This window comes from Paraburkholderia sp. MM6662-R1 (assembly GCF_050436245.1).
Lineage (GTDB): Bacteria > Pseudomonadota > Gammaproteobacteria > Burkholderiales > Burkholderiaceae > Paraburkholderia > Paraburkholderia tuberum.
In genome coordinates, this window is sequence record NZ_JBNDLV010000004.1 from 974,573 (window position 1) to 1,032,243 (window position 57,671).

Consider the following 57,671-nt stretch of genomic DNA (forward strand, 5'->3'; position numbering starts at 1 on the left):
AACGCGACCAGTTGCCACGCCGAGTGCGCCATGCCGATCAGCGACATCGCGACCGCCATGCCGAGGCTCGAGCGAATCAGCATCAGCCTGCGGCCGTAGAGGTCGGCGAGCTTGCCCCGCAGCGGCGCGACAAGCGCGGCACTGAAGAAGGTCGCGCCGAACGCGGCGCCGGACCACTGCACGATCGCCGCGTGATCCTTGACGCCGAGTTGCTCGACGTAAAGCGGCAGGAACGGCAGCAGCAGCGTCATCGCGACGATGGTCGTGAACGAGCCGAACACGCATACGCCAAGATTGCGCTGCCAGTGCGCCGTGGCTTCGTCGGCCGTCGTGGCCTGCGCTTGCGGCGGCAGCGGTTCCGCCGATGGGACGTCGAGCTTGCGATTCATCTTTGGGAGTTTCCAGGTTGACTAGAAGCCGGTCGAGCTATCGAAAGCATCGTAACGGCGTGCGGCGCCATCAGGCAGTCAACCCGTCATCCTGGTATCGCTAATACCTCCTCCATAACTAATGGCCCGCGCGCGACGTACTGTGCGACGTCTGCGGCGCGGCCGCCGTCGATGCCGCCGCATCCGATACCCCGACCGCACCGCCCGGCAGATCGGCCCGCTTCGTCGAACTCACCGCATCCGGATAGAGCTGCATCAGCACGCGCAGCACGCCATTGGTCCAGCCGAAACCGTCCTGTAACGGATACTCGCCGCCGCCCGCGGACTTGTCGCTCGCGTCGCCGCCGAAGCGGGTGTTTATTGCCCCATTTCTTTAAAAGCGCTAGCGACTAGCGCTCTGGACGGGGTCGCCGGGTGTGCCGATCTGCTTCCAGCGAAATCGCGCATTCGGATGAAGCAGCCGAACGGTGTGTGAGCCTTGCATTACTCAATAGGGACAATTCTTTGTCCGCCAGATCGTAGTCCCTAGCGGACATTTCCTGCGCTTGATTTTTGATGGCCTAGGATTAACCTCACGATTTGCTAATATTTCCAAGAGGTGGCTACATGAATAACGCACACAACGTTATCGACGTTTTCGGCTCGTTGCAGCTTTGATCCTCGCCGGCATGGCGGCCTCGGGCGCACAAGCGCAAAGTTCGAACGCGGCACCGGCTGCGGCATCTGCGCCGGGTCTTGCAACAGCCGCTCAGGCGTCGTCAAACGCACTGAACCCATTCCCTCATGGCACGCACCCGTCTGGCGTCGGACCGAAAGTGCCGCCAGCCTTCGCCCTCGATGGATCGGACGTAGACAAACAGAACGGCGGAGACAAGATCAATCCGAATAAGTTCCTCGACGATACCGGGCCGGCGGTGGATACGCCGTACCAAGCTCCCGAAGCAGCGACTAAAGCTACATTGAGCCGGACACCAGGGGCCGTCGCCGCGCCAACCTTTACGACGACCGACTGGCCGACGTATGGCATGAACAGGCAGCGGACTGGGTATAACTCAGTCGAGACGGTGCTCACCCAGACCAACGTGACGACGTTGCAACAGCACTGGAAGTCACCTGTCCTGGACGGTGCCATCCTGACTCAGCCGGTACTGGCTACCGGGGTGACAATCAAGGGGGTGCCAACCGATATCGTCTATGTTGCGACAGAGGGGAACACTACATGGGCACTGAATGCCGCGACAGGGGCGGTCATTTGGCAAAGCGCCCCTATCCCTCAAGCTATCTTGACGAAGAACTGCACCGGGCTGTTCCAAGGCAAGATCGGGGTGCAGGGCACGCCCGTCATCGACCATGCCAACAACCGGATTTTCGTTGTGAGCGGGCGAGGCTACCTGCATGCGTACGACCTGGAGACCGGCGTGGATCTCCCGGGCTTCAACCTGCCACTTCTAGACGCAGCCAACGCTTCTCCAACAACGATGGTCTATGGCGGCTTGACGCTCAGTCCCGATAGTTCGTCGATATACGTGGCGACAGCCGGCGACCCCTGCGATACGGAGCCGTACCATGGACAGGTTGTCCACGCGTCCACCACCAACCCAGCTGCGATTCTGCAACGCTGGTACCCAGACGGCGCAAGCGGGCCAGACGGGGGCGGTATATGGGGTGCGGGAGGCGTATCGATTCCGCCTGATGGGACGGTCGTCTATGCACTCACGGGCAACGCATTCGCCAATCCGGAAAATGCCGCGTTCGCGGAGCACGTCGTGAAGCTCACGCCGACCCTGGCGGTAGCCGCGTCGAACTCGCCGCTTTCTCCGCCCAGCACGGACTCCGACTTCGGCGCTACAGCATTGCTCTTCCAGCGTCCAACCTGCCCGACGATGCTCGCGGCCTACAACAAGTCCGGCAGCCTCTTCATTTATAACCGAGCCACTATTCAGCAGCAGGGCCCCATTGAAAAGTTGACGATTTCCCTCAGTTCAGTCGACGGCAGCGACATAGGCCTTCCTGCATTCGACCCGGTGCTAAATCGGCTTTACGTCGTGTCCCCTGGCGGTTCGGGGAGCAACAACTTATACCAACACGGGGTCATTGCACTGTCGATCGACAGCAACTGTACTGTGAACCCCAAACCCGTGTGGCAGGCGGAAGTCGGCTTGAACAGGTCCTCGTTCAACCCGGCTATCCCGCCCGTCGCCGCAAATGGTGTGGTGTATTACGCAGACGGTTTGGGCAACGACTTTTACGCATTGGATGCAGCGGACGGGACCATACTCTTCCACGACCAATACACGCCAGTTCAAACCGGCGAGGGTAACTTCGCGTCGCCGATGGTCGTGAACGGGCAAGTCTTCGTCGCTGGTAGCGACCACGTGGTTCATGCCTATGGCCTCTGACTGCTAAATTCGTTAGGAATACGGTACCTTTTTCGCAAGAGTAACCATTCTGCCCTTATTGCGCGCAGTGATTCGCAGTATCGCGCCGCTGCGCGCGTCCTGCGGACACATCGCAATTCGATGTCGTCGACGCAGGCATTGCCGCGAGCGCTTCATGACATCGCGAATCTTTTTTAATAGTTGATAGCAGCGCGTTCCTTCGCGCTCGGGTCCTTTATTCACAGTGCCCTGACATCGAGTTCGACGAGCCTATCGTCTTAGCTCACTTTGTGGCTGCCATGAAAATGGAAGAAATATTTCGATGTACGAATAACAGCGTCGCAGATTTGACTGCACTCCTTAAAAATCAGATTGAAAAGATAATTTCTCCAACCGATACCGGTGGGACCAGCACGTTCGTTCCCCAGCCGACAGAAGGGATCAAGCTACTGAATTTCGTTTATCGAGAGCCCACGCTGGAAAACGTCAAACGCATGATGAATGTGTTTGTTTATGATCCTTCGGCACTGACCGATGACCTGCTGCAACAGCGTGTCAATAACTTGCAAGCCAACAAGCACCACGTCGAAAACTGGGTGGCGAGTATGGCAGGCAAACCCCAGGCAGTTCACAGACTACCAACTGCGATTGTCGGAGATCAAGGCGCCGACACTGATCATCTGGGGTAGAGAAGATCGATTTTTGCCCTTTGACATCGGGTTGCGTCTGCTATCCGGATTGCAGGAGGGATCGCCGGCCCGAAGCGTGCGTAGCATCACGGGTAGGAGGCGGTCGGGAACGGTTGAGGTGGCACATGGCGACGCTTTCCGGGCGGCAGTCGGCGTTTGCTGCCATCCGCCATGATGGTTTGGCGGATTTTAGCGCACTGAAATGTCCGATAATTCATAAAACGTCCTCCCCGCAGTTGATTGGCCTAGAACAGCGACGCGCTATGGAATACGGCTTCACTTCATCTTCGCTTGTACTATGATGAACCGGTGTGTTCCGTCCTGTCTCTTGAGTAGTCGCGATCGGTGCTGCGACCGGAGGCGCGGTTATTAGCATCGGCACCGTTGGTGTTGGCATATTCGTGATGCACGTGATGCCAGGTTCGGTGCCTTCCGATATTCGCATGTATGTTCCGTGGGCAATGTGCTCGTCGCTACCTACGAAGGAGTAGCATGACTGCATCCGGTTCTAACGTGGCATCGAGGCGAGTCGCCATTCTGGTCCTGCTCTGTCGCGACTACGCAGCGCTCGAACTCACCCTCGCCAGTCACATGGCGTACCGGCCAACAGGCGTCGAGTTCATCCTGCTTCAGAACTGCCGGGGCGGCTATGACGCGGAACGCACGCTTGCCGTCGCGCGGCGCTACGCAAGACTTTTTCCGGGCATCGTTCGGGTCGTCGACGACATTCCGCCTGGCCCACCCTATCGCACGATCAAAAAACTACTCTCGCAACCGGCGCTCGCCGAAATCGACTTGATCTGCAAGGTGGACGACGACGCGTTCCCGATCGCCGGCGAGTGGCTCGACAAGATGCTCGCCACGTACGACGCGGCGGAAAATGAAAGCGCGAACGAGCTTGCCTACGTCACCCCGCTGATCAACAACAACAACTTTGGCTTCCCTGAGGTGATGCGTGTGATGAACCTGGAGCGCGAGTACTTCACGAGCCAGGCGCATCCCCATTTCGTCGGAGCCGACGGGGACAAGCGCTTTCCGATGCGAATCATCCCTGCGGAGCAGATCGAGATCGGCACCAATGGCACGATATGGGGCTATCCGCACATCGCGCGCTGGCTGCATGAACGGACCACGCTTCAGCCTGATGCTTTCATCGCTGCCACGCGGGACCTCGAACCTTGCGAAGTGCCGTCAGAATCGCGCTATTCGATCGGCTGCATTCTTTTTCGCAAGCGGTTATGGGACATGATCGACGACGGTGGGCTCGATGACGAGCACATGATGCATGTCTACTGTGCGCGGAACCGGTTGCGAATCGTCTGTGCGCGCAGCGTGCCATTCGTGCACATCGCGTACTTCTCCCAGCGCGAGGAGAACCGCGACATCGTCGATGCCGCTCGCGCGCTTTACGACGCGAGGCTTGGCCATCCCTTCCCGATTGCACTCTACGCGGACCGTGAACGCGATATCGAAGCACGGCTGCGCTGGCTCGAAGATCACCCGCCGCAGGCCACCAAGGGGACGCTTGAAGCGTCGAAGCGTGTGAGCCGCGCGATCTATCGGCGAGTGCGCGCGCTGTGGAAAAACGGTCGCCGAGCGTGGTATGTCGTGACTGGCAAGCGCGATGCGACGAGCGGCCGACGCTCTCCGTCGCCATGACGATGCGCAAGATCCATCCCCGGATCTTCTATTGCTTCGTGAGAAGCCTCAATAGCCGCTGATCCTGCGAAATGCGCCATCTGGCACATAACGCAGAGCGCGCTGCTATCTATCGAATCGAGTGCGCACTGCGCTTGTTCATGGCGGTGACTCTGGTGCCGTCAACTATCCGAACGATCACGAATACACGAGGATTACGGAGTTCAAGTACCTCACCGGGCAGCAGCATCAGGGAACCTCGATCGTCAGGGAGTATCCGCGAGCCGAAGGCGAGTCGTACTATCCGATTCCACTCGGGCGGCTCAGGCGGTCAAGGTTTTCGACGATCAGCGTATCGCCGGGTACGACGTCACCGGCCTTGATACGCTCGATGAACGCGCCGAGCGCGCCGCCTTTCTTTACGTGCTCGCCCTTGTGAGCGCACTTGCCGCGGTCCTCCATGCGTAAAGAGCGATCGAGTATCAGGCCGTGCTGCTTGGCCCACGCTTCTGCGTAGGCATCCTGCCGCGCGATCGAGCTACCGTCTGCCTGCTGTGAACTCGAAAAACGGGCGCATGTATAGATTCGTGGCGTGTTGCTTATCGCGCTTTGCGCTTTCGTTGACATGGTTCATCTATCCTGTGGCGTACTAGCTATATTCAGCAAATCTATTCGCGGCAATCGAGCTTCGTCGAACTCATCGCGTCCGGATAGAGCTGCATCAGCACGCGTAGCACACCAGCGGTCGAGCCTTCGCTTCCATTCGGCTGAAGCCCTTGCTGGACGGAGCCCTGCGGGCATTCATCTATTGTGCTTTGAGGTCCAACGAGCTTGCCGGTGCGCTGGTAGTACGCGACGTCGGTGCGGATCCAGCGCGTCGCGATATCGCGCGCGAGTTCCGGCTCGCTATAGCGGCGGCGCAGCCCGATCACCGCGAGGTATTGCAGCGGCGCCCAGCCGTTCGGTTCGTCCCACTGCTGGCCGGTGTTGGTCCGCGTCGTCGCGAGGCCGCCCGGGCGCAGCAGATCGCGCCGGATCGTCTGCGCCACTTCACGCGCGTCGTTGCGTGGCGCGACGCCGGCGTAGAGCGGATACACGGTCGCGGCGGTGAGCCGGTGCGTCAGCGTGCCGTGCACGAAGTCGTAGTCGCCGAATGCGTGCAGTTGCGGATCCCACAGGACGCGGCGGATTGCATCCGCGCGCACGCGGGCGCGTAGTTCGAGGTTCTCGGCGTGGCCCGCATCGCCGGTCACGCGGTAGGCTTTCGCGAGTGTGCGTTCGAGGTCCACCATCAGGCAGTTCAGGTCCACTGGCACGAGCGACGTCACTTCGATGGTCGCGAGTGTCCTGCCGTCGGCGAACCAGCGCGAGCTGAAATCCCAGCCGGTTTCGCCGCCCGCGCGCAGTCATCGCTGCGAGTCACACCGGGCTGATCGGTGCGGACCGCCGCGATGACATTGCGTCCATCCTCGTCGAGCTGGGCGAATACGTCGATCCAATCCGCGAAAATGGTCCCCGTGGAGTAGTACTTCTCTCCTGTGACGGTCCAGCGTTCCGCGTGTCGAAGAAGTTTGTGATGTTCTCGGTGTACTGGGAGTTTGAACAACAGTGCCGATTACACCATTCATATCATGTCACCAGAAAGGGGGCGTCGCGATGAAACCAGACCGATTTCCGCCAAGCCATTTAAAGTCGTCAGCAACGGGCAAAAAAGCATTGGCCTTGATAGTTCTTGGGGCGATGACGATTGCGACGTGCGAGGTCGCAACAGCGCAGACCGCGCCGCCGTCGCAGTGGTCTGCACCGATTTCCGTACCACTAGTGCCGGTAGCAGCGGCTAATCTACCGAATGGAAAGGTGCTGGTCTGGTCGGCTGATAGTCCGCTGGATTTTACGGGCGGCGAAGTGAATTTGACGAGGCACGAGAACAACCGGGGCACCTATACCGCGATCTTCGATCCGGTGGCGGGAACGAGCACGCAGCTGTTTGTGACCAATATCGGCCACGACATGTTTTGTCCAGGCATCGCCAATCTTCCCAACGGCGATATCTTTGTGACGGGTGGATCGACTAGCGCGAAAGTCAGTGCTTTCAACACCGCCTCGGGACACTGGACAGTACAGAAACCGATGAACATTCCGCGCGCCTATCAAGGCAGCGTGACACTGAGCAACGGTGATGTGTTCGTATTGGGGGGCTCGTGGAACGGTGGGCTAGGAGGCAAGAGCGGAGAAACGTGGAGCAAGTCGGGCTGGCGCGAGGATTCCGCGGTAACTGCCAACCTGGGCGACCCTGACATAACCAACGATGCCGAAGGGATATTTCGTGCGGACAACCATATGTGGTTGTTCGCGGATTCGAACGGCACGGTTTTCCACGCAGGGCCGAGTCGAGCGATGCAGTGGATTAGCACCGCGGGCACCGGCAGCATATCGGCGCCGGTCAATCGAGGGGCTGACAATGACGCGATGACCGGCAACGCGGTCATGTATGACGTCCGCAGAATCCTCGCGGTCGGTGGTGCGCCTAACTACGGAAACGACTACGCGACGTCGAACGCAACATTGATCGATATCAGCAACGGAGGGGCGAGCACGCGCACGGTAGCGCCAATGAATTATCAGCGCGCGTATGCCAACAGCGTTGCCTTACCCGACGGCGAAGTCGTCGTGGTTGGCGGTCAAACCTATGCGCTGCCTTTTTCTGACGACAATGCGGTTCTGACGCCGGAGATCTGGAGCCCCGCGACCGAAAGCTTCACGCCGCTTGCGCCCCAGGCCGTCCCGCGCACTTATCACAGCGTCGCGCTGCTTTTGCCGGACGGACGCGTTTTGAGCGGTGGCGGGGGCTTGTGCGGGGGATGTGCGACCAACCACCCTAACGTCGAAATACTGACGCCGCCGTATCTTCTCAATGCGGACGGTTCGCCAGCATCACGCCCCACGATCTTGTCGGCGCCTTCCAACGCAAGTCTGGGTTCGTCGATCTCAGTGAGCACTGATAGAGCGGTCAGCGCTTTTTCGATGATGCGCCTATCGTCGGCAACGCATTCGCTCAACAACGAGCAGCGACGTGTTCCGTTAAGCTTTGGCGCGAGCAAAAAGCCAGGCCAGTATGAGCTGCAGATTCCGGGCGATTCCGGAGTCGCCGTGCCCGGCTATTACATGTTATTCGCGCTCGACGCGAACGGCGTACCGAGCGTCTCGACCACGATTCGAATCCATTGATGACGCGCGCCTCGAATCGGGCCGCCTTCAAGATATACGTGGTGGCGGCCATATTTCTGGTTGCGGTCGAACCCGCGGCAAATGGCGTCGATTCGTCCCGATCCATCGAACTGGGACGTGAGATCTTTAGCGGGCAGCACGCGCTGGTCGCGCACTTGCGCGACGACAATCGTACGCTGCCTGACAATGCGGTCCGGTGTATCAATTGCCACGGCCACGCGGACAACGCAGCGTCTTTTGCGCCCCCGTTGACAAGCCAGTATCTGCTCAGCGATACCCGCCGACGCGGCGGCCCGCCGAGTCGTTACGATTTGGGCTCGTTCTGCCGGGCCTTGAATGTCGGTGTTGATCCGACCGGAATCGTCCTGAAAAAGGCGATGCCGCAATACACGTTCAGCGATACAGAATGCGCAGCGCTTTGGAGCTTTGTCACCGCCCGGTAGGGCTTCGCCCGCTGGACATGTGAAGTTTTCTCGCATGGCTCATTGAACTGGATGACGCATACACTCGAACAAACGCGCCAGATCTTCAGCGCTTCGGGTCAGTGTTTCAAATGCCCTCGCGCCAAGGACTATATTCAAACTCTGCCTTCCGGCTGATCGCCCGCTACGGGCGTCGACGGATCATTCCGTCGACTACTTGCGTCAGGACAGATCCAAGGGTGTGTGTCATGAGATGTCCCATTCGTGCATGGTTGGTGCGGCGGCCTACGCAGGTGACGGCGGTCTCGCGGTTTAGGCGATGCTGTCGGGTCCAAGGGGGCTCGCGTTCGGGCGTGACGGAGCGCTGTATGTCGCCGATGGTTTCAGGATCCGCAAGATCACCGGACTCCCAGGTCGTCACCGCTGGGATTGCCGGGACAAACGGCGCTACGGCCTTGACGGCAACGATGGTGACGAAGATTGAGGTCAGAGTTGCAGAGCAAAACAACGGGCATCGCTTGGCCCGGAGAAACCGAAGCTTCCAGGAGCCTGTCCATGTCCGCGCCGAGAATCAGCGTTCTGCTGCCCGTCTACGAGGTCGAGGACTATATCGAAGACTGTCTGGATTCCCTGCTGTCACAAACCTGCACTGATTTCGAAATCATCGCCGTCGACGACAGCAGCCCCGATCGCTCAGGTGAAATCGCCGCCCGCCCGCTCGCGCAACAGGATCGCATTCCATGGAAGTTGATCAGGAACACCGACAATAAAGGGCTCGCTGAAACGCGAAAAATCGCCGCATCGGAAGCGCGCGGCGACTATGTGCTCTGCGTCGACAGCGACGACCACGTTCATCGCGATCTGATTCGCACCGTGCTGCGCGAAGCCGACCAGCACGACGCCGATATCGTCATTTTCGCCGCCGAACACGTGAGCCCCGATGGCGCCGTCAACGCTCGCATCGATTCCGGCGACTGCATCATCACCGGCGTGCAAGCCGTGCAGAAAATCATGGGACTGGAACTGCAAGCCTTTTGCTGGAACAAACTCGTGCGCCGTTCCATTTTCGTCGCGGCCGACCATCCGTGCGCTCTCATCTACGAAGACCTTTGCGTGACGGTGCAGACGCTCGCCACCGCGAAAATCGTGCGGCTCATTCCGGACAGCCTTTACTCATACATGTTCCGCGAATCGGCAATTTCCAGGCGCTTCAACCCGCTGGTCGTCGATCTTTTTGTCATCATCGACCGCGTTGAAAAACGCACTGCGTTCCTCCCGATTCCCGACTACAAACGTCTGTTGTTCCGGCTCAGATACATCTTCGGATACCGCACGATCGCGTTTCAGGCCGCTATGACCGCGCCGAGCTACGAGCTCGCGAGCCCGATCCTATATAGCGTTTCGAAGAAGCTGCGTGTGAAGCACCTGATCGGCATGTATGCGGACGGGCGGCCGAAGCTCTCCGTTGCGGTGACGATGCTCAAGATCCATCCGTGGATCTTCTATTGCTTCGTGAGACGCTTCAATCATCACTGATCCTGCGAAATGCGCCATCTGGCACATAACGCAGAGCGCGTTGGAAGTATCCGTTTAACCCTCTGAAAGGCACGGCGTTTGCGTACCCCAACGGGCCGCGCCTACTGACGACGAAATCTGGTGACCCTGTGCGTATGACATATATGATGGGCTTATGCTTATGCCGCGCTTGTCCTGAACTTTCATCGAAGTATTGAAAACGGGCTAACTCATGGCGAATCCACTCCGACAGAACATCGTTGCGCTGACAATTCTGCAAGCAGCCAACATGCTGCTGCCGCTTGCAACATTTCCCTACCTGTTGCGCGTGCTGCGCCCGGAACACTTTGGCGCATACATCTTCGCACAAGCCATCATTGGCTACCTCGTACTGCTGACCGACTACGGTTTCAACTGGTCATCGACTGCCCACGTCGCACGGGTCCAGAATGACCGGTACGCGGTGTCGAAGATCTTCTGGGCGACGCAAGGCGCCAAGGCGCTGATCGCGGTGGTCTGCCTCGCGATGCTGCTGTTAGTGGCGTTGTTCGTGGCAAGACTGCGCGAATTGCTGCCGGTTCTGCTGGCGACCTATCCGGTCGTGATCGGAACGGTGCTGTTTCCGCAGTGGCTGTTCCAGGGCCTGGAGCAGATGACGCTGACTACCGTTTCTATGCTGAGCGCGCGGCTGCTGCTGTTTCCGCTCACGTTCGTCCTGGTGCACTCGCCGGCCGACACGTGGATCGCCTCGCTGATCAGCTCGATGAGCGTGGTTGCTGCCGGACTCGTCGCCTCGTTCCTGATCGTAAAAGACCGGATGATTGTCGCGATGGTGCCGGGCAAGGCGGAGATCCTGGAGACGCTTCGTGACGGCTGGCACACGTTCATTTCCACCGCAGCGATCAGTTTGTACACCACCACCAATAGCGTGGTGCTCGGATTTATTGCGGGGGATGCCGCTGTTGGCTTCTTTGGCGTCGCCGACAAGATCCGCAACCTCGCCCAGGCGCCGCTCGGACCGGTCGCCAACGCGGTGTACCCGCGCGTGACGGCGCTCTTTTCCGAAGACTCCGCCAAGGCGTTTGCGCTGGTGCGCAAGATGTTTTACCTGGCGGGCTCGTCCATGTTGCTGGCTTCGGTCGCGCTGTGGGGCGGCGCCGAGTTGATCGTTCGTATCGCGATGGGCTCCGGGTACGAACCGGCCGTGATCGTCCTGAAGTGGATGGCGCCGATGCCACTGCTCATCGGGCTAAGCGGTGTATTCGGCGTTCAGCTGATGCTGCCGCTCGGCATGAAGAAGAAGGTCAGCGAGATCCTGATCGTCGCCGGCCTGTTCAATCTTGCCATCCTCGTGCCGCTTGTATGGTTTTACGGCGCTCAGGGCGCGGCAATGTCAGCGCTGGCCACCGAGTTTCTCGTCACGGCCTCGATGGCGCTTTACCTGATCAAATGCAAGGTTCCGGCTTTCCAAACGAGGGTGCGCACAGATGAAATATGACTTCCTTATCGTAGGCGCCGGCTTTGCGGGCGCGGTCTGTGCCGAACGCCTCGCGGCAAGCGGAAAACGCGTGCTCGTCGTCGACAAACGGAATCATATAGGCGGCAACGCCTACGACCGGCACGATGAGAACGGCGTGCTGATCCATCCGTACGGTCCGCATATCTTTCATACCAACAGCAAGCGGATATTCGAATACCTGTCGGCTTTTACCGATTGGCGCTTCTACGAGCATCGCGTGAAAGCCTATGTAGACGGGGGCCTCTATCCAATACCGATTAATCGCACGACGATCAACAGGTTATATGGCCTCGACCTGAACGAGCAGGCCACCGTGGCGTTTCTCGAGTCGGTACGTGAAGCGCGAGGAACCGTCTCCACCAGCGAAGACGCGGTGCTCAGCAGCGTTGGCCGCGATCTGTGCGAGAAGTTTTTCCGTGGCTACACGCGCAAGCAATGGGGACTCGATCTGTCTGAACTGTCTGCGGGTGTCGCTGCGCGAATCCCAACCCGTTCGAACGACGACGACCGGTACTTCACCGATACTTTTCAATTCATGCCGGCGCAAGGCTACACCGCGATGTTCGAAAAGATGCTTGGCAGTCCAGATATCGACGTACGACTGTCGACCGACTATAACGAGGTGAAAGCGAGTATCGAATGCGGCCACCTTGTGTACACAGGACGGATCGACGCGTATTTCGGCTATCGCTTCGGCAAGCTTCCGTACCGCAGCCTGGATTTTCAGCACCAGCATCTGAGCGACGTGGAGCGCTTTCAGACGACAGGTACCGTCAACTATCCGAACGATCACGAATACACGAGGATTACGGAGTTCAAGCACCTCACCGGGCAGCAGCATCCGGGCACCTCGATCGTCAGGGAGTATCCGCGAGCCGAAGGTGAGCCGTACTACCCGATTCCACGCAAGGAAAACGAGGCATTGTTCCTGCGCTACAACGCGCTTGCGGAGACAGTTGCCGATATTACTTTTGTGGGCAGGCTCGCGCAGTATCGCTACTACAACATGGACCAGGTCGTTGGTGCGGCGCTCAAGACTGCAGAAGGACTCATCCAGGGAGCGGGAATAAGGGAGTTCTAGCTGGCACCTGCCTTCGCCTGCGCATCGGGCGCGCCGTAGTAGCTGTTTCATGGTTTCGCGCGATCGGCGTCGGTCAAATGCAATTCTTCGCGGTGACTGTCTTTCCGTGTCCCGTAATCTGCTCTCAACGCATAGGGAGATTGAGAGATGAAAAAGTACCTGGTCGTTCTGAGGTGTGGAGACAGTTCCTTGCATCCGCAATGGTTCAGCGGCGGACAGGCCCCCAACTTTGATTTGATGCTGAGTTACTACGGGAAGAACGAAGATTATGCAGACATCTTTGCCAAAGCCATACATCGATTCAAAGGATCAAAATGGGAAGGTCTTAACGACTTCATGTTGCAAAATGCCCAATTGATTCTGCAATATCGTTACATCTGGCTCCCGGACGACGACATCCTGACGGATGTTCAAACCCTGAACGACTTCTTCGAGTATGTAGAACGAGAGAATTTCGCACTCGCGCAACCGTCTCTCGACGAGAGAAGCTATTTCGGTCACCAAACGACGTTGCAAAACAGCGCGTTTGAATTTCGCGAAACAAATTTCGTGGAGGTGATGATGCCATGTTTCTCGTCGAATGCTTTGCATGCGATAAAACACAGCTTTGGGATGAACCAATCAGGCTGGGGCGTCGATTTCTTGTGGCCCAAGTGGGTCGCTTCTTTTGGAAAGGTTGGCATTATTGATCGTTTTTCCGTGTTCCATACACGCCCGGTCGGTTCGGCTGGGAGCGGCATGGGAGACGATTCAACTACGAGTCCATTGTTTGAATTGAATCAGACGCTCGCGCAATACGGGATGCTGGGCGCTCCGATAAAGGTCATTCGTGGCAAAACAAGCGATGTAGGCAAATCATATGCGAGCGGTCGACTGGGCAATCCAATGTTGTTCATTCATGCGGTAAAGGGCAGCAATCCGGTGCGACGGAAAGATATCGTCAGTTTTATGAGGCTACTGAAAGAGTATCTCCCGTGGCTTCATCATATCAAGCGCACAACGTGGCCAATACATCCGGCTCCGGAAAGGCGCTCAAGCCGTTGAGAATGATAGAGGTGGGCGCGCAAATTCGGACAGTCGGATAAGTGGAACGCTCGGGGCCTGAGCCGGCGATAATGCCGACAAAGGAACCAGGAAGATGACGAAGAGAACCCGACGGACGCACTCAGCCGCGTTCAAAGCGAAAGTGGCGATGGCGGCGGTCAAGGGCGAGCGGACGCTAGCCGAACTGGCGCAGCAGTTCGATGTGCACCCGAACCAGATCACCGAATGGAAGCGGCAGTTGCAGGAACGTGCCGCCGACGTGTTTGGCGCAGGCGGCACGGCGTCGAGCGAGCCGCAAGTCGATTTGAAGGAGCTACATGCGAAGATCGGCCAGCTCACGCTGGAGAACGATTTTTTAAGCGGCGCGCTCAACAAAGCGGGATTGCTGAGCGCAAAGCGATGATCGATCGTACGCACGCATTGCCGGTCTCGCAGCAGGCGCGACTCGTTGGTATCGCAAGATCGAGCGTGTATTACCGGGCGCAACCGGTGAGCGAGGCAGACCAGTTGCTGATGCGCCGGATCGATGAACTGCACATGGAGTTTCCGTTTGCCGGAGCGCGGATGCTGGCGCGACTGCTGCGTCGCGAGGCACACGAGATTGGCCGCAGGCGCGTGCGCACGCTGATGAAGCGCATGGGTATCGAGGCGCTGTACTGCAAGCCGAACACGAGCCGACGCAATGCTCAGCACAAGATCTGGCCGTATCTGCTGCGGGGCATGACGATCAATCGGGCAAACCAGGTCTGGGCACTGGATACGAGTTATATCCCGATGGCGCGCGGCTTCGTGTATCTGACCGCCGTGGTGGACTGGGCCAGCAGGAAGGTACTGGCCCACCGCGTAGCGATCACGATGGAGGCGATGCACGCTGTCGAGGCGTTGGAAGAAGCGTTCGCGAAGTACGGGCAACCTGAGATCGTCAATACCGACCAGGGCAGCCAGTTCACCGCGATAGCGTTCACCGAGGCCGTGCTCAGCCGGGGCATCCGCTTGTCGATGGACGGCAAAGGTGCCTGGCGAGACAACGTGTTCGTCGAGCGCGTGTGGCGAAGCGTGAAATATGAAGAGGTGTATCTGAAAGCCTATGAATCGGTCGGCCACGCCCGGCGCTCAATCGGCGATTACATCAATCTGTACAAGTGCGTTTCATACTGCCCAACCTCGCTATGTTGTTGATAAATCTAGAGAGCCCTGTTGTGTCGTTGGTATTGTGGGGTGTCCACGCCGTGCGCGAGCCCGTTCGACGAGTTCGGTAACTGCGTCCCCGGTTAACGAATTGCGATTGAAGATCCATGGCCCGTTGGGTAACGGATGTTCGGCTGGGATCTTGTTGCGCTCAACTGCGAGCCTGAGCGTTCCGGGGCTCACACCGATGAACGCCGATGCCTCGGTCAACGTCATCCATCCTTCAGCAGCACGTCGTTCGCTCGAATAGACCGGGATCTGATGGTGGCTGCGCAACGCGGTGACTCGCTCCTGGGTCCAGAAGTTACCCCGGCCGGTTCGCAGGTCATTGCGATTGAGTACGCCGGCGATCACCAGATCCGGACAGACACGGACGAGCTGGCGCACGGCATCAATTGCTTCACGTGACGTATGCGTAGTGTTCTCTCCGCGGCGCCGCCGCGGTACGCGAATCTCGGTATGTACTCCGCCCTTCCAGTGAATGACGAGCACGATTTCGCTCGTTGCGTCGTCAACGTCAACGACGACTTCGTGGATCAGGGTGCGCACTATGCGCTTCTTCAGGCGGGCGTCGGCCTGCGGCCAGATCGATTCCAATGCAGTGGCAAGATCGGCAAACTCCTCTGGCTGGATAGGCGGTATCTGGCCGGATGTGCCCGACTGTTGCTCGATACGCGATTCCAGTTCCTCTACGCGTAGTAGCGCATGATTCCAGCGCCGCTCCAGTTCGTCGGCGACAAGCCGGTTCTCGGGGTCAGCAGCATCGTACTGTTTCTGCGCGCGTTGCGCGGCGTAGCGTGCAGCCTGAAGATCCCGCTGCAACGCGGCCAGCACTTCGTCCTGCTTCAGGGTCTCTTCTTCGCGCGCCACGATTGCTGCCTCAATTGCCGCCGGTTGAACGACCTGCAAGACCGCCTCGGCGATGGCCGCGTCCGCGCGTGTGCCACCGAACGCAATACAACGCGGTTGCCCCTTGTCCATCCAGCCGCGATGACAGCTATAGCGCAAGGCGTCGTGCCTGTTACCCGTGTAGTGTAGCGTCAGCTTGCTCGCGCAGCGCCTGCAGCGCAACAGTCCCGCCAGCAGAGCCTCACCGTTCTTCGGGGCGCCAGCGTGTCCGGCCAGACGCAGGTTGCCGCTAATGGCACACTGGATCCGTTCGAATTCGTCCCAGTCAACGTACCCTTCGTGGGCATTCGGAATGAGCGCAAGCCACTGATCCCGTGGTTTGCGGCGATCACGTTTGCGTGGTTCCCCAGCCTCGTAATGGATCGCGCATTCGGTCTTGCCATAGGCATACGTGCCACCGTAGATCGGGTTGGTCAGGATCCGGTACAGCGTGCCGTAGCTCGGCCGTTTCCATTGGATTTCGCCGCGCGGCATGCATGCCGGCAACTGCAGGCCGTGCTCCAGGAACCATAACAACGTCTGACGCACCGAACCAATCGCGCCGAACTGGCGGAATACCGAGCGGATGGCGTCCTGCACGCGCAAATCCGGATCCTTCTCCAGGCGCTGGTCTTCGGTCTTGCAGTAACCCACCGGCGCCGCGACAATGAGTTCGCCGCGTTTGGCCTTCTCCCGACGAGCTTCGAGCGAACGCTGACGCAACAGATCCAGCTCGTATTCGTTCAGGCTGCCCTTCAAGCCGAGCAGCAAACGATCGTTGCTCTGCCGCGGTGAGTAGACGGTCTCCTGATCGACGAGCACCGTGTCGACGACGCGGCACACCTCAACCAGTTGCTGCCACTCGCGACTGTTGCGCGCGAATCGTGAAACCTCGCGAGCGGCAACTGCGCCGACGTGCCCAAGACAGACCTCTGCGACCATCCGTTCGAAGCCCGTGCGCGTTTGCGTTCCGGCCGCAGAGCGTCCCAGATCCTCGTCGATCACCTCGATCTCGTTCCAGCCCAACTGATGCAGACGATCCTGCATCGCATACTGCAGCTTCTGGCTCTCCAGATTGTGGCTGACCTGATAGGCCGACGACTGGCGCACGTACAGCATGGCCTTGCGCGCCAGATGCTGCGCCCGAATCTTGTCACTCATCGCGCACCTCCGGCTCGTGTACGGCGGCGAGCAACCCGCGACGCTGTTGCCGCAGCAGTTGCGCCAGCAAACGCACCGTCTGCTGCCGGACCTCCTGCGGCAGGTGCGCCCATTGTGGTGTCTTCGGAAAGGGACGGAACAGGTCGAGTTGACCGCCCGGTTGGGGGTTTGTCTGGCGTCGCATCAGCACCTCCTGTACGGAGCAAAGGATGGTGCTCGGCTTGTACCATACCGCGCGGCGTGGCAGCAGGCGCCTGCGCCAGCAGGTACTTCAGTTCCCTCAATGCTTCACAGCTGACGGCGGGAGACGTTGCCGAGGTAATGCGACAGCAGGCAACGGGATCGAACATCCATTGCGGCACCTCCAGCAAGCCTGCCGTGTCGAACGGCTCTCGCCCACAGCGCAGCACTGACTCGGCGTTCTTCCTCTCTATCGTGGTGAAAATCCATACCGTGTGCCCGTACCACGGATGCCAGCGGTAGAGAACCTCCTTTGATTCGCTGATATGGGCGTTGTGTTGACGGCTTGTACAACCAGAGACGGCCTCATTCGAGTCTGGAAGACCGCACGCCGGATGAGGCATACTTCGCAACACTGCCTGCGATCAAATTGGCAGCATGACTGCCCCGGACGTTCCACTTAAAAATATCGAGAACCTGTCCGAACAAGCGAGGCCACCTCTCGCGGCGGTGGTGCGTGGTGTGGCGCGTCGTCTTCGGGTGTCGATACCGGGTCGCTGACGTCTTGCCCGTGGATGCCTTTGGCCAATGCTCGTCCTTAGTCGTTTTGATCGTGCCGCACTTGCCGCGCGCCCGGCACGATAGCCGCAGACGTCGCCGATGACGTCGCCGATGAAGCAGACGCAGCCGAAGGCGAGGAAGCCGAAGAAGGTGCCGAGGCAGCCGAAGAAGCCGCCGCCGGATGCCGCGGATCATGCAGCTCATCGGTCGACCACCCGCCGCCCAGATCGCCAAACAACGACGCCGCGTGCAGCAAGCGCGATTCCTGCACGTTCAGCGCGGTCTGCCGCGTCGTCAATTGCGTCGCTTGCGCAATCGCGACCGTCGTGTAATCGACGGTGCCCGCCTGGTATTCGTTGAACGCGATCTCCGCGCCACGGTCCGCGTCGCGCACCGCCGTTTCGAGCACGAGCGCCTGCTCGGCGAGAATGCGCAGGCCGGACAGATCGTCCTCGACGTTCTGGAACGCGCCCAGCACCGTGCCGCGATAGTTGGCAACGGCCGCGTCGTAGGCCGCCTTCGCCGCGTCGACATCCGCGCTGCGCAGGCCGCCGTCGAACAGCGTCTCGGTCGCGCTGCCGCCGAGCGACCACACGTAGTTCGCGGCCTTCAGCAGACCGGACAGCGGCGACTGCGTGAATCCGGCCACGGCCGACAGCGAGATGTCCGGGTAATACGCGGCCACCTCGACGCCGATCGCCGCATTCTGCGCGGCCATCTTGCGCTCGGCGGCGGCGATGTCGGGGCGGCGTTCGAGCAGCGTCGACGGCACGCCGACCGGCGCCGACGGCAGCGCCGGCATCGCGGTGCTATGCGTGATCGACAGCTCTTCCGGGTTCTTGCCGACCAGCACCGCGATCGCATGCGCGTTCTGCGCGCGCGCGACGCCGAGCGCGATCAGATCGGACTTCGCGGTATTCAACTGGCTGCGCGCGGTGATCACGTCGCTCGGCGCAATCGTGCCCGCGCGATCCTGCTCGGTGACGACGTCGAGATAGTGCTGATACGCGACGACCGTTTGCTGCAGGAGGTCGATGTTCGCGTCGCTGGTGCGCAGCTCGATGATCGCGGTCGCGAGCGCGACCTGCTCGGAGAGCGTCGCATTCGCGAGCGTCGCTTCGCTCGACTGCGCGCTCGCGGCGTTTTCCTCGACGGTGCGGCGCACCTGGCCCCACAGATCCGGCGCCCAGCTCACGTTGCCTTCCAGCGAACCCGAATTGACGATGCGCGTCGCCGTACCGTTGACGAAGCTTCCCGAGGCACTGACCGAACCGCTGCTCGCGCGTTCGCGCGTCGCCGAACCGGTAGCGCCGATGGTCGGAAACAGGGCCGCGTGCGCGGCGCGCACTTCGGCGAGCGCTTGCTGGTAGTTCGCGTAGTCCACGCGCACGGTCTGGTTCGACACCGCGACGAGCGGTTCGAGTTCGTCGATCAACGGATCGTTGAACGCGCTCCACCATGTGCCCTTCGGGCCGGTCGCGTTCGGCTCGGCCTGGGTCCAGCCCGGCAGTTCCGAGTACGTGGCGGGCACGCTGACCTGCGGCCGGTGATAGTCCGGGCCGACCATGCAGCCGGCGTTGAACAGCGCCAGCAGCGCGACGGCGAGCGTCGCGATGCTCGGCAACCCGGCGCGAGATCCTGTCATTCGTTCAGTCGAAATCTTCATCGTCATGCCTTCGTATCCGCTTGTCCCGGCTTCGCGTCGCGGTTCCAGCGCAGCCCCGCGGACCATCTGACCAGCCGTGCACGCAGACGGTCGAGATACAGATAAATCACCGGCGTCGTATAGAGCGTAAACATCTGGCTCAGGATCAGCCCGCCCATCACCGTGATACCGAGCGGCTGACGCAGCGAGCCGCCCTGGCCCATGCCGACCGCGAGCGGCACCGCGCCGAGCACGGCCGCGAATGTCGTCATCATGATCGGCCGCAGCCGGATCAGCGCGGCCGCGTGGATTGCGTCGCGCGCGGGCATCTGTTGCTGGCGCTGCAACTGGATCGCGACGTCGACCATCATGATGCCGTTCTTCTTGACGATACCGATCAGCAGGATGATGCCGATCATCGCGATCACCGAAAACGGCGTGCCGAAGATCAGCAGCGCGAGCGTCGCGCCGATGCCCGCGGATGGCAGCGTCGACAGAATCGTCAGCGGGTGGATCGAGCTCTCGTACAGCACGCCGAGCACGATGTAGACGACGCCGAGCGCCGCGAGAATCAGCAGCGGCACCACGCCCATCGACTGCGAATAGGCCGCCGCCGCGCCTGCGAACGAGCCGTGGATGCTCGCGGGCATGCCGATCTCGCGGATCGTTTCGTTGATCGCCGCGCCCGCCTGGCTCAGCGACCCGCCGGCCGGCAGGTTGAACGAGATCGTCGCGGCGACGAGCCCGCTCTGGTGGTTCACCTGCGTCGACGTATGGCTGTTCCTATACGAGGTCAGCACCGACAGCGGCACCATCGTTTCGGCAGCCGTGCTGTCCGCGCTACCGGTCGAACTGCCGCCCTTGCTGTTGGCGATGCTGTTGTTGGTCGCGTTCGACTGCGCGTCCGAGTTGCGCGAGTTCGTGTTCGACGACGTGCCGGTCGTGGTCGCGGTAGTCGTTGCCGATACCGTGCCGTGCGGCATCTGTGTCGCGGCCGTGCCGGTCGGATTGCCGGCGGACGTGCTCAGATAGATCCGGTTCAGCGTCTCTGGATACTGCCAGTACTCAGGCGCGACCTCCATCACGACGAAGTACTGGTTCAGCGGGTTGTAGATCGTCGACACGGTGCGCTGGCCGAACGCGTCGTACAGCACGTTGTCGATCTGATTCGCCGCAAAGCCGTAGCGCGCGGCGGTCGCGCGATTGATCGTCAGGTAGCTCTGCAGGCCGTTCTGCTGCAAGTCGGAGTTCACGTCGAGCAGCCGCCCGCGCTGCTTCGACAACGCGGCGACGAGCTTCGGCGTCCACGCAAACAGCGCGGCGGAATCGTCGCTCGTCAGCGTGTACTGGTACTCGGCCGCCGATTGCCGCCCGCCGATGCGCAAATCCTGCTGCGCCTGCAGAAAGAGCCGCGCGCCCGACACTTCGTCGAGCTTCGGCCGCAGCCGGTTGACGACCTGGGTGGCCGTTGCGTGCCGCTGCGACAGCGGCTTCAGCTCGATGAACACATTGGCGGTATTGAGCGCGCGCCCGCCGGTAAAGCCCGCGACGGACTGCACCGCCGGATCCCTTTGCACGATCGACTGCAACTGCGCGAGCTTCTTCTGCATCGCCGTGAACGAAATGCTCTGGTCGGCGATGATCTGCCCGATCACGATGCCGGTGTCCTGCTCGGGGAAGAAGGTGGCCGGCACCAGCTTCAGCATGAACACGTTGCCGACCAGCAGCGCGAACAGCAGCAGGATCACCAGCAGCGAATGATCGAGCACGGCCATCAGCGTGCGTGCGTAGACGTGCTTGAAGCGATCGAACTGCCGCTCGATCCACCGCGCCCAACGCGCTTTCGAATGACCTGCGTTGTCGCGGCTCAGCACGTACGCGCACATCGCGGGCGTGACCGTCAACGAGATCACCAGCGAAATCAGGATCGCGATCGACAGCGTGATCGCGAACTCATGGAACATCAGTCCGACGATGCCCGGAAACAGGATGATCGGCAGAAACACCGCGATCAGCGACAGGCTCATCGAGATCACCGTGAAGCCGACTTCGCCCGCACCCTTCAGCGCGGCCTCTTTCGGACTCAACCCCTGCTCCATGTACCGCACGACGTTTTCGAGCACGACGACCGCGTCGTCGACGACGAAGCCGGTGCCGATGGTCAGCGCCATCAGCGACAGATTGTCGATGCTATAGCCGAGCAGATACATCGGCCCGAAGGTACCGACGATCGACAGCGGCAACGCGACCGCCGGCACCAGCGTCGCGCGCGGCGACTGCAGGAAGATGAACACGACGCCGACCACCAGCAGCACCGCGATGAACAGCGTGCGCTCGGTATCGCTGACCGACGAGGTGACCGACTGCGAACGATCGATCGCGACATCGACGTGCACGTTGCTCGGCAACGTCGCTTCGATCGCGGGCAGCACGTTGCGTATCTGCTGCACGGTGCTGACCACGTTGCTGCCCGGCATCGGATAGACGATCACGAGAATCGCCGACTTGCCGTTGAAGAGCCCCGCGTTGCGGATGTTTTCGTTCGAGTCGCGCACCTGGGCGACGTCGCGCAACTGCACCGGCGCGCCGTCGCGATACGCGACCACCAGATCGCGATACGGCGCCGCGTGCGTGATCTGATCGTTCGAGGTGACCACGTAGCGCTGATCGCCGACGTCGATATGCCCCTTCGCGCTGTCGGCATTGGCCGCACTGATCGCCGCGCGCACGTCTTCCATGCCGATCCCGTAGCTATTGAGCTTGCCCGGCTGCAACTCGACGCGCACGCTCGGCAACGCGCCGCCGCCGAGCGTGATCTGGCCGACGCCCTGCACCTGCGACAGCTGCTGCTGGATCACTGAATCGGCGGAGTCGTAGAGCTGCGCTTTGGTCAGCGTGTCCGAGGTCAGCGACAGCACCATGATCGGCGCCTCGGCCGGGTTGTACTGGCGGTAGCTCGGATTGCTGCGCAGCGTGGTGGGCAGATCGGCGCGCGCGGCCTGGATCGCCGCCTCGACGTCGCGCGCGGCGCCGTTGATGTCGCGCTTCAGGCCGAACTCGACGATGATCAACGACGAGCCGACATAGCTGATCGAGGTCAGCTCCGCGACGTCGGCGATGGTTGCGAGCCGCCGCTCGAGCGGCTCGGCCACCGTCGACGCCATGATATTCGGGCTCGCGCCGGCCATGTTGGCCTGCACGACGATCACCGGAAACGCGATGTTCGGCAGCGGCGCGACCGGCATGCGGAAATACGCGAGCGTGCCGGAGATCAGGATCGCGATCGCGAGCAGCGTCGTCGCGACCGGCCGCCGGATGAAGATCGCCGGGATGTTCACCGCGTGCCCTCCGCGCCGCCTTCCGGCGGACGCCCGCCCGGCTCGTCGCCGCCGTTCCGCTTAGCGCGCTCGGCGCGCCAGCGGTTCACGCGCGTCGCCATACGGTCGAAGAACAGATAGATCACCGGCGTCGTGAACAGCGTCAGCACCTGGCTCAGCGTCAGGCCGCCGATGATCGCGAGACCGAGCGGCCGGCGCAGTTCCGAACCGGTGCCGGTGCCGAGCAGCATCGGCAGTGCGCCGAGCATCGCGGCGAACGTCGTCATCAGGATCGGCCGGAAACGCAGCAGCGACGCCTCGAAGATCGCATCGCGCGGCGCCTTGCCATGATTGCGTTCGGCATCGAGCGCGAAGTCGACCATCATGATCGCGTTCTTCTTGACGATGCCGATCAAGAGCACGATGCCGATGATGCCGATCACGTCGAGATCCATACCCGCGAGCATCAGCGAGAGCAGCGCGCCGATACCGGCCGACGGCAGTGTCGACAGGATCGTGACCGGATGGATGAAGCTCTCGTACAGCACGCCGAGCACGATATACACGGCAACGAGCGCCGCGATCAGCAGATAGACCTCGCTGGAGAGCGAATCCTCGAACGCCGCGGTCGCGCCTTGCAGCGACGACGTGATCGACGGCGGCAGGTCGATCGCCTGCTCGGCCTGGTGAATCTCCTTGACCGCGGTGCTCAACGATGCGCCCTTCGCGAGATTGAACGACACCGTCACCGACGGAAACTGCGCGAGATGGCTGATCACGAGCGGCGCCTTCGCGATCTGGATCTTCGCGATGCCGGAAAGCGGCACCTGACCCGTGCTGCTGGTCTGGCTCGGCAGATACAGATTGCCGATCGACTGCACGGTCGGCATCGTTTCCGGCTTCGCGACCAGAATCACGCGGTACTGGGCCGATTGCTCGAAGATCGTCGACACGATGCGCTGGCCGAGCGCGTCGTACAACGCGTTGTCGATCGTCGCGGGCGTGATGCCGAAGCGCGCGGCCAGTTGCCGGTTCACTTCGACGTTCACGCTGAGGCCGTCGCTATTGAGATCGCTCTGCACGTCCGACAGCGACGGAATCTGCTTCAGGCGCGCGACGAGTTCCGGCACGTACTTCTGGAACGCCTGCTGGCTCGGTCCGCGCAACACGAAGCTGTACTGGTTCGGCGACACGGTCGTGTCGAGCGTCAGGTCCTGCGCAGGCTGCATGAACAGCTTCACGCCGGGCACGTGCGCGACTTCCTGCGCGAGCCGGCGCGCGATTTCCTGGGCGGTGTCCGAGCGCTGGTCGCGCTCGCGCAGATTGATCAGGAAGCGACCGTTGTTCAGCGTCGCATTGGTGCCGTCGATGCCCACGTACGACGTCAGGGAGACCACGTCCGGGTCTTTCAGGACCGCCTCGGCGAGCGCGCTCTGGCGCTGCACCATCGCCGCGTACGACACCGAGTTGTCGGCTACGCTGATGCCCTGGATCACGCCGACGTCCTGCACCGGAAACAGTCCCTTCGGAATCACCACATACAGGATGCCGGTCAGCACCACGGTGGCGATCGCGACCATCAGCGTCAGCGTCTGATGATCGAGCACCCAGCGCAGGCCGCGCTCGTAGGCGGCGAGCGTCTTGTCGAACAGGCCCTCGCTGATGCGCTCGAAGCGGCTCGGATGGCGCTCGGCCTGCGCGCGCAGCATCCGCGCGCACAGCATCGGCACCACCGTCAGCGACACGACCGCCGAAATCACGATCGTGACCGCGAGCGTCACCGCGAACTCGCTGAACAGCCGCCCGATCACGCCGCCCATGAACAACAGCGGAATCAGCACCGCGATCAGCGAAATAGTCAGCGACAGAATCGTGAAGCCGATCTGCCCCGCGCCTTCGAGGGCGGCTTCGAGCGGCGACATGCCCTCTTCCAGATAGCGCACGATGTTCTCGATCATCACGATCGAGTCGTCGACCACGAAGCCGGTCGCGATGATCAACGCCATCAGCGACAAGTTGTCGATCGAGTAGTTGAGCTGGTACATCACCGCGAGCGTGCCGATCAGCGAGACCGGCACCGAGATGCTCGGAATCAGCGTGGCGGGCACGTTGCGCAGGAACACGAAGATCACCGCGACGACCAGCACGATCGCGAGAATCAGTTCGAACGCGGCGTCCGCGACCGACGCGCGGATCACGCCGGTGCTGTCCGACACCACGGTCACTTTCATGCCGGCCGGCAGCGTCGATTCGAGCTGCGGCAGCTCCTTCATGATCTGGTTGACCGTCTGGATCACGTTCGCGCCCGGCTGGCGCTGCACGTTCAGCACGATCGCGGGCGAGCCGTTGTACCAGGCGCCGCGCTCGACGTCCTGGGCGGCCTGGCTTACGCGCGCGACGTCGCGCATGAATACGGGCGAGCCGTTCTGGTAGGCGATTACGGTGTCGAGGTAGTCCTTCGGATCGGTGATCTGATCATTGCCGTTGATCGTGTAGTCGAGATCGGGGCCGTCGAAATTGCCCTTCGGCTGGCTCACGTTCACATAGCTCAGCAGCGTGCGCAAATCGTCGATGTTCAGACCGTAGGCGGCGAGCTTGTGCGGGTCGGCTTCGACGCGGATCGCGGGCACGTTGCCGCCGCTCGTCGTCACGACGCCGACGCCCGCCACTTCCGAGATCTTCGTGCCGAGGCGGTTGTTCGCGACGTCCTCCAGTTGCGTCAGCGACATCGACTTCGAGGTGACGGCGAGCGTCAGAATGGGCTGGTCGGCGGGATTGACCTTTGCGTAGGTCGGCGGCGCCGGCAAGCCCGACGGCAGATAGCTGTTCGCCGCGTTGATCGCCTGCTGCACGTTCTGCTCGGCGATGTCGAGGTTCAGCGACAGATCGAACTGCAGCGTGATCACCGACGCCCCGTCCGAACTGTACGAGGTCATCTGCTGCAGGCCCGGAATCTCGCCGAGCTGCACCTCGAGCGGCGCGGTCACGGTGGTCGCCATCACCGTCGGGCTCGCGCCCGGATAAAAGGTCTGCACCTGAATCGTCGGATAGTCGACGTTCGGCAGCGACGACACCGGCAGCACGCGCATCGCGATCAGACCGACGAGCACGAGCGCGATCATCAGCAGCAGCGTCGCGACCGGACGAAGAATGAACAGGCGGGAAATGTTCATCGGCGCGGGGGTCCGTTACGACGAGGCGGCTTCGGACGCGGCCGGCGCAGGCGATGCCGCCGCGCTCGACGCCGGCGCGGCTTCGGACGCGGCGGCGGGCGCTTTCGGGCCGGCGGCGGACTTCGGATGCGCCGGCTGGATCTTCGCGCCGTCGTTCAGACGATCCATGCCGTCCGTCACGACCGGGTTGCCGGCCGCGAGTCCCGACACGATCACCGTGTTCTTGCCGTCGCCCGGTCCGAGCTTGACCTTGTGCACGGACACCGTGCTGTCCGGATTGACCAGATAGACGAAGTCGCCCGGCGCGCCGGACTGTACCGCGGCGGTCGGCACGAGCACCGCGTTCTGCATCGTGTCGACGAGCAGCTTCACGTTGACGAACTCGTTCGGGAACAGCGTTTCGTCGTCGTTCGCGAAGGTCGCGCGCAAGGTGACGGTGCCGGTCGCGGTCGCCATCTGGTTGCTGACCGCGTACAGCGTGCCGGTCGCGATCTCGCGCGAGTTATCGCTCGAATACGCGGTGACCGGCAGCTTCGCGCCGGTGGCGAGACGCTGCACGATCGACGCGAGCGAATCCTGCGACACCGTGAACTGCACCGTGGTCGGCTTCACGGTCGTGATGACGACGATGCCCGTCGACGACGACGCGGTCACGTAGTTGCCCGGATCGACGAGCCGCAAGCCGACCTTGCCCGCAATCGGCGCGGTGATGCGGCAATAGGCGAGGTCGAGATCGAATTGGGCGATGTTGGCGAGGTCGACCTTCACCGCCGCTTCGTCCTGCTGCACGAGGAATTGCTGATCCGCGAAGGTTTGCTGCGCGATCGACTTGCGTTCGTTCAACTGCGTATAGCGCTCGAGATCGGCGCGCGCCTGCGCGAGCGACGCGCGGTCTTTCGCGAGCGTCGCTTCCGCCTGCTGCTTGCTGATCTGATACTGGCGCGGATCGATCTGCGCGAGGAACTGGCCTTTTTGCACCTCCTGGCCTTCTTGATAGCCGACTTCGGTCAGATAGCCGCTCAGCTGCGGCAGCACGGTCACGGTTGCGATCGGCGTGACGGTGCCGAGCTCGCTCAGTGTGACCGGCATCGAACCGAGCGTCGCCTGCGCGACGGTGACGACGATCGCCGCGTTCTCGCGCACCGGCTTCTTGCGCGTCATCAGATGAATCACGACGAGCGCGACCAGCATGAGCACGACAACCGCGAAGATGATGAGCCCGCGTCGGGAGCGCTTTGGCGGCGGGGACACGGTTTCGCTCATGTTGATCTCCGGGAACGGATATTGGTGTCGATACTCGGTTGGAAGCTCGTCCGCTGACGGGACTGCGCAAAAGTGCCATGGTTCACGCGCGTTGTCATCAGTCGAACGCCTCCGGACGTGTTGTTATGAAGACGTAAGGAAATGGGGCGAGGGCTTGAATACGGGCATGCGTGAATGTAACCGGCTTGCGCCGGCCTTGAGTTACAGGGGCGCAACATGTTGCCCGCTTGAAGAGTCCGGGGCATCGATCGGGCGGCACGTGGGGGCGGACACCCGCATGGGCAGAGTTATGGGCCGGGCGGGACATCGCAATATGCGGTAACAGACGACAGCCAACTGGCAACCGGGCCGTGCGTCCAGAATCGTCACAATCGTCCGCTATCATCGCGAGCCAGCGTCGCGCGCGCCGCGACTGTCACGACACCCCACAACCTCGCCCCGATGTCCATCACCGTCAATTTCCCAGCCGAAGTCCGCGACTGGATCGCCGCCAACCTTTCGCGCGGCGTCGCGCCCCAAGCGATCGTCAACGAACTGGTAAACCGCGACAACGCGGCCGAGCTCGCGTCGGCGATGGTCGATGCGGTCGCATCGGCGTTCCTGTACGGTATGGCGCTGCCCGGCGACAAGCTCGAAGTCGGCAGCGCGCCGCTCAGCTACCAGCCCGAGCCGCTGCGCGTGCCCGACGCTCCGCTGATCCAACTCGGCGAGCGCAAGGTGCGCGTGCTGTCGCGGCTGCAACGACCGGCCGCCGTGCACATCGCCAATTTCCTGAGTGCCGATGAATGCGAGCAGCTGATCGCGCTCGCACAGCCGCGGCTCGACCGGTCGGCCGTCGTCGATCCAGTGACCGGCCGCGATGTGATCGCCGGTCATCGAAGCAGTCACGGGATGTTTTTCCGTTTGGGCGAGACGCCGTTGATCTCGCGCATCGAGGCGCGCATCGCGGAACTCACGGCAACCCCGGTCGAAAACGGCGAAGGCCTGCAAATGCTGCACTATGAGGAAGGCGCGGAGTCGACGCCGCACGTCGACTATCAGATGACGAGCAACGAAGCGAATCGTGAGTCGATCGCGCGCAGCGGCCAGCGCATGGGCACGCTGCTGATGTATCTGAAAGACGTCGAAGGCGGCGGTGAGACGGTGTTTCCGCAGCTTGGCTGGTCGGTCGCACCGCAGCGCGGGCACGCGCTCTACTTCGAATATGGGAACCGCTACGGGCTGTGCGATCCGAGCTCGCTGCACGCGAGCACGCCGCTGCGCACGGGCGACAAGTGGGTGGCGACCAAATGGATTCGTACGCGGCGCTTCGCGCCGCGCGTTCAGGCTTGAGAAGTCAGGCCTGACAGGCAACGCTTGCAGCGTCGCGCTGCTAGCCGCGGCGGGCTGCAGCGCGAAGCCGGTAGCAGGATGGGCGCGTCAGACGCCGCGCCCTCGAAGCAAGGTAATCAGAACTGCTCGATCCACGTGGCAAGGCGATCGGCGGCGAACTCGCTACCGCGCTGCGCCGGCCGGAACGCGATCGCATCGCCTTCACTGGCCGGCTGCAGTGCAACGTCATTGCCGTCGAGCCACAGAAGGCTCGCCAGCCATACCGCGTGCCCGCTCGACACCGCGGTGTTGCCCGGCTCCGCGAGAAACTCCGCGAGTGTGGCCGGCTGGTCGCACACGAGACCATCGCCTTCGCGGCGCACATTGATGCCTGCCTCGGAAAATACCCCGGCCAGCGTCGTCAGTGCGTCGCTCGCAGTCACGCTCGCGCTGCCGTGACGGTTACGCAGCGTGGCGAGGTGCGCGGCCACCGTATGACCGAACGCGCCGCTGCGGGCACTCTCGGCCGCGATCAGATCGGAGTAGTCCTGCAGCAGCCAGTCCGGCTCGGAGTTCGGCACGTCGGCGAGTACCGCTGCGGCGAGATACGTCTCGACCGGCTGAAAGCGCTCGGGCCCGATCAGCGTGGCCGACAGCGAACGCACCAGACCGATGCGAGTGGCGACCACCTGCTTTTGCAGCACGCCCAGCTTCTCGCGCACCAGCGTGTCGCGCTCCTTGCGCAGCTCGGCCAGCTCGAGCGCCTGCTTCAGCTCCATGCGCAGCGCCGTGATGTCCCAAGGCTTCTTGATGTAGCGATGGATATGACCGAGGTTGACGGCCGCGACGGTCTGATCGATTTCCGAATACGCGGTGGTCAGGATCCGCACGACATGCGGAAAGCGCTCGCTCGCATAGCGCAGCAGCTCGTTGCCGAACTCGCCCGGCATACGCTGGTCGGAAACCAGCACCCCCACCCTGTCGCCGTGCTCGTCGAGCAGCGCCTTGCCCTCTTCCACCGAGCCGCCAGTCAGGACCGGCGCCAGGCTTCCGATGGCACGCTGGAAGTACTTTACGGCGGTAGCTTCGTCATCGACGAAAATGATCGCCGGCGCCAACTCCTCTGTGGCTTTTGCTTCGTTCATCAACAACTCCTGTGCGTTTGACCTTTGATATGGGGGAAATCCAGCACTACGGTGGTGCCTCCCCACGACGTGGACTCGATCCTGAGTCCGCCGCCACAGGACTGCATGACACGGTTGCATAGAATCAGGCCCAAGCCGTTCCCCCCGGATTTCGCGTGCGTTGTAATTGGGTCCGTCAACAGGCGGTCTTTGATCTCGGGCGGAATTCCCGGCCCGTTGTCGCAGATGCCGATGCTCGGGTGGGGTTCCGTTGTCACGGTAAAGCGCACCGACGGCGACGGCACATCCGCGAGCGCGCGCAACGCGTTGGACAACAGCGACGACAGCACGAGCGCCACGCAATTCGGTTGCGTGAGCACGGCAAAGTCGCTGTCGACGTCGACCTGCACCCACGAGCGCTGCGCGGTCGTAAACGGATACGTATCGAGCAACGCCGAGATCAGCCCATGCGCGGTACTCTCGATGCGCGCCTCGTCGCCCTCCAGTTGCCGGCGCCGCCCATTGTGCACCGAGCGCCAGAAGGACGACACCACCGCCATGCAGTACTGCGCGCTCTCGCGCATCGATTTCGCGGCGCCGAGAATTTCGCCTTCCGCATCGCGCTCCGCGTCGATGCGATCTTCGATGCTGTGCGCGTTCAACGCGATCGCCGCGAGCGGCGTGTTCAGTTCGTGCGCGATGAACGCCAGGGTTTCGTCGATGGCGATCAGGCGCTGATTCTGCATCGCGCGTTCGTGGTAACGATCAAACGCCAGTTGCAGCGTATCGCGCACTGCCGCCGGCTTCAGCGGCTTTTCGAGGATGCGGAACACCTCGCCGGTGTTGACCGTCTGCAATAACATCTCGACGTCTGCATAAGCAGTGACCAGAATCCGCACGATGTGCGGATATTCCAGCGCCACCTGGCGCAGCAGGTCGCCACCGTCACGCCCCGGCATGCGGAAGTCCGTGACCAGCACCGCGATGCGGGCGTTGTCCTGCTCGAGGATAGCGATCGCCTCGTCGCTGCTCGTCGCGAGCAGGACCTCGTAATCGGCACCTACGGTGCGCGCGAAATATTTGCAGGCCAACTCTTCGTCATCGACGTAGAGAAGAGTGGGCTGTGTCTGTCGGATGTCATTCATGGTATTTCTCAGGGTGCGGGCGACAGATCGAAACTGAATGACGCCCAACTTCCCTGCTCGCTCTCAGCAAACAGCAGGCCGCCATGACGCTCGATCACCGCATAGCTGATCGACAGCCCGAGGCCCAGGCCTTGTCCCACTTCGCGGGTGGTAAAAAATGGCTCGAACACGCGCGCGAGATGCTCCGGCGCGATGCCCGGCCCGTTGTCTTTTACCGTCACATGCAGGCGGTCTTCGGTCCATCTGACGTTGACATGAATCGCCGGCGCGGGCGTGCCCGCCTTGCGCATCGCCAGCACCGCATTCGACAGCAGGTTGATCAGCACGCCGATGATGGCCGCCTCGTCGCCCTGCACCAGCGTATCCGCGGGCAGCTCGCGCGTGACGGTGACGCCCCGCAATTCATGCCCGACGAGCCGGATCGCCGAATCGAGCGCCTTTTCGAACAGGAACGGCGTGCCCAGCTCCGCCTCGGCGCCGGGCTTGCGATACGCGAACGTCTTCAGGTCCGACACGATGTGCTGGATCCGCTGCATGCCCTGCCGCGCATCGACCAGACATTCCTGCAGCGTCGGCTCCTTCTTCGAGATCGGCTCTTCCAGCGCAACCTCGATTGCCATCAGACAGAAGTTCACCGGGTTGTTCACTTCGTGCAGCAGGCCGGCCGCGAGCGTACCGATCGCCGCCATTTTTTCCTGCTGCAGCAGTTGGCCCTTGATGTCGAGCAACTGCCGATTGATCACTTCGAGTTCGGCGTTCTTCGCGGAGACCTCCGCGTTTTTCTCGGACACCTCGGCCTTCAGGCGAAACAGCATGAAGCGCACACGTTCGTTGAAAAACGTGTAGACCGCACTTGCGGCAGCGGCGAACAGAAGGAGCAGAACATTGACGGTCATCGTGCCGAGCGGCACGCCGTCATGCGGAGGCAACAGGCAGGCCAGCAGATACAGAAAGCAGGACAGCACGCCGAACACGAGGTTTTGCCACAGACCGAATGGCAACGCAATGCCGGACGCGAAGATGGCCAGATTCAGGCCCATGTAGTAGGGCGACAGAACACCATCGGTGCGCCAGATCATCCATGAAATCATCGCCTGCGGCAGCAGCAGCCAGGACAGCGTCAGCCATGGAGTAAGCCGCCGCCCCATGCTGGTGTCGAGCAAGGCGATGATACCGCCGATCATCAACGACACGAGCAGGCGCGCGAGCGCGAACGACGTCTGATACTGCGGATACTGCGCGTAATCCAGCCCCACGCCGAGCAGCACGAGCGCAATCGCTGTGCACGCGCCGCCCCGGCTGAACGTGACGCGAAAGTCGGCCAGCTCGGTTTGATAGCCGCTCTGCAGGGGACTGGTAGTCATGAAAAGGGATGTCGACACGGTTTCAGAGGATCGTGGCTTCCGCGAACACATTCACCCCGGTCTCGTCGACGTAGAGCTTCTGGTCAGTGGAGTTGGCGGGAAGCAGCGAGCTCATGCCGCTTTCGTTCCGATAAATCAGATACCACTCGAGCAGATGCTCCATCCCGTACTTCTCCGGATTCGCCGAATGGACGTTGGTGACCAGCAACTTGCCGCCAGCTCGCGTGCGAGCGGCGAAGTAACTCAGGAGACGCGCGCAGACCTTGTCCGACAGATAGTCGAACAGACCCGCGCAGTACACCGCGTCGAATTCGCGCGCGGAGGGGTCCGTTGAAATTTTACGCTTGAGCAGATCGTGCACCGACTGATGCACCATTTGCACCGAGGCTTTATGGCCCGCGGCATTCGCCGAGCTTTCGATCGCGTCCTTCGTAAACGCCAGCGTTTCCTCGCTGAAGTCGACCAGCTCGAACGACAGCAGCTCCGGATGCGGATATTCGCGCACGAAGCGCTGGATCTCGAAAGCGGGCCCGCAACCGACGTTGAGGATGCGCAACGGCCTGCCCGCAGCGCGCGCCGCTTCGGCCTGACGCGTCAGAAAGTCGATCAGCAGCGTGATGCGGTTGCGGTGCGCAGTCGCGACCGCCGCGTGCAGGAACGCGGTATTGACGATCTGGAAGTATGTGGTCGGTCCCTGCTGCGGATCGCTAAGGATCTGGTTGACCATCTCGTAGTCGCCGGCATAGCCGAGCGGCTTGGTGAACGTGCGGTAGACGAATGGCGCGCGCAGCAGCAACGGATGCAGTGCCGCTTGCGCATACGTGCGATGCACGGGTGCGGTCTCGGCGTCGACGCGCTCGGCCTCTTCCTCCAGGCGGTCGAGGAAGAACTTGATCTTGAGCATGATCGGCGTGGCGAGCTCGTAGAACAGGTCCTCGCGCAGCCTGCCTTCTTCGGTCTTCGGCAAGCTCTCGGTCAGGTCGACCTGCTCGACCCAGCGCGACACTTCCGACAGGAATGCGCGCATCTCGTTCACGACGATCTGATAGTCGCGCCGGATATTGAAGCGCGCGTCCCAGTCGCTAATAAAGAGTTCTGCTTCCCGGCCGACCGATTTCGCTTCATTGGGCAGAACGCTAAGCTCGCGCCATTCGTCGATGAGTGCCAGCGAAACCACCGCGGTCAGACCGGTGTTCACCAGACTCACCACCACCGCCTTGCCGAGATAGGCATTCTTGGTGCCCATGCGCACGCTCAGCTCGCTTAACACCTCGCTGACCTGCACGATGGAATAGGGGTTATAGACCTCCATGACCAAAGACTTTCTCTGGAGGTTAATGATCGTCCCACGCACGTGCTCGCGCTGCGAGTTGCGGAAGCTGATCACCGGGTCGATTTGCGTTTGAGAGTACACGGTATTAGTACCTGAGGAATCCGGGAACGCAGCAGGGTGTTGGAGAAGTCCAGTGAATGGCTGCCGCACGCACGACACCGGCGACAAGTCGTGGACGCGTTTCAAACCACAGTTGAGCTGGAAACACCAAAGCCCTTTGCCAGAATGGCTCCAGCGGGTTGCAGTGTAACATCAACACGTTCAATTCTGACTGAGTTCAAATTCAGGATGAAACGTATATGCAAGGATTTCTTGCGAGCATGTCCGTGCTGTAGAAAGCCGTTTTTGCAAAGTACCATTTGAAACGAGTTGGCGAGCGCACGGGGGCAATCGCCGACAATTCGTTTCTCGACAACGACTTGCAATCGCATTGCCACGATGGCGGCACGATCCGCTATTGAGGGGGTGCGTTACTTGTGCCTTTCTGATCTATGCCCTTTGGATATGCCCCGTGCATTCTCCGAATAAGCCTTTTTTAACGCAATTCGCGTCCGGCGCGGCAAACGTTTTTCTTTTAGAGTTCGGCGCGAGTACCGTCGACAATCGAGCGGCTCGCGCACTCGTTGACTCATTCGTGCAAGGCCAAACCTTTCACGGCCTTATCGACGGCTTTCTTCGGTCCGTGCAGTGCGAGACCGACGAGATCGAGATTCGCCGCGTCCTCGGCGCGAAAGACTGCGCGATTCGCCGCGTCATGCCCCGTCGAAAACATCGCGTGCACATACGGCACAATTCCGAGCTCGCGCGACAACGCCTGCCGATGCGCGCCCTGCAGACCGAACCGGTCGGCGGCGAACACCATCATCGGCTGGCCGAGCATGCGGCCGTAGCGGTGCCCGGCGGCATCCTCGTAGGGTTCACCCAGCGCATCGGGCGCCGCGGCCGCCACACCGGTCGCGAGAAACGCGACCACATTGAGCTTCTGCCAGACCGCGAGATCGCTGCGCACGATCAGCGCCACTTTGGTATCGAACATGATGACTCCTCGTTGAGCCGCTCATGATCGACGATGCCGCGCGATCAGTCTGGAACGTTTGTGCACATCTGCCGGTACGCCGCCGGCGTCATGCGGTACGCCCGACGAAACCAGCGGCCGAGATGGCTCTGATCCGCGAAGCCGACTTCGGCGGCGACCTGCGCGGGCGTGCGGCCGGTCGCGAGCAGGCGCCGCGCGGCGCGCAGGCGCAAGCGCACCAGATACGCGTGCGGCGAGGTGCCGAACGCGCGCTGAAACAGACGCGTCAACCTGAACCGGTCGATGCCGGCAACTTCGGCGAGTTCGTCGAGCCCGAGATTGCCGTCCATGTGTTCGTGCAACAGATCGCGCACCCGCGTGATCGCAGGTGACGCGGCGGGGTCGCCGGTCAGCGGCGCATCGCGTAGCTGGGCGCCGAGTTGCAGCAGCAGACGATCGAGCGTCTGGTCGCGCGCGAGCCGGCCCTCGTTGCCGTAGATCGCGGCGAAGGCCTGGCCGATCGCATCGATGAGCGCACGGTCGTCGACCAGCGTATGGCCGAACGCCGCCTCGACGCCGGCCAGTCCCGGCAGATCGAGCCGCCGCGCCGCGCGCTCGACCCAGGTTTGCGGCAGATACAGCATCGCGTAGGTGAAGCCGGCCGCCTCTGGCGCGTGACCGTCGTGCAGCGCGCCGGGCTCGATCAGGATCGCGCGGCCCGGCACGCTCGTGTGCAACGACCGATGACACTGGAAGCGTTGCACGCCCTGCTCCGTATAGCCGATCAAAATGTCGTCGTGATCGTGCGGATCGTAGGCGTGGCCGCCGAAATGCGCGCGCAGGCTCTCGATGCCGGTTTCGGCATCGCGGCGGGCGATTAGCCAGTTGGCGGGACTGAGTGAAGTGGGCATGGGTTGGAGCTGGCGGGCAGCGGGCGATGCGGCCAGCGGATAGTGTACGGCAGCGGGGGAATCGGGTCGGGCCAACGCCCCCGTCGGCGAGACGTCCTCCGATGTCAGTGCAACTCACCCGCTCGTCGCCGACCAGAACGACGATGCCAACGACCGTTCCTGTCGACGAAGGCAACCAGCGTCACGGCTTCTTCGAACGCGGTGGCCGTGCGTTGACGAACGGGTTATACCCGCGCGAACCCGCCGGCCGATCCTGTTCGGTCGCGCGGCGGCGCTTGCTGGATCGTCCGTCGCCCGACAATTGCGCAAGCAGTTCTTGCGATTCGGACTCCGACTCCGCGTCCGTTTCATCCACGGGCGGCGCGGTTTTTTTGCGTCGCGCGGTTTTTGGCTGCGCTGCTTTCTCGTCCGTATCCGGCGCGACGCCCGCGATGTGTTCGATCACGGTCATGAACGATGCCGATGCCGATCGGACAGGTTGTCCCGGCAGCATCGTCAGCGCGACGATTTCGTACAGTGAACGACCGTCGACGGAGCGGCCCTCCACCGTGTCATGCCAGTCGACATCCGCTTGCGCGAAGGCGCCGATCACACGTTCGAGCACGGCCGGCGACAGGACGCCGCCGTCGTATAACCGGATCACGACGCTTTCGAACATCTGGAGCGGGGCGATGCCCGTTGTTTTCGGCGCCACGTTTTGTCATCCGGTTGGTTTCTCTTCCAGTATCAGCCAGCAAATCATATGCCGATGTGGCGAGTAACTCATCGTGATCGCCGAATACGGCATGCACCGACGGTTACTCGGTCACGCCGGGCGGCCCGAAAGCGCTGCTGCGATAGCGGGGTTTATTCGTAGCGAAACCAACGGAACGCCGGGGAAAGACGTAATCGAGCTGGCGATATTGGTCTACGCGAGCAGCAGTAACGCGTCCGCCAGTGACAGCACCGTTGTGCGTGAATCGAATGCGGTAGAAAACAGATGCTCGTGGACCACCTGGTCCGGGTCGTAACAGCAATCCTTCACCGTATACAGGCGGAAGTCCGCGTCGCTGGCGTACGCGACCGAGGAGAGCACGACTCCGGTCGACGCGATGCCGACCATGATCAGCGAATCGATACCTTGCTCCGAAAGCTTCGCCTCCAGATCGGTGCCGAAGAACACGCTCGCACGATGCGCGATGACGAGCGGTTCGTTGGCCTGCTGGCCCAACTCTGGCGCGATCCGGTCTGCGAGGAAGAGGCCAAGACTTTTGATTCCCTGCCCATTCCTGTTCAACGGGCTGACTTCCGGATAGCCCGGACTGAACCTGAGGTTGGCGAAATAGACGCTGACGCCTTTGGCCCGGGCCGCGTCGCATAAGCTGCGCGTATTGGCGAGCAAGGCGGGCGCGACCGACGGAAAGAGTCCGAGAATGTCGGTCTGGTAGTGCATGACGACAAGCGCGGTTCGCGATGGTGCGATGGCCGGAATCCGTGCACTCGTGCGAGTGCCGCCGAGCCCGTCGTTCGCGGTGCCGTCAGAACCTGCGTTGGTTGTCATCACGCCTCCTTCATCCGGGTTTCACGTCCTGTTGTCGGAGCGGCCGCTTCGATGCCGTGGAAATCATACTTCATCGCATCGCGCGGGTGATCATCGATTCCGCCCGGACGCATACCCTACTTCAACGGCCCTGCCCGCTTGCTACACTATGTACAAAGGTCGCCGGCGCTCCCGCAAGGGTCATGAACCACCTGCGACGCAACTTCGCTAAAAAAATAGAGGATGAGCATCCAAATGACGCTTTCGACGAGAAAATTTGGTCGTACCGGCTGGAATGTGTCGGAAATCGGTTTTGGGGCATGGGCGATCGGCGGCTCGTGGGGCAGTGTTGCGGAAGATGACGCCAAGGCCGCGCTAAATGCCGCGCTCGATAACGGTGTCACGTTCATCGACACGGCCGATGTCTACGGCGATGGTCGCTCCGAACGGATCATCCGCGACGTGCTGCGGCAACGAGGCGGCGAACGTCCGATTGTCGCCACCAAGCTCGGGCGCCGACTCGACCCGCATGTGACCGGCGGCTATCTGAACAAGCGCGAGCTCGAAGCTTTCATCGACCGGAGTCGCTCGAATCTCGGCGTCGACACGCTCGACCTGGTCCAGCTGCATTGCCCGCCGACGGAGGTTTACTACCGTCCCGAGGTGTTCGACGCAATGGACGACTTCGTCGCCGCCGGCAAGATCCGCTACTACGGCGTGTCGGTCGAAAAGGTGGAAGAAGCGCTGAAGGCGATCGAATATCCGAACGTGGTTTCGGTGCAGATCATCTACAACATGTTCCGTCAGCGTCCATCCGATCTGTTCTTCAGGCAAGCGCAAAAGAAAGACGTTGCGGTCATCGCGCGAGTGCCTCTGGCCAGCGGCATGCTCACGGGCAAGATGTCCGCCGATTCGACTTTTGCATCAGACGACCATCGTGCATTCAATCGGCATGGCGAGGCGTTCGACGTCGGCGAAACGTTCTCCGGCGTGCCCTACGACGTCGCGTTGCAAGCGGTCGATGAACTGCGCGGCCTGGTACCCGTGAACGCCTCCATGGCGCAGCTGGCTCTGCGCTGGATTCTGATGGAGGATGCCGTCTCCGTCATCATCCCGGGCAGTAAAAACGCGGCCCAGGCGGCGTCGAACGTCTCGGCCGCGAGCCTCGCGCCGCTGTCCGACGAGGTAATGCAACGGGTCCGGGATGTGTATCAGCGCCATATCGCGCCGCACGTCCACCAGCGCTGGTAAAGGCAACGCGGTGGCGGCTTCGCGGTGGGCGCATTCGACATGCAGGGAGCACCCGGAATAAATTGTGTTTGCACCTCGACTCTGGAGAACCTCATGACAGACATCGCACTTGCACGCAAAGATGCTTGCCTCGCAGTGGTTCATGCGGTACTGACGGACTTGAGCGACGACAGCAATCTGATCGGCGCGGCTCGACGTGTTGCGGACTACCTCGTCGATGATCTCGAAGGCAAGATCACCGAGACCGACGCCATACTGCTTGCTGTCACCGCGCTAACCAAGGTCAATCGCGCGATTCGCGAGTGGAACGACGTGGACGGCAACGCGATGGACGCGATGAGAGTCGCGGATTTTGTCATCGATGAACAAATGAACGGGTACGACAGCGCGCCACATCAACCGACTTCGTCGGCGGCAAGAATCGAGGCGCGAGCGGCCGCGGTGATCCGGCCGACGGGGTCCCCGGTGCGGCCTGTTCACCACTGAGTTTCGTATCTCACTCCGGGCGCGCCACCGCCGGCCGTTTCAGCGGCTGGATGGTGGCCATCGCAAGCCCCGCTCCGGCGAACGCACACGCGGCGCAGACGAGCGCGACGGCCCGCAGCGCATCGGTCATCGCATCGGCTTGCGCGCGCGCCACGGATGTCTCGCGCGGCGTATGCGAGTCGCCCGCCGCCCCTCCCGCTTGCTCGACCGGCGCCAGCAATTGCCCGATCTGGCGCGTATCTTGCGGCACATGCAGTTCGTCGAGGCGCGCTGATAGCGCCGCGTGGTGCGACCACACGAATACGATGCCGAGCACCGCAATCGCCAGCAGGCCCGCCACGCGCGCAACGGCGTTATTGATGCCGGACGCCACGCCTGTGCGGTCGCTCGGCACCGCGCCCATCACGGTCGTGGTAAGCGGCGCGACGGTGATCGTCATGCCGAGCCCGAGCACGACGAGCGCAGGGAAGAATTCAGCCCAATAGCTGCCGCGCACGAACGGCAGCCCCAGCAACGTGAACCCGACGCCGGCGACGCCCGGGCCAACGGTCAGCAGCGCGCGCGAACCGAAGCGGCTAGTCAGACCGCCAGTGAAGCGCGATAGCAAACCGATGATGAAAGGCACCGGCAACAGCGCCGCTCCCGCTTCGGTCGCGGTGTAGCCATGCGCGCGGATCAACGTGAACGGCAGGAAAAAGAACGTGCCGCCAAGGCCGAAGTAAAGCAGCAGTGTGACGAGGTTGGCGCCGGCGAAGTCGCGCGAGCGAAACAGGTCGAGCGGCATCATCGGGTTGGGGCTGCGCGCCTCAATGGTCACGAATGCGGCGAGCATCAGCACGCCGGCGCCAATCGCACAGAATACGAGCGGATGCGCGAAGCCACGCGCCGATGCTTCGGTCAGGCCGAACGTCAGCGCGGCGAGGCCCGTGGCTGCGCTCAGTGCGCCGGGCCAGTCGAGCTGTCCAGGCGCATCGGCCCCGTGGCTGTTGGGCACCGCCGATATGGCGAGCGCGATCGTCAGCGCCGCGAGCGGGACGTTCAGGAAGAAGATCGCGCGCCACGACCACGCGTCGACGAGCCAGCCGCCCGCCACCGGCCCCACGGCCGACGTGATCGCGCCGACGCCCGCCCAGGTGCCGATTGCCCGTCCGCGCGCTGCGTCGTCGAACACCGCGCCGATGATCGCGAGACTGCTGGGTACCAGCAGTGACGCGCCGATGCCTTGAACCGCGCGCGCGGCGACCAGCGCAAAGGTATTCGGTGCAAACCCGCAAGCGGCCGACGCCAGCGTGAAAAGCGCGACGCCCGCGATGAACACCGTGCGCCGGCCGAGCTTGTCGCCCATCGATCCGCCGACCAGCACGAGGGAGCCGAGAAACAGCAGATACGCGTTGACGACCCACTGCATCGCCGCGACGCTCGCGCCGAGTTCGCTCTGAATGGCCGGCAGCGCGACGTTGACGACGGAGCCATCGATGAACGCCATGCTCGAACCACCGATCGTCGCGGCCAGCGCGAGGCGCTTGCGCTGGCACGGGCGGCCGGTCGTGACGGGCTGCGTGCGGATGACGAGCTCGTCGCACGGGCTCGCCTGCGCGGCGATGATGTGCGCCGTCCTCGGCTTGCTACCAGGATGATCAGGGTCGGCCACGTTCGCTCCCGTGCTGGTCGATGAAGACTTAGAGCGAATGGCACTTACTTAAGCCTACATGGAGGAGAAGACGCGGGTAAGTGCTTGAAGAGAAAGGGAGGGGGCTGATCCAGGGATTGATACGATGGTTGTTACCAGGCAAACACCGTCTCATTCCAAAGATCAGCCCCCATGGATCGTAATGCACGAAGTCATCACAGGCAAACACGAAGCAGGGTTCAAAGCCGGGCGTGCAGGGCCCAGGCGGTAGACTACTTCAACATACTGACGAGCCCGGGGCTGTTGGGCATAACGGAAGCGTATTTGCCAGAACATCGGGAACGGCTGTATCCGCCGACGGTGACACTGTCGATGTTCATGCGCCAGGCGCTGGAAGAGGACGCCTCCTGTCAGAAGGCAGTCAACGGGTGGGCGGCGCAGCGAGCTGCCGACGGGCTGCGGCCCATGAGTGTGCGTACGGGAGGCTACTGCCGCGCTCGCCAGAGACTGCCGCTGACGATGGTGCGGGAGTTGGCGCGCGAGACGGGGCGCCAACTGCATGAGCAGGCCGAGCCTGCCTGGAAGTGGCGCGGGCGCCCGGTCAAGCTGGTTGACGGCACCGGGATCTCGATGCCCGATACGCCGTCGAACCAGGCCCGTTTCCCGCAGTCCAGTGCTCAGGCCGAAGGAGTGGGCTTTCCATTGGCCTATCTGGTTGCGGTGATCTGTCTGGCAAGCGGCGCAGTACTGGAGTCGGCGGTCGGAACTTACGCGGGCAAAGGCAGCGGGGAGCTGACGGCGTTTCGCATGCTGCAAGGCACGTTTCGCAAAGGTGACGTGATCGTCGCCGATGCCTTGTACTGCCACTACTTTCTGATGGCCTCAATGATCGCCGCCGGGGTGGACGTCGTGATGGAACAGCATGGGGCACGCCGCACCGACTTTCGGCGAGGCCGGTCCCTGGGCACGCGCGATCACATTGTGACGTGGCCCAAACCCCGGCAGCGTCCCGACTGGATGACGCATGAGCAGTACCAGGCCTTACCCGATGAACTGATGGTGCGCGAGTCCAGGCTGCATCACCGGGTGCTGGTCACCACGATGCTTGATGCACGCAAGACCAGCAAACAGGACCTCTCGCAGTTGTACGCCAGGCGCTGGAACGTGGAACTGGATCTACGTAACATCAAGACGACGATGGGCATGGATGTGCTGCATTGCCAGACTGCCCACATGAACGAAAAGGAGATCTGGGTCCATCTGCTGGCCTACAACGTGATTCGGCTGCTGATGGCTCAGGCCGCCAGTCACCATGCCACTGACCCGAGAACACTGAGTTTCAAACACACGGTGCAGTTATGGACTGAATGGCTGGCCAGAGGTCTGACGGCAACTCACAACCAGAGTCTCCTGTTCAACCTGATCACGCAGTCTTGCGTTGGGAGTCGCCCCGGTCGCATCGAACCACGAATGCGCAAACGAAGACCGAAGTCCTACCCATTGGCTGAAAGAGCCTCGTCACATCGCACGTGAGCGCGTCCAAAAATATGGGCACGCTCCACGGGCTTAAGTAAGTGCCATTCGACTTAGAGCCTGTTCGTGCCACCGAGGCTAGTCAACCCCGCAGCGCGACATCGCGGAGCGGGTTTTGCCCATTCGGGGTGTCCCGCGCCGCCGGACGGGACGCCAAGGACTTCGCCGGCGAGCGGTTACAGGTGATAATCGGTTGGAAGCAATCGATCTAAAAAAGCGGAGAAGGAATGGACAAGCAAGGTTTCACCACTGGCATCGTTCACGGCGACAGAATTGCGGGCACGGAGCACGGTGCCTTGCGTCAGCCAGTTCATACGTCCGTGCAATATGGTTTCGAGCGCGTCGAGGACCTGATCGGCGTGTTCCAGGGCACGAAGAAAGGCGGCTTCAATTACGCACGGCAAGGCACGCCCACCACCGCCGCGCTCGAGCGCAAGATCACCAGCCTCGAAGAAGGCGTCGGCACGGTCTGCTTCAGCACAGGCATGGCCGGCATCACCGCGACGTTCCTGACGCTGCTGCGCGCGGGCGATCATCTCGTGTCGAGCCGTTACGTGTTCGGCAACACCAACAGTCTGTTCGGCACGTTGCGGGGGCTCGGCGTCGAAGTCACGACCGTCGACGCGTGCAACGTCGACGACGTGAAGAACGCAATCCGGCCGAATACGCGCATGGTGTTCGTCGAAACCATCGCGAATCCGGGCACGCAGATTCCCGACCTGCAAGGTATCGGTGACGTGTGCCGTGAGCGCGGCATCGTGTACTTCGTCGATAACACGATTACCTCGCCCGCATTGTTCAAGCCAAAGGCGGTCGGCGCGAGCCTCGTCATCAACTCGCTGACGAAGACTATCGCGGGTCATGGCGCGGCCCTCGGCGGCGCGGTGACGGATACCGGTCTGTTCGACTGGAGCGCGTATCCGAACATCGCCGACGACTATCGGCGTTCGGCGGCGAAGGATCAGGGGCTGCTGCAGATCCGCAAGAAAGGCCTGCGAGACATGGGCGCGGCATTGTCGTCCGAGCAGGCGCACTCGATCGCGATGGGCGCGGAAACGCTCGCCTTGCGCGTGAAGCAAAGTAGCGACAATGCGCTCGCGCTCGCGCAGTTTCTCGAAGGGCACGAAGCGATCGGCAACGTGTTCTATCCCGGCCTGGAGAGCCATCCGCAATACGAGATCGCACAGACGCTGTTCAAGGGCGCGTCGTGGCTGTTGTCGTTCGAATTACTCAACGTGGATCGCATGGTCGAAGTCGTCAACGCGCTCAAGCTGCCGGTCAAGGCGACCGGTCTCGGCGACACGCGCACGCTGATCATTCCCGTCGCGCCGACGATCTTTTTCGAAGCCGGGCCGGAAACGCGCAAGGCGATGGGCATTTCAGACGGCATGCTGCGGCTGTCCGCGGGCATCGAGGATATCGACGACCTGATTGCGGATTTCGCACAGGCGCTCAAGTTCGCGGCGTAGTTTTTCGGGCTTTCGAAATTCTGAACGAGGCTGGTGCGCCGGCCTCGCTTGATCAGTTGAAGGTCTGGGCTACTTCCTGCGCCGCTGATACATGAGCTTCACGATATCGGTCGTCGGCCCGCTGGTCATGAGGCGACGGATCTCGTCCATGTGAACCCAGCGACACCTGGATATTTCGTTACTCGGGCGAGCTTTGGCCCGATTCGGGATTTCGCAGGAAAACACGTGATGGTGCTTCTGCTTGCCACGGAAGTCGAAGAGATGCTTGGCCGACTTACCGGATAGTTGAGTTTCTTCCTTGAGTTCCCGAAGTGCGGCGTCCGTGCGATGTTCTCCACGCTTGAGGATCCCGCCCGGTAAAGCCCACTTTGCTTGACTACGTGCGACCAGAAGGATTCGCTTACCTCTGCGACAGATCACGGTGGCGCGTTTCTTCAAACCGAACTCCCACTTATGCCCCAGATGCTCTCAAGACGCGCACCACACGGCGGCGTATCGGGCGTTGCCAGACATAGTTGAGCATCCTAATACAGAACAGCAGAAGGCGGTAATGTTTCGAAACGAGGACAGCGGACGCGCGGCAGCTTAATGTATGTCATCACCGCGTCACAATCTCGGCGCTCGAGGGTCGCTATGGTAAGGTCTCGGCAAATGAATTTCTATCCGACTCGAGGCTGCAATGGATATGGATGGTGACTGGTCCTTGCCACGGCCAAACACTCTCTTCAAAGTCAACCGCCGGACGGCCGGTTCATCACTTTCAAAAACGAGTTCCATCGCCAGTACCTTCTCGTCGCTGGCGGCGCCAGTGGTGGCCGAAGCCGTGCAAAGGGCAAGAGAGCTATCCACGCAGAGCGATGCAGAAGGGTTTCATCAGCTTCGCGTCGCTTTCAGAAAGCTTCGGGCTTTGTACTGGGCGTACTCTCCATACCTCGGAGAGGAATCGACTGCGCAAGCCACCGAAGAATTCAAGCGTCTTGCGGCCGTGGCAGGCCGAACCCGTGACTGGGACATAGCAGGCGATCTGCTGAGAGCAGCCAAGGAGTCCGGCGCCTCGATCGAACTGCTGGTGGCCGCGGCGCGCGAGAAGCGCGCGCAGGCGGTGGTGCATAGCCGGACGATGATCAAAAGCGACGATGTCGAGGCGTTTCTGAACGATGTCCTGCTTCGCGCGCAAACCACACTGCTGTCGCGTTGCGACAATCTACCCATTCAGGCGTTCGCCGAGAAGCGTGTCCGTCTAGCGCAGCGTGCACTTCAAAAGCGAAGCAGACGCGCTGCACGCAGCGAGGACACCCACGAGCAGGATCTTCACGACGTTCGAAAGGCAGGCAAAAAACTGAGGTACCTGCTGGAGTTTTTTCAACCCGTTATCAAAGGCGGACACGGTCGCACCGTCAAGGAATTGACATCCGTGCAGAACAAGCTGGGGCAGTTCAACGACATTGCCGCAAGCGAGGCGCTGATTCGCAGCGCGTCATTCAATGAGGTTCCGCCCGAGGTCGTGCGCGAATCGCTGCAATGGTTGGGAAAGCAGAAGTCCCAACGGATGCGGGAGGCATCGCGGCGGGTCCGAGGCATCTCTAACTGAGGCGGGCGCGATCTGACTGTGTGGATGCCGAAGTATCACCGGGTTGTTGCGCGGTTGGTAAACGGCTGCGCTCGGCCACGAGGAGCCGCTCACCGGAAGCATCGCCGGGACAGTCAAACGTCAGTGGCAATCTGGAAAGCGGAGATCCAATCGGGATACGACGATATGCGCAGGCGCTTTTCTCGGGTGGCGAGCCGTTGGTAACTCGCATGACAGGACCGCAATCGAAGCCTTCCAGGTTAATTCTTGACAAATCAATCTGCCTACCTACCCTTAGCAGAACTTGGCAACAACTCAATCGCGTGCGCACAACCAGTAAGGCAACGACTGTTCGGGGAGATGCTTTCCAAAGTCAACGTCGATGGGTCGGTCTCCCGAAGTCAAGCTCGCTTGACTTGGCAAACTTCCACCGGCAGGTAACGGAGGGTCGTCGTGGCGGCAAGAACGATTCATCGCGCATCGTTAAGCACGTTGGCCGGCGGCGCGCGCGGTCGATTGACGATTCCGCTGACGACGCGGCACCAGCGACTCAACCCTTTCTGCATCCTCCATGCCATATGGCTCATGGGCCTTGCACCCGTGCCGGCATTGGCGCAGCAGACGGTGACTGAACGACCCAATCTCTCCGGGAGCGAAACGATCGACACCCCCGCCAACAACGTCCTGTTTGTTGGCACCGATAACACGAGCACCAGCTTCTCCGGCACGATCAACAATGCTGGCGTTGCGAGCGATCCAACGTCGCAACAAGGCCAGTTTGTCAAAACGGGCGGCGGAACACTGACGATCGACGGCGCAAGGATCCGGGGGGGCTCCGCATTCGTGATTGGCGGTGGACTGGCGGCGACGAGCAGCGACGCCGCCATCGACTATCTTTCGCTGGGCCTGGGCAATGCCCCAACTCTTCCCGGATCGACGTCGTCTGGCACGTTGAACGTGAGCGGCGGCACGCTCACGTTCAACTCCGCGCTCCAGGTCGGCGACTTCGGCGGCACGGGCACGGTTACGCAGACCGCGGGCAACGTCGTCTTCGGTATGCCGGGCACGCCGGTGTCGCTGAACATCGGCAACCAGGGCGGTACGGGCACCTACAACCTGGCGGGCGGAACGGTCACATTCGGCAACAGCACCACCGACTTCATGACGCTCGGCCGCAATACGCAAGGCAACCCGAGCAGCGGCACGCTCAATCTGAGCGGCGGCACCTTCAACGTGGCTGATGGGACGCTGTTCATCGGCTCGAACGTCACGTCCACGGGTAGCCAGGGCACCGGTACGATCAACCAGACCGGCGGTACCCTTGCAATCGGCAGCGCGTCGAGACTGTTCCTCGCGGCGGCCGGCAACGGCACGTATAACCTGTCGGGCGGCACATTGCAGATTGGCGGAAGTTCGCTGTTCGGCGACTTCAACAATCTGGGTGGCACCTATGCATTCAATCTCGGTGGAGGAACGATACAGGTGGTGGGTTCGGCGCTGAGCGCAGGCGTCAACGCAACGCTGGTCGGAAGCACGACGTCGACCATCGATACCAACGGCATGGGCGCGACATGGTCCGGCGTGCTCTCCGGAAGCGGGGCACTGGCCAAGGCCGGCAACGGCGTGCTCGCGCTGACCAATGCGAATACCTATACCGGCATGACGACCATCTCCGCTGGCACGCTGGCGCTAACGGGAAGCGGCAGCATCAGTTTGACCAGCGGGATGTTAAACAACGGCACCTTCGATATTTCGGGCGTCACAACCACTCCGATTCCGGGGGTCGCGACGGGTGTCGTGCCGCTGCCGAACCTGTCGGGTAGCGGCACCGTGATCGACGGCACGAACATACTGGTGGTTGGCACCGATAACACGAGCACCAACTTCTCCGGCACGATCATCAATGCCGGCACGGCGAGCGACGCGCTGCACGGCATCTTCGTCAAGACTGGCGCAGGGACGTTCACGATCAACGGTGCGCGGATTCAGGGCGGCTCGGCTTTTGTGGTGGGCGGTGGACTAGCGGTCTCCAGCGGCAGCACCGCGATCGACTATCTTTCGCTGGGCCTCGGCAATACCCTCGCGACGCAGGTCCCCGGATCGACGTCGTCTGGCACGTTGAACGTGAGCGGCGGCACGCTCACGTTCAACTCCGCGCTCCAGGTCGGCGACTTCGGCGGCACGGGCACGGTTACGCAGACCGCGGGCAACGTCGTCTTCGGTATGCCGGGCACGCCGGTGTCGCTGAACATCGGCAACCAGGGCGGTACGGGCACCTACAACCTGGCGGGCGGAACGGTCACATTCGGCAACAGCACCACCGACTTCATGACGCTCGGCCGCAATACGCAAGGCAACCCGAGCAGCGGCACGCTCAATCTGAGCGGCGGCACCTTCAACGTGGCTGATGGGACGCTGTTCATCGGCTCGAACGTCACGTCCACGGGTAACCAGGGCACCGGTACGATCAACCAGACCGGCGGTACCCTTGCGATCGGCAGCACGTCGAGACTGTTCCTCGCGGCGGCCGGCAACGGCACGTATAACCTGTCGGGCGGCACACTGCAGATTGGCGGAAGTTCGCTGTTCGGCGACTTCAACAATCTGGGTGGCACCTATGCATTCAATCTCGGTGGAGGAACGATACAGGTGGTGGGTTCGGCGCTGAGCGCAGGCGTCAACGCAACGCTGGTCGGAGGCACGACGTCGACCATCGACACCAACGGCATGGGCGCGACATGGTCCGGCGTGCTCTCCGGAAGCGGGGCACTGGCCAAGGCCGGCAACGGCGTGCTCACGTTATCCGGCCAGAACACCTTTACTGGTCCGACCAACGTTCGCGATGGCGTGCTCAATCTGACCGGCTCGTTGCAGTCGCCGGTCAATGTGGAGGCGAACGGAACCCTGGGCGGTACAGGAACGGACTTGAACACCGTCACCAATGCCGGAACGGTTGAGCCGGGCTTCGGGCTCCCGGCAGGGCAATTCGGTGCGATGACTGTCAAAAATTTCGTGGGTGCCGGCGGCACGCTCGCGCTGCGCACGTTCCTCGGTCTGGATGGCTCGCCGTCGGACAGACTCATCATCAACGGCGGCAGCGCTGACCCTTCAGCCGTACGTATCACGAACGCAGGCGGCTCCGGTGGATTGACGACGGGGAACGGCATTCTCGTCGTCGAGACAACCAACGGTGGCACCACGGCGTCGGACGCCTTTTCGCTCGTCGGCGAGGCGCGCGGTGGCGCCGAAGACTATCGTTTGTTTCGCGGTGGCGTCAACAGCAGCAATCCCGAGGACTGGTTTCTGCGCTCGTCGTTCGTCGTGCCGCCCCCACCGGGGGGAAGCGAAGAGGAACCGGAAACTGGACCTGGCACCGAGCCCCCACCGGATCCGCTGCCGCCAGGCGTCTACCCGATCATCGGGCCGGAACTGGCCACCTATGGCGTAGTTCAACCGGTCGCCCGGCAGATGGGTGTAGAGATGCTCGGGACGCTCCATGAGCGCATCGGCGACACGCTCACGACGGAGAGCGGCGGCGCGGGCGGCTCGGGCTGGGCAAGCTCCGCCTGGGGACGCGTGTTCGGCGGCCAGATCGACAACCGCTACGAGGCTTACACCGATCCGCGCGTGAGCGGCGGAGTCGGAGGCGTGCAGACCGGTCTCGACCTATGGCGTGGAAGCGTCTGGCCCGGTCATCGCGACGCTGCAGGCGTCTACTTTGCATACGGCTACGGCAGTGCAGATGTCGATGGCCTGGTCACCAACGCAGCGGCAACCGGATACACGCTGGAGCACACCGGCTCAATGCATCTGAATGCATATACAGGCGGAGGCTACTGGACGGACTACGGCCCCAGTGGCTGGTATGTCGATGCGGTTGTGCAGGGTACGCACTACGACGGCGCCGCGACCACTCAGTTTGCGAATCTGCCGGTCCGGGGTACGGGCTTCGCGACATCACTCGAGGGGGGCTATCCGATCCCGCTGCCGCTCGGCCCGGGTTTCGAGCTGGAGCCGCAGGCGCAGATCATCTGGCAGCACGTGTCGTTTTCCGACGCGAACGATGGTCTGGGTGAAGTCTCCCTCGGCTCCACTTCGGGCGCGAGTGGCCGCCTCGGCGTGCGCGGGAAGTGGACCATCGAAGGCAGCCAGGGAGCGGTGTGGCAGCCGTATGTGCGTGCCAACCTGTGGCGGGATTTCAATGCCGAGGCCACCACGACCTTCGCCAATGACCGGGTGCCGCTGAATGTGCAGGCCACGCGACTGGAGCTCGCCGGCGGTGTCACCGCCAGGCTCAAGGAGCGGCTGAACCTTTACGGACAGTTCGGCTACCAGTTTGCCGTGAGTGGAGACAGCAATGTCCGCCGTAGTGGCGTCGCGGGCGATCTCGGCGTGCGCTACCAATGGTAGGGCCTCTAAAGTGCAAGGTGTCCTGCATCCCGACCTTCCAGGTCGTGGATGCACAAATGTAGGCAGGCAAAGGAGACTTATAACTGCCTTGCCGGTCCTGATATCAAGAGTCGACTACGGTCGAGAAGTCGTCAGCGATCGCCCCGGAGACTGGCCGAAGTGCATCAAAAACAGCCTGAGGATGCGGAAGCCGTCGACGGGCAGCAGCGGATCGAGCCTGTATGAAAACGCGTTGATCGCCTGAACTGGATCAACTCATTCAGCATGGGTGACCGGATGAAGCTTCAGTGCAGCGTGTAGAGAGTCTGCGGCCCCTCGGCATAGAGGGTCATGGCGACCTTCAGGATCTCGTTGCGATTCCGGTCGAAGGAGGCCAGCACCTCCGCTTCGTCAGTACCGAGGGCGGAGTCGAAATGCTTCAGTACGCGGTCTTCCACAAAGAAGGTAATCTCGCGTGCTTTGTCGTATCCCCAGAACCACACGCCATGCCTGATCCCATCATAGCTGCGGCTGGGGTTGGAAAAACTGAGTGCCATGTGTCGTCCTTCGTTCTACGCCTCAGATGGACCGGGTTGCACGCTAACTACCTGCGCGGAGCGCTCCCGCTAGTGCGGATCGCCTTTCATGCTTTCGGCTTCCATCGCGGCATGCAATTCCTCATACGCCTCGATTGGTTCCATGTCCTGATCGACGAACGCGGCTGCGCGCTCAGCGGCGCTCGACGCGTCGCCCGGAATATCGCTCTCGCTGTCGTCTTCGGTACTTGGCGGCAGCAGCATGTCCTCAAGCATCCCGCGCAGCTCGGGAGTATTCCATGGCTTGCCCAGCTTGGCCTTCCTGTTCAGGTAATGACGAATTTCCGAGTCTTGCTCGGCCGTGAGCGGAAGCCCACGAAAAGTGGGGTCCGAGTGGTGATGGATCATGATGCACCTCCCGAAGCGGTTTGCGCCTTCAATGTGGAGATATCAATTTTACTGCGGTGAACGTTACAAGTTGCATGTGATCGCTGTGCCGCGTGTCCGCGGCCAACCGATTTACGTCTTCTTCTTGGCGACACCTTCGTTCGCAACCCGCGAACGAACCGTGCTGAACGGCTTTGCCGGCACTGACGGCTTCGCGGGTTGCTTGGGCTTTTTCGCTTCGCGAGTGCTGCGTAATTGACTCTTGGCCATGGTGTTGCTCCTGGTGCGTTGCGTGACAAGGTGGTATTCCCAGCATACGCGCTTAGTTTGGTCGCGGCGTCAAAATGAACTGATGTGGAGTGTCGCTACGCGGAAAACTGACAGGGTTGGCCCATTTTAGCGAAGTGCCGCCGCCACGGCCTCGTCAATCTGCAGCGCAAAGCGCGCTTCAACATCGGGCACCGTGTAGCCAATTGACAGTTCCAGATACGCGTCGCCTAGCACCAACTGAACGAATGTCGCTGCCCGCAATACAGCAGTCGATTCGTCAAATCGCTTTCGCAGAATTTTTGCCGCGAAGGCACGCACGACCTTTGCGCCATTTTCGTAAAACACCTGGCCGAGTTCCGGAAGACGCTCGGCCTCAGCGACGATGGCCCGGTAAAGCCGCAGGTAATCCGGCACGATAAGGCTTCGTGCCAGCAACCACCCCAACTCGTGCAACTCGACTTCGGGTGATCCATCGGGTTGCTCGTCCTGAGCCCCGGCAAGAAGTCCACCCACCTGAGCGCACATCGAACTCACCAGACCAACGAAGAGCGCCTCCTTCGACTTGAAGTGGCGGTAGACCGTCTGTTTGCCGACGCCAGCGGCCGCGGCGACATCGTCCATTGTTGCCAGGCCGAAACCTTGGCTTAAAAAAACGGTTCTCGCGCCTTCGAGGATGGCGGACCGCTTACGGCGTTGCAGCGGGCTCAGGTCGGGGAGAGAGGGCGTGTTCATCCCAGATAAATAACAGATCGCCGAGTAGTTGACAAGACTGGTCAGTCTCGTTTAGATTGGTCAAAACGAGACCGATAAGTCTCGTTCGTGTGACTTTATCAACTTCGCAGGCAATCATCGAGGAGAACGCTATGGAACTGTTCATGACAGGTGGTACTGGCTACATCGGGCAAGCGGTCGCGCGCAAGGCAATCAGCCGCGGCCATCAGGTGACGGCGCTGGTGCGCCAGGACAGGTCGGCTGCTGCCAGCGCGCTGGCAGATCTCGGCGTGAAACTGCATTCCGGCGACCTGCGTGAGCCACAGTCTTTCGCTGCGACTGCCGGGGCCGCCGAGGGCGTGGTGCACATGGCGTCGACCAATGATGCTTCCGCCGGTGCCGTTGATGAGGCTGCGGCTGTAGCGATGCTTTCGCATTTGCAGCCGGGCGCGGCGTTTGTCTATACGTCGGGCACCTGGGTCTACGGCAATACGGAGGGCGAGCCCGCGACTGAAGCTTCGGCGCTGAACCCGACACCACTCATCGCCTGGCGGCCCGCAGTGGAGCAACATGTGCGGGCGCTAGCGGCGAGCCGCTCGATTGCCGCAGTGATTCTCAGGCCGGCGATGGTGCACGGCTACGGCGGTGGCGTCTTCGGCATGCTTGCCGGGATGGTCCGTCAGACCGGCAGTGTGAGGGTCGTCGGCGATGGTCGCGATCACTGGCCTGCCGTTCACGTCGACGATCTCGCCACGGCTTACCTGAGCGCGGTGGAGCAGGCGGCAAGCGGGGACGGTCGGGTCGCGGGACAGATCTTCAACGTGGTCGCGGAAGATGCCGTTGCCGTTGCCGAAATGGGTGAAGCGATTCGGGCCTCGGTCGGCGCCGATCGCGTCGAACTCTGGTCGCTCGACGATGCTCGCAAATCGCTTGGACTGTTCGCTGACGCACTGGCGCTCGACCAGACAGTAAGCGGCCAGCATGCCCGCCGAGTTCTTGCGTGGGAGCCCCATGGCCCCGGCCTGATTGCGGACCTCTCTGCACAAAAACACTTTCAGCAAATCAACGGAGCATGACGATGGTGTGGAACAGTGCGTCTTTAGAATCGATCCTCGCGACGATCGTAGCGGTTCTGTTCGCGGTTGCTGGGATGGTCAATCTCGCAAGACCCGGCGCGGTGAAGCGCGACTTCGCACGCTGGGGTTATCCGGCATGGTTTCAGTGGCTCTGTGGCGCTCTCGAGTTGTTGAGTGCGGCACTTCTTGCTGGACGACAAACCAGAGTCTTAGGCCTAACCCTGGCCGGTGCGATCATGATCGGTGCGCTCTTCACGTTGCTACGAAATCGGGAACCGTTCCGGCATCTCGCCCCGGCGCTGATCTTCTCGGCTCTCATTGTGGTTACTGCGGCGGTCCGCGGTTGAGGCTTCCTTGCCACCAGGCGAGTGAGCCCGGGACGCTAACAGCCCGTGCGGGCAATCCGTGCTGCAGGTACTTGAAATACGCGCACGGATAGCTGCACTGGAGCAACTCCAGTTTGATCGCGTGCGTCATGCTTGCGCTTTTTGTAGCGATGGCTGGGCGCTCCGGGTCGCCTGCCGCAGATCGCCGCTTTACGTGCCACGGGAAACGGTCCCTCATGCATGGGGCAGCGCGCGGCCACTACCGGCCATTCGTGGCGCATATCGCCGGCGTGGAAGATGGGATCGGAGAGTCGCCCGACGTGCCAGAACTGGGAGACGATCAGACCGCCGGCTGCGTGAACCGCAGAGGTCACCTCCTTCCAGCCCGCGACCTGCTTTTCCGTCCAGATGCCCGCGCGCGACGAGCGGGCTCCGGCGCCTTCAGTGCGGCGCCGGAGCGTCGAGATAGACGCCTGCCGACAACCCGGCCTTCACCTGCCGCGTGAACTCGTCGGTGGACACTTCCTCCGCCCCTGCCTCGATCGCGTCGTATGCCTGACGCACGACGTCGGCCGGCGTCGCCTTCGGCACTTCCAGCCCGCGCGTCAGATCCGTATCGATAAAACCGGCATGCAGCCCGACCACCTGCGTGTGCTGCTCGCGCAGCGAGTGACGCAGGCCGTTGGTCACCGCCCACGCGGCCGACTTCGACACGCCATAAGCCGCGAGGATCGGCCGGTTTATCCAGCTCGCAACAGACAGAACGTTCAGGATCGCGCCGCCGCCGTTGCCGGCAAGGTTACCCGCGAACGCCTGCGACATCGACAGCATCCCGAACACGTTGGTGTCGAAGTGATCGCGTAACGCGTCGAGCGCGCCGTCGTCCGTCAGACTGCCGAGCCGCGCGATGCCCGCGTTGTTGATCAGAAGCGTGACGTCGCCCGCCGCGTCGGCGGCAGCGGCCACGGCCGCCGGATCGGTCACGTCAAGCTTCACGGGCACGACGCCCGGCAGCGTTACGCTGGCCGGATCGCGCGCGCCCGCATAGACCTTGCGCGCTCCTCTTTCGAGCGCCTGCTTCGCGAACTCAAGGCCAAGCCCGCGGTTCGCACCCGTCACGAAAACAACAGCACCTTCGATCTTCATATCTCATCCTTTCGCATGATGAATCGCATGTGCGCCGGTTCGCAGCGCGCGTGAAATCCGGAGAAAACAAACCTGCCCTTGCGTACCGAATCGTTGCGCCGCCGAACGGCGCCAACGTCGGTCGCCCGCCGCCCGCCGCCCGCCGGCATCAAAGAACCGCGATGGACCTGGACTGCCATCCGTGCCACGCCGGCGTTGCTTCGCGTTGTGCGCGAAAGTCGGCTACACTCATCTCAATGTCGATCACCATCGTCTTATGGCGCATTGTGTCGACGTAATTCGAGTATGTCAATGGTGATCGACATTGTGTTTTTCAATCGACGCGATCGCTTGTATAAGGGAGAGATCGATGGGGGTGTCACGACAGCAGGCCGCCGAGAACCGCAGCGCGATTGTCGCGGCCGCCGAGCGGCTTTTCCGGGTACGCGGAGTCAATGCCGTGGGGCTGACGGAGTTGATGAAGGAAGCCGGTTTTAGCCAGGGCGGCTTCTACAACCACTTCAAGTCGAAGGATGCGCTGGTCACCGCGGTCATGGAAAAGGCGATGCAAGACTACGCGGATTCGCCAAACGGCGGCAGCCTGGGGAAGCAGGCGGCACGCTACCTGTCCGCCTCGCACCGCGACAACGTCGCAGCAGGGTGCCCGCTGTCCGGCTTCGCTGGCGACGCTCCGCGGATGACCGACGCGGCGCGTGCGTCCTACGCGCGCGGCCTCGCCGCGTATCTCGACCGGCTTGCAGCCATGATCGCCACGGAAGGCGCGACGACGGAACAAACCCGTCGCGATGCGATTGCAGCGTTCAGTCAGATGGTCGGGGCGCTCGTGCTGTCGCGTGCGATCGCAGGCGCCGATCCGGCCTTCGCCGACGAAATCCTCGACGCGGGGCGGCGCACGCTCGTCGACGCGCTCGACGACCCGGTCACGCCGGACAGCGGGCGCCGCAGCAGGTCGGATCGCTGATACGCCGCCTGCGGCCCCGGGGGCCCTGCGTGGGAATGCGTAGGTCGGCGGGGGGCGTCCAACGTGAAGTTGCCTTCAACATTGACAATCCGGCGGACGTATCCTGGATATGCGTGTGCAAACAGCATCGCGATCGATCCGCCGATCGAGTGACCAACGACATCAACACGTCTTGCTCCGAAGCGTGCGTCAACGAACCCGCGGATATCCTCGACCTACGCGGGTAAGGAAATCTGCTCGAACGGGACGGACCGATGCTCTCCATAGCCGAGCAAATCGGGGGAGGCGTGCTTGGGTTCGTATTGCCATACGTCCAAGGTTCCCATGAAGCCGTGAATGAAAATGACGGGCGGGTCGTTCTTCATATCGGTCGTCCTCTCTTTGGACGTGTTTCGGTTTTCTTCAGTTCGTCATCAAGTTCTTCGAGTTCAAGCAAATGAGTCCGATCGTGGCCAAGTAACTCACGCACGAGTTCTTCGAGAGTCATGCGCCGCACACCATCGCGGAGCCCGCAACGCATAAGCTGCTCCGCTCGCAACCCAGATTGAATGGCACATGAACCGGATTCTGGACGGCGTCCACTCTTCGTCAGCCTATGACACGACGACTGTAAATTCGACCCCTGATTCAAAGTCCAGCGTCGTGGTCGAAAAGCGCGGATCGTCGTCGAGGTAGTGCTTGTATGGCCGAACGGCGTCCTCGGCGGTGTACATGTTGTCGGCGAGAACGATAGATCCCGGGCGTAGCAGGCGCTCAATCTGCTTGAACAGATTCAGATAGGTGTTGGCCCAGACGTCGATAAACACCATGTCGAAAGTGCCGTCCAGTCCGGCAACTGTCTGGAATACATCGCCCTCCCGCAGGTCAACATAAGCGTCTACGCCCGCCGTTCTGACGTGGGCCCGAAGTTGTGCGCACTTAACAGCATCGAGTTCAGTCGCTACAACCGTCCCACTGCCTAACGTGCGAAGGGCCTCGGCGAAATACAGCGTGGACACGCCGCAGGAACTGCCGAGCTCGAGGATTCGGGCCGGCTTGTGCGAAAGCACCATGTTGCGTAAGAACCGTCCCGTTTCCGCTGACACGGCTAACGATAGAGCAGTGCCTTGCGAGAATTCGAAATCTTCGCTCGATAGCCCGAGCGTTTCGAGAAACCGTCCACGGAGTCGAGGTACGAGCGTTTCGTATTCCTCCGCGAGACTCAGAAACTCCTCGCTCGATACCTGAAATTGCGCCTGTGCGCGGGCTATCACTTCTGTCTGGCTCTGTTCGTGAAGCTGTCGCAGAAGATCCGTGGTTGATGAAGCCATGTGCGCTCCTTGAGGAGATCGATAATACTGACCACGGCGCCAGGCGGCCTGCGCTTTTCTTAAAACGCGTAACGCTATGCCGTTCTGACGAGCTTAATCGCGCGTTCAGGGCACGCCGTCACACAAAGACCGCACGACCGGCAGGCGTACGCGTTCGGTGTGTAGGCGACTTTCATTCCATGCACGCGTAGCTTGAGGCGGTGCATCAAATCGAGGCTGAGATAATCGACGTCATCGATGCGCCGGATCTCAAACACATTCGCAGGGCAGACCTCCAGGCAATCGCCCTTGCCTTCGCAACGTTTCAGGTCGACGACTGGCGCAATCACGCCCGGCTTCTGTTTGCAGTCGTCCGTTGATTTCTCGCGCATGTTCAATCTCCCGCGCGCCGGTCGCGGCCCGATCGCCATGCCGTCTGGAAATGCTCCCGTTCTTCGGGCGTCATCGCTTCCCATTTGCGCCAGTGACGCCGTTCGCGCCAGCCGCCGTGTCCGCGGAATCCGCCAAACAGGATGCGGCTCAAAACCAGCAAGCCCAACGCGTGCGCGAAGTCGATCGCACGGGCGCCAACGAATAGCGCCGGAATCACCCAATTCCATAGCGTCATGACCACCCATCCGAGCACGGCTATGGCGACCACCACCAGCAGCGCTTTGCCCACATATCTGATTCGAAACTTCATCCCTCGACTCCTCTATATATCCAGTTCGTCATAAATGGCCTGCAGTCGGGCTCGCAGATGCAAGACCGCGTAGCGTTTGCGCGCAAGCAGCGTATTGAGCGTGACGCCGCTTTCCGCCACCATGTCTTTGAAGGGCCGCCCCTCCAACTCGTGCGCGATAAATACCTCACGTTGATTCGGCGGCAACTCATCGAGCGCATCCTGCAAGGCCTTGAGCAATACAGCGCGAGCGTAAAGCGCTTCGGGGCCTGCATCGTGCGCCGGCAGGGCGAGGTCGAGGCGATACTCACCGGTGGTCTCGTCCTCGGCCTCCGACAGATCGGTCAGCGGTTGCTCCTTCTTCTTGCGAAAACGATCGATGATGCGATTGCGCGCGGCACGGAAAAGCCACGCGCTCGCCTGTTCGATCGGAGCGGGAAGCCGGTAAGCCTGCACGAATTCGTGGAACACATCCTGCAGGATGTCTTCGGCGTCGTCCGGGTCGCGTATTCGACGCCGGATAAAATTGACGAGCCTCGTGCGCTCACGCACCACGGTCGCGGTGATGTCGCTGTCTCGGTCGGTCATCGGGTGCGAGGTGGGTGGCGGTTCCATGCGCCTGAAGACGTTTCAGGAGCGCGAATATTGTGGTGAGCGCGAAAAATCTTTCCGTGAGCAACTGCCGGTTCGCTTGAGGCAGTGCGTGACAGGGTTGTGACCATTGATTGACCGGAAGACGTGGGTGCGTTTCCGTAGCGATGCCGCGCAATCCAACCAACGTCCATAAGACCGACACCCGATCCAGGCATAACCGCGTTCGTTTCAGAGAGAGCCGCCGCAACGACAACCGCGCATGTAAGTAGAATCGTCAACATTCGGCCCGGCATTTGATGGCCGTTCCCAATTGGCGAGACACAGCGATGAAGGTAACGATTGCGTACATCGAAGAACCCCCGTT

Annotated in this window: 45 protein-coding genes and 10 pseudogenes (2 of these 55 running past the window's edge); 22 read left to right on the plus strand and 33 right to left on the minus strand. The window is 61.7% G+C overall.

The window, feature by feature from the left end:
• Together OKW39_RS34370 and OKW39_RS34375 are read right to left on the minus strand one after the other, a co-directional pair.
• Positions 1-389: pseudogene (locus OKW39_RS34370) on the minus strand (MFS transporter); its annotated part reaches 598 nt to the left of the window's first position; the annotation flags it as partial.
• A gap of 118 nt (positions 390-507) precedes the next feature.
• Positions 508-732: pseudogene (locus tag OKW39_RS34375) on the minus strand (trehalase family glycosidase); the annotation flags it as partial.
• Between the two features lie 310 nt (positions 733-1,042).
• On the opposite strand from OKW39_RS34375, the gene OKW39_RS34380 reads away from it, so the two are divergent.
• The 4 genes and pseudogenes from OKW39_RS34380 to OKW39_RS34395 all read left to right on the plus strand — a co-directional run.
• Complete coding sequence (locus OKW39_RS34380; protein WP_429564667.1) at positions 1,043-2,788, plus strand: PQQ-binding-like beta-propeller repeat protein; 1,746 nt, start codon at positions 1,043-1,045, stop codon at positions 2,786-2,788.
• 377 nt (positions 2,789-3,165) lie between these two features.
• Positions 3,166-3,508: pseudogene (locus OKW39_RS34385) on the plus strand (alpha/beta fold hydrolase); the annotation flags it as partial.
• 440 nt (positions 3,509-3,948) lie between these two features.
• On the plus strand, positions 3,949-5,115 hold the full coding sequence (locus OKW39_RS34390; RefSeq protein ID WP_429364535.1) for a hypothetical protein: 1,167 nt from the start codon (positions 3,949-3,951) through the stop codon (positions 5,113-5,115).
• 151 nt (positions 5,116-5,266) lie between these two features.
• Positions 5,267-5,407: pseudogene (locus OKW39_RS34395) on the plus strand (UDP-galactopyranose mutase); the annotation flags it as partial.
• Here the strand turns inward: OKW39_RS34395 and OKW39_RS34400 are convergent.
• The 3 genes and pseudogenes from OKW39_RS34400 to OKW39_RS34410 form a co-directional block, all read right to left on the minus strand.
• On the minus strand, positions 5,395-5,721 hold the full coding sequence (locus OKW39_RS34400; protein WP_429364537.1) for a recombinase family protein: 327 nt from the start codon (positions 5,719-5,721) through the stop codon (positions 5,395-5,397). The pseudogene OKW39_RS34395 and the gene OKW39_RS34400 overlap by 13 nt on opposite strands.
• 193 nt (positions 5,722-5,914) lie before the next feature.
• A pseudogene (locus OKW39_RS34405) lies at positions 5,915-6,500 on the minus strand (trehalase family glycosidase); the annotation flags it as partial.
• Positions 6,500-6,646, minus strand: a pseudogene (locus OKW39_RS34410) (monooxygenase); the annotation flags it as partial. The pseudogenes OKW39_RS34405 and OKW39_RS34410, both read right to left, overlap by 1 nt.
• 104 nt (positions 6,647-6,750) lie before the next feature.
• Between OKW39_RS34410 and OKW39_RS34415 the strand changes: the two are divergent.
• The 7 genes and pseudogenes from OKW39_RS34415 to OKW39_RS34445 all read left to right on the plus strand — a co-directional run.
• Positions 6,751-8,322 carry a galactose oxidase-like domain-containing protein gene (locus OKW39_RS34415; RefSeq protein WP_429364538.1) on the plus strand — a complete coding sequence of 524 codons (1,572 nt, stop codon included), beginning with the start codon at positions 6,751-6,753 and terminating at the stop codon, positions 8,320-8,322.
• On the plus strand, positions 8,322-8,765 hold the full coding sequence (locus tag OKW39_RS34420) for a hypothetical protein (protein WP_429364540.1): 444 nt from the start codon (positions 8,322-8,324) through the stop codon (positions 8,763-8,765). Before OKW39_RS34415 ends, OKW39_RS34420 begins: the two co-directional genes overlap by 1 nt.
• A 534-nt stretch (positions 8,766-9,299) precedes the next feature.
• Entirely contained in the window at positions 9,300-10,280 is a 981-nt protein-coding gene (locus OKW39_RS34425; RefSeq protein WP_429564668.1) for a glycosyltransferase family 2 protein, read from the plus strand.
• 211 nt (positions 10,281-10,491) lie between these two features.
• Positions 10,492-11,757: a flippase gene (locus OKW39_RS34430; RefSeq protein WP_429364544.1), complete on the plus strand. Its 1,266-nt coding sequence runs from the start codon at positions 10,492-10,494 to the stop codon at positions 11,755-11,757.
• On the plus strand, positions 11,747-12,859 hold the full coding sequence (gene glf, locus OKW39_RS34435) for a UDP-galactopyranose mutase (protein WP_429364546.1): 1,113 nt from the start codon (positions 11,747-11,749) through the stop codon (positions 12,857-12,859). Before OKW39_RS34430 ends, glf begins: the two co-directional genes overlap by 11 nt.
• 147 nt (positions 12,860-13,006) lie before the next feature.
• Positions 13,007-13,903, plus strand: a complete 897-nt coding sequence (locus tag OKW39_RS34440; RefSeq protein WP_429364548.1) for a DUF707 domain-containing protein — start codon at positions 13,007-13,009, stop codon at positions 13,901-13,903.
• A gap of 94 nt (positions 13,904-13,997) precedes the next feature.
• Positions 13,998-15,043 (plus strand): annotated as a pseudogene (locus tag OKW39_RS34445) (IS3 family transposase); the annotation flags it as partial.
• 27 nt (positions 15,044-15,070) lie between these two features.
• Here OKW39_RS34445 and OKW39_RS34450 read toward each other — a convergent pair.
• From OKW39_RS34450 to OKW39_RS34475, 6 genes are all read right to left on the minus strand, one after another.
• On the minus strand, positions 15,071-17,140 hold the full coding sequence (locus OKW39_RS34450) for a recombinase family protein (RefSeq protein ID WP_429563910.1): 2,070 nt from the start codon (positions 17,138-17,140) through the stop codon (positions 15,071-15,073).
• Entirely contained in the window at positions 17,133-17,324 is a 192-nt protein-coding gene (locus OKW39_RS34455) for a hypothetical protein (protein WP_027803874.1), read from the minus strand. The genes OKW39_RS34450 and OKW39_RS34455 overlap by 8 nt, the downstream gene beginning before the upstream one ends.
• A gap of 594 nt (positions 17,325-17,918) precedes the next feature.
• On the minus strand, positions 17,919-19,553 hold the full coding sequence (locus OKW39_RS34460; RefSeq protein WP_429333305.1) for an efflux transporter outer membrane subunit: 1,635 nt from the start codon (positions 19,551-19,553) through the stop codon (positions 17,919-17,921).
• The gene (locus OKW39_RS34465) at positions 19,550-22,864 is read right to left on the minus strand and encodes an efflux RND transporter permease subunit (protein WP_429564669.1); all 3,315 of its coding nucleotides are present in this window, start codon (positions 22,862-22,864) and stop codon (positions 19,550-19,552) included. The genes OKW39_RS34460 and OKW39_RS34465 overlap by 4 nt, the downstream gene beginning before the upstream one ends.
• Positions 22,861-26,016 carry an efflux RND transporter permease subunit gene (locus tag OKW39_RS34470; protein ID WP_429564670.1) on the minus strand — a complete coding sequence of 1,052 codons (3,156 nt, stop codon included), beginning with the start codon at positions 26,014-26,016 and terminating at the stop codon, positions 22,861-22,863. Before OKW39_RS34470 ends, OKW39_RS34465 begins: the two co-directional genes overlap by 4 nt.
• Positions 26,017-26,031: 15 nt before the next feature.
• Positions 26,032-27,279 (minus strand): efflux RND transporter periplasmic adaptor subunit, encoded by a 1,248-nt coding sequence (locus tag OKW39_RS34475; RefSeq protein ID WP_429564671.1) that lies wholly within the window; start codon positions 27,277-27,279, stop codon positions 26,032-26,034.
• Positions 27,280-27,720: 441 nt separating this feature from the next.
• Here OKW39_RS34475 and OKW39_RS34480 point away from each other — a divergent pair, with 441 nt between their 5' ends.
• Positions 27,721-28,611, plus strand: a complete 891-nt coding sequence (locus OKW39_RS34480) for a 2OG-Fe(II) oxygenase (RefSeq protein WP_429564672.1) — start codon at positions 27,721-27,723, stop codon at positions 28,609-28,611.
• 116 nt (positions 28,612-28,727) lie between these two features.
• Here the strand turns inward: OKW39_RS34480 and OKW39_RS34485 are convergent, their stop codons facing one another.
• From OKW39_RS34485 to OKW39_RS34520, 8 genes are all read right to left on the minus strand, one after another.
• Entirely contained in the window at positions 28,728-29,735 is a 1,008-nt protein-coding gene (locus OKW39_RS34485; protein ID WP_429564673.1) for a response regulator, read from the minus strand.
• The gene (locus OKW39_RS34490; RefSeq protein WP_429333300.1) at positions 29,735-30,859 is read right to left on the minus strand and encodes an ATP-binding protein; all 1,125 of its coding nucleotides are present in this window, start codon (positions 30,857-30,859) and stop codon (positions 29,735-29,737) included. Before OKW39_RS34490 ends, OKW39_RS34485 begins: the two co-directional genes overlap by 1 nt.
• 8 nt (positions 30,860-30,867) lie before the next feature.
• Entirely contained in the window at positions 30,868-32,223 is a 1,356-nt protein-coding gene (locus OKW39_RS34495; RefSeq protein ID WP_090807732.1) for a sensor histidine kinase, read from the minus strand.
• A gap of 22 nt (positions 32,224-32,245) precedes the next feature.
• On the minus strand, positions 32,246-33,637 hold the full coding sequence (locus tag OKW39_RS34500) for a class I SAM-dependent methyltransferase (RefSeq protein WP_429564674.1): 1,392 nt from the start codon (positions 33,635-33,637) through the stop codon (positions 32,246-32,248).
• 547 nt (positions 33,638-34,184) lie between these two features.
• Positions 34,185-34,592 carry a DUF2000 domain-containing protein gene (locus OKW39_RS34505; protein WP_090807737.1) on the minus strand — a complete coding sequence of 136 codons (408 nt, stop codon included), beginning with the start codon at positions 34,590-34,592 and terminating at the stop codon, positions 34,185-34,187.
• A 44-nt stretch (positions 34,593-34,636) separates the two neighbouring features.
• Entirely contained in the window at positions 34,637-35,482 is an 846-nt protein-coding gene (locus tag OKW39_RS34510; RefSeq protein WP_429564675.1) for a helix-turn-helix domain-containing protein, read from the minus strand.
• Between the two features lie 181 nt (positions 35,483-35,663).
• Positions 35,664-36,176: a hypothetical protein gene (locus tag OKW39_RS34515; protein ID WP_429364562.1), complete on the minus strand. Its 513-nt coding sequence runs from the start codon at positions 36,174-36,176 to the stop codon at positions 35,664-35,666.
• Between the two features lie 213 nt (positions 36,177-36,389).
• Positions 36,390-37,022 (minus strand): isochorismatase family cysteine hydrolase, encoded by a 633-nt coding sequence (locus OKW39_RS34520; RefSeq protein WP_429364564.1) that lies wholly within the window; start codon positions 37,020-37,022, stop codon positions 36,390-36,392.
• A 234-nt stretch (positions 37,023-37,256) separates the two neighbouring features.
• Between OKW39_RS34520 and OKW39_RS34525 the strand changes: the two genes are divergently transcribed.
• Positions 37,257-38,252, plus strand: a complete 996-nt coding sequence (locus OKW39_RS34525; RefSeq protein WP_429564676.1) for an aldo/keto reductase — start codon at positions 37,257-37,259, stop codon at positions 38,250-38,252.
• 93 nt (positions 38,253-38,345) lie between these two features.
• The gene (locus OKW39_RS34530) at positions 38,346-38,738 is read left to right on the plus strand and encodes a hypothetical protein (protein ID WP_429564677.1); all 393 of its coding nucleotides are present in this window, start codon (positions 38,346-38,348) and stop codon (positions 38,736-38,738) included.
• Positions 38,739-38,748: 10 nt separating this feature from the next.
• Here the strand turns inward: OKW39_RS34530 and OKW39_RS34535 are convergent, their stop codons facing one another.
• Entirely contained in the window at positions 38,749-40,389 is a 1,641-nt protein-coding gene (locus OKW39_RS34535) for an MFS transporter (protein WP_429564678.1), read from the minus strand.
• Between the two features lie 171 nt (positions 40,390-40,560).
• On the opposite strand from OKW39_RS34535, the pseudogene OKW39_RS34540 reads away from it, so the two are divergent.
• A pseudogene (locus OKW39_RS34540) lies at positions 40,561-41,938 on the plus strand (IS4 family transposase).
• Between the two features lie 190 nt (positions 41,939-42,128).
• Positions 42,129-43,370 (plus strand): cystathionine gamma-synthase family protein, encoded by a 1,242-nt coding sequence (locus tag OKW39_RS34545; RefSeq protein ID WP_429564679.1) that lies wholly within the window; start codon positions 42,129-42,131, stop codon positions 43,368-43,370.
• Between the two features lie 69 nt (positions 43,371-43,439).
• Here OKW39_RS34545 and OKW39_RS34550 read toward each other — a convergent pair whose 3' ends face one another.
• A complete protein-coding gene (locus tag OKW39_RS34550) occupies positions 43,440-43,808 on the minus strand; it encodes an NUDIX hydrolase (RefSeq protein ID WP_090807757.1) in 369 nt (122 codons plus the stop codon).
• A 241-nt stretch (positions 43,809-44,049) separates the two neighbouring features.
• Here OKW39_RS34550 and OKW39_RS34555 point away from each other — a divergent pair, with 241 nt between their 5' ends.
• The gene (locus tag OKW39_RS34555) at positions 44,050-44,961 is read left to right on the plus strand and encodes a CHAD domain-containing protein (protein WP_429564680.1); all 912 of its coding nucleotides are present in this window, start codon (positions 44,050-44,052) and stop codon (positions 44,959-44,961) included.
• 603 nt (positions 44,962-45,564) lie between these two features.
• A complete protein-coding gene (locus OKW39_RS34560; protein WP_429564681.1) occupies positions 45,565-49,350 on the plus strand; it encodes an autotransporter outer membrane beta-barrel domain-containing protein in 3,786 nt (1,261 codons plus the stop codon).
• Between the two features lie 284 nt (positions 49,351-49,634).
• On the opposite strand, the gene OKW39_RS34565 is transcribed toward OKW39_RS34560, so the two are convergent.
• From OKW39_RS34565 to OKW39_RS34580, 4 genes are all read right to left on the minus strand, one after another.
• Entirely contained in the window at positions 49,635-49,886 is a 252-nt protein-coding gene (locus tag OKW39_RS34565) for a DUF1488 domain-containing protein (protein ID WP_018425166.1), read from the minus strand.
• A gap of 69 nt (positions 49,887-49,955) precedes the next feature.
• Complete coding sequence (locus OKW39_RS34570) at positions 49,956-50,273, minus strand: hypothetical protein (RefSeq protein WP_090807765.1); 318 nt, start codon at positions 50,271-50,273, stop codon at positions 49,956-49,958.
• Between the two features lie 111 nt (positions 50,274-50,384).
• Complete coding sequence (locus OKW39_RS34575; protein WP_184061502.1) at positions 50,385-50,522, minus strand: hypothetical protein; 138 nt, start codon at positions 50,520-50,522, stop codon at positions 50,385-50,387.
• Positions 50,523-50,648: 126 nt separating this feature from the next.
• The gene (locus OKW39_RS34580) at positions 50,649-51,254 is read right to left on the minus strand and encodes a TetR/AcrR family transcriptional regulator (protein WP_429564682.1); all 606 of its coding nucleotides are present in this window, start codon (positions 51,252-51,254) and stop codon (positions 50,649-50,651) included.
• A 131-nt stretch (positions 51,255-51,385) separates the two neighbouring features.
• Between OKW39_RS34580 and OKW39_RS34585 the strand changes: the two genes are divergently transcribed.
• Both OKW39_RS34585 and OKW39_RS34590 read left to right on the plus strand, forming a co-directional pair.
• The gene (locus OKW39_RS34585) at positions 51,386-52,309 is read left to right on the plus strand and encodes an NAD-dependent epimerase/dehydratase family protein (RefSeq protein WP_429333290.1); all 924 of its coding nucleotides are present in this window, start codon (positions 51,386-51,388) and stop codon (positions 52,307-52,309) included.
• A 2-nt stretch (positions 52,310-52,311) separates the two neighbouring features.
• The gene (locus tag OKW39_RS34590) at positions 52,312-52,656 is read left to right on the plus strand and encodes a DoxX family protein (RefSeq protein WP_184061499.1); all 345 of its coding nucleotides are present in this window, start codon (positions 52,312-52,314) and stop codon (positions 52,654-52,656) included.
• Positions 52,657-52,691: 35 nt separating this feature from the next.
• On the opposite strand, the gene OKW39_RS34595 is transcribed toward OKW39_RS34590, so the two are convergent.
• Both OKW39_RS34595 and OKW39_RS34600 read right to left on the minus strand, forming a co-directional pair.
• Complete coding sequence (locus OKW39_RS34595) at positions 52,692-53,102, minus strand: hypothetical protein (RefSeq protein ID WP_429565476.1); 411 nt, start codon at positions 53,100-53,102, stop codon at positions 52,692-52,694.
• A complete protein-coding gene (locus OKW39_RS34600; protein ID WP_184004977.1) occupies positions 53,077-53,781 on the minus strand; it encodes an SDR family oxidoreductase in 705 nt (234 codons plus the stop codon). Before OKW39_RS34600 ends, OKW39_RS34595 begins: the two co-directional genes overlap by 26 nt.
• 349 nt (positions 53,782-54,130) lie before the next feature.
• On the opposite strand from OKW39_RS34600, the gene OKW39_RS34605 reads away from it, so the two are divergent.
• Positions 54,131-54,742, plus strand: a complete 612-nt coding sequence (locus OKW39_RS34605; protein ID WP_429564683.1) for a TetR/AcrR family transcriptional regulator — start codon at positions 54,131-54,133, stop codon at positions 54,740-54,742.
• Between the two features lie 11 nt (positions 54,743-54,753).
• Here the strand turns inward: OKW39_RS34605 and OKW39_RS34610 are convergent.
• The 6 genes and pseudogenes from OKW39_RS34610 to OKW39_RS34635 all read right to left on the minus strand — a co-directional run.
• Positions 54,754-55,107 (minus strand): annotated as a pseudogene (locus tag OKW39_RS34610) (alpha/beta fold hydrolase); the annotation flags it as partial.
• Positions 55,104-55,280, minus strand: a pseudogene (locus OKW39_RS34615) (DinB family protein); the annotation flags it as partial. The pseudogenes OKW39_RS34610 and OKW39_RS34615, both read right to left, overlap by 4 nt.
• Positions 55,281-55,335: 55 nt before the next feature.
• Entirely contained in the window at positions 55,336-56,052 is a 717-nt protein-coding gene (locus tag OKW39_RS34620) for an O-methyltransferase (protein ID WP_429364578.1), read from the minus strand.
• A 74-nt stretch (positions 56,053-56,126) separates the two neighbouring features.
• Positions 56,127-56,423, minus strand: coding sequence for a 4Fe-4S binding protein (locus OKW39_RS34625; RefSeq protein WP_429564684.1), 297 nt, complete (start codon positions 56,421-56,423; stop codon positions 56,127-56,129).
• Between the two features lie 2 nt (positions 56,424-56,425).
• Positions 56,426-56,734 (minus strand): hypothetical protein, encoded by a 309-nt coding sequence (locus OKW39_RS34630; protein ID WP_429333286.1) that lies wholly within the window; start codon positions 56,732-56,734, stop codon positions 56,426-56,428.
• Between the two features lie 12 nt (positions 56,735-56,746).
• Positions 56,747-57,328: an RNA polymerase sigma factor gene (locus tag OKW39_RS34635; RefSeq protein ID WP_176078998.1), complete on the minus strand. Its 582-nt coding sequence runs from the start codon at positions 57,326-57,328 to the stop codon at positions 56,747-56,749.
• Between the two features lie 305 nt (positions 57,329-57,633).
• On the opposite strand from OKW39_RS34635, the gene OKW39_RS34640 reads away from it, so the two are divergent.
• Positions 57,634-57,671, plus strand: partial view of a transporter substrate-binding domain-containing protein gene (locus OKW39_RS34640; RefSeq protein WP_429564685.1) — the 5' end (the start) only. The gene runs 700 nt beyond the window's last position; the window shows 38 of its 738 coding nt (coding positions 1-38); the start codon lies at positions 57,634-57,636; its stop codon lies beyond the right edge, outside the window.

Bases quoted from the DNA above. Each gene is read 5' to 3' on its own strand.
- OKW39_RS34390 (WP_429364535.1), top strand. From the start codon at position 3,949: ATGACTGCATCCGGTTCTAACGTGGCATCGAGGCGAGTCGCCATTCTG.
- OKW39_RS34400 (WP_429364537.1), bottom strand. From the start codon at position 5,721: ATGTCAACGAAAGCGCAAAGCGCGATAAGCAACACGCCACGAATCTAT.
- OKW39_RS34415 (WP_429364538.1), top strand. From the start codon at position 6,751: ATGAAACCAGACCGATTTCCGCCAAGCCATTTAAAGTCGTCAGCAACG.
- OKW39_RS34420 (WP_429364540.1), top strand. From the start codon at position 8,322: ATGACGCGCGCCTCGAATCGGGCCGCCTTCAAGATATACGTGGTGGCG.
- OKW39_RS34425 (WP_429564668.1), top strand. From the start codon at position 9,300: ATGTCCGCGCCGAGAATCAGCGTTCTGCTGCCCGTCTACGAGGTCGAG.
- OKW39_RS34430 (WP_429364544.1), top strand. From the start codon at position 10,492: ATGGCGAATCCACTCCGACAGAACATCGTTGCGCTGACAATTCTGCAA.
- glf (WP_429364546.1), top strand. From the start codon at position 11,747: ATGAAATATGACTTCCTTATCGTAGGCGCCGGCTTTGCGGGCGCGGTC.
- OKW39_RS34440 (WP_429364548.1), top strand. From the start codon at position 13,007: ATGAAAAAGTACCTGGTCGTTCTGAGGTGTGGAGACAGTTCCTTGCAT.
- OKW39_RS34450 (WP_429563910.1), bottom strand. From the start codon at position 17,140: ATGAGTGACAAGATTCGGGCGCAGCATCTGGCGCGCAAGGCCATGCTG.
- OKW39_RS34455 (WP_027803874.1), bottom strand. From the start codon at position 17,324: ATGCGACGCCAGACAAACCCCCAACCGGGCGGTCAACTCGACCTGTTC.
- OKW39_RS34460 (WP_429333305.1), bottom strand. From the start codon at position 19,553: ATGACGATGAAGATTTCGACTGAACGAATGACAGGATCTCGCGCCGGG.
- OKW39_RS34470 (WP_429564670.1), bottom strand. From the start codon at position 26,016: ATGAACATTTCCCGCCTGTTCATTCTTCGTCCGGTCGCGACGCTGCTG.
- OKW39_RS34475 (WP_429564671.1), bottom strand. From the start codon at position 27,279: ATGAGCGAAACCGTGTCCCCGCCGCCAAAGCGCTCCCGACGCGGGCTC.
- OKW39_RS34480 (WP_429564672.1), top strand. From the start codon at position 27,721: ATGTCCATCACCGTCAATTTCCCAGCCGAAGTCCGCGACTGGATCGCC.
- OKW39_RS34485 (WP_429564673.1), bottom strand. From the start codon at position 29,735: ATGAACGAAGCAAAAGCCACAGAGGAGTTGGCGCCGGCGATCATTTTC.
- OKW39_RS34490 (WP_429333300.1), bottom strand. From the start codon at position 30,859: ATGAATGACATCCGACAGACACAGCCCACTCTTCTCTACGTCGATGAC.
- OKW39_RS34495 (WP_090807732.1), bottom strand. From the start codon at position 32,223: ATGACTACCAGTCCCCTGCAGAGCGGCTATCAAACCGAGCTGGCCGAC.
- OKW39_RS34505 (WP_090807737.1), bottom strand. From the start codon at position 34,592: ATGTTCGATACCAAAGTGGCGCTGATCGTGCGCAGCGATCTCGCGGTC.
- OKW39_RS34510 (WP_429564675.1), bottom strand. From the start codon at position 35,482: ATGCCCACTTCACTCAGTCCCGCCAACTGGCTAATCGCCCGCCGCGAT.
- OKW39_RS34520 (WP_429364564.1), bottom strand. From the start codon at position 37,022: ATGACAACCAACGCAGGTTCTGACGGCACCGCGAACGACGGGCTCGGC.
- OKW39_RS34525 (WP_429564676.1), top strand. From the start codon at position 37,257: ATGACGCTTTCGACGAGAAAATTTGGTCGTACCGGCTGGAATGTGTCG.
- OKW39_RS34530 (WP_429564677.1), top strand. From the start codon at position 38,346: ATGACAGACATCGCACTTGCACGCAAAGATGCTTGCCTCGCAGTGGTT.
- OKW39_RS34545 (WP_429564679.1), top strand. From the start codon at position 42,129: ATGGACAAGCAAGGTTTCACCACTGGCATCGTTCACGGCGACAGAATT.
- OKW39_RS34555 (WP_429564680.1), top strand. From the start codon at position 44,050: ATGGATATGGATGGTGACTGGTCCTTGCCACGGCCAAACACTCTCTTC.
- OKW39_RS34565 (WP_018425166.1), bottom strand. From the start codon at position 49,886: ATGGCACTCAGTTTTTCCAACCCCAGCCGCAGCTATGATGGGATCAGG.
- OKW39_RS34570 (WP_090807765.1), bottom strand. From the start codon at position 50,273: ATGATCCATCACCACTCGGACCCCACTTTTCGTGGGCTTCCGCTCACG.
- OKW39_RS34575 (WP_184061502.1), bottom strand. From the start codon at position 50,522: ATGGCCAAGAGTCAATTACGCAGCACTCGCGAAGCGAAAAAGCCCAAG.
- OKW39_RS34580 (WP_429564682.1), bottom strand. From the start codon at position 51,254: ATGAACACGCCCTCTCTCCCCGACCTGAGCCCGCTGCAACGCCGTAAG.
- OKW39_RS34585 (WP_429333290.1), top strand. From the start codon at position 51,386: ATGGAACTGTTCATGACAGGTGGTACTGGCTACATCGGGCAAGCGGTC.
- OKW39_RS34590 (WP_184061499.1), top strand. From the start codon at position 52,312: ATGGTGTGGAACAGTGCGTCTTTAGAATCGATCCTCGCGACGATCGTA.
- OKW39_RS34600 (WP_184004977.1), bottom strand. From the start codon at position 53,781: ATGAAGATCGAAGGTGCTGTTGTTTTCGTGACGGGTGCGAACCGCGGG.
- OKW39_RS34605 (WP_429564683.1), top strand. From the start codon at position 54,131: ATGGGGGTGTCACGACAGCAGGCCGCCGAGAACCGCAGCGCGATTGTC.
- OKW39_RS34620 (WP_429364578.1), bottom strand. From the start codon at position 56,052: ATGGCTTCATCAACCACGGATCTTCTGCGACAGCTTCACGAACAGAGC.
- OKW39_RS34625 (WP_429564684.1), bottom strand. From the start codon at position 56,423: ATGCGCGAGAAATCAACGGACGACTGCAAACAGAAGCCGGGCGTGATT.
- OKW39_RS34630 (WP_429333286.1), bottom strand. From the start codon at position 56,734: ATGAAGTTTCGAATCAGATATGTGGGCAAAGCGCTGCTGGTGGTGGTC.
- OKW39_RS34635 (WP_176078998.1), bottom strand. From the start codon at position 57,328: ATGGAACCGCCACCCACCTCGCACCCGATGACCGACCGAGACAGCGAC.